Genomic DNA, 41,664 nt, shown 5'->3' on the forward strand with positions numbered 1-41,664 from the left:
AAAGTTGCCCGGAAGCAAGAAATGCACCGAGGGGACTGTGAACAATCACAAATGATGAAAAATCAGAAAATACCCCACTGCTACAGAGGGGTCGTTCGCAACAGTATGGTTTGCTATCCAGTGCGTTGCGAACACGTTAAGTGATAGGAGTTAAGCTTTAACGCTGGCTTTTCAGATTCAACATCGTCCAATCGAATAATGGCTAGATGACTCGAGAGAATTGTTGCTGCCTTGCCTTAGCTCTTAGGTACTTATCGAAACACATACAGATGTTACGGATAAGCAAACGGCCACGCAGTGTGACGCGAATTTCTTGGTCATCCACTTCAACCAATTCATCATTGATAAAGGTCTGAAGTAACCCTAAGTCTTCTTTGAAGTACGTATTAAAGTTCACACCGAATTCTGACTCTATCTGAGTTTTATCAAGTTTGAAGTTACAGATAAGCTGTTTAATGACTTCACGGCGTAGTAAGTCATCACTATCAAGAGCTACGCCTTTCCATAGAGCATGGCGCTGATCGTTGACTTGCGCATAGTATTTCTTGAGCTCTTTCTGGTTCTGAGCGTAAGCATCACCAATCATTGAGATAGCAGAAACACCAAATCCGACCAAATCCGCTTCACCTTGTGTGGTGTAACCCTGGAAGTTGCGGTGCAACACACCATTTCGCTGAGCAACCGCTAGCTCATCATCCGGCTGGGCAAAGTGATCCATACCGATAAACTGATAGCCTGCGTTAGTGAGCGTCGCAATGGTATCTTGCAAGATAGCCATCTTCTCTTCAGCTACCGGTAGATCTTCATCTTTGATTTTACGTTGAGCAGCAAAGAGTTGTGGCATGTGAGCGTAGTTAAATACAGAAAGACGTCCTGGGGTCATCTCCAGTACTTGCTTCAGAGTCGCCGCAAATGACTCTTTTGTCTGCTTAGGCAAACCGTAAATAAGGTCTAAATTTGTCGAACGGAAGCCAAGCTCTTTCGCTCGCTCAACCATAGCAAAGATAAACTCCTCATCCTGCTCTCGGTTAACTAGCTTCTGAACTTCTTTATTGAAATCCTGAACACCGATACTCAGACGGTTAAACCCTTCGCTACGCAAGTGATCCAGCATATCCAGTTCAATTTCTCTTGGATCAACTTCGATACTGATTTCTGCTTCAACCTCAAAGAAGAACTCACCACGGAGAATGGCCATTAAACGGCTAATCTGCGCTTTGGTTAAGAAGGTTGGTGTACCACCACCAAAGTGAAGCTGAGTCACTTTTCGCCCTTGCAGTAGTGCCGCACGCGTTCTAATTTCCAGTTCCAGTACATCAAGGTACTCATCCGCTTTATGAGCATGACGAGTAATCACCTTGTTGCAACCACAGTAGTAACAAAGCTTGTGGCAGAAAGGGATATGAATGTATAGCGACAAAGGACGCTCAGGATACTGCGTACAAGCCATATCATAGTCGGCGACAGTGAAGGCCTCGTGAAACTCCAACGCAGTTGGGTATGAGGTATAACGAGGACCAGAGTAGTTGTACTTATCTAGAACGGCTTGATCCCAGACAATTTGTTGGCTTGCGACGACAGGCTGCGACATGATGGTAGTTCCGTTTGGGCTGTAAGACTTAATTTGGCTTAAGAAGCCATTGTAGTGAGCAGGCTATTTTGCCACACCTAGATGATAGTCGTCGGGGGACTAGCTGCATTTTGAGTGGCAATACTCAGAATTGATAACTCGATCACTACCCTTTTAGGATAGGTGATCGAGCTATAATACCAATCTAGATCATTTGAATATTGATCTGATTATTCAGCGGTTGAACCTTTTTCTGCAGTTGCTTCAATTCTTCAACAATCGCATCCTGAAGACGAGACTCTGCTTTGTGACGTTCTAGGTTTTGTTTCATGCGATCTTGCTTAGCAAGTTTCTGGCGTTCTTCTCCACGCGCCATATCTTTAACGATATGGAACAGTTCCGATGTCGCCGGATACTCTTTATCAAAATCAACCCTATCTTCACCCTGAACATAATCCATGATGTTGTATAGGCGGATACTCACCTCAGATAGGTCACACTGCTCTTGGATGCCCGCTAAGCAAAGGACGTGGACGCTTTCAAAAATGTTGGCATTACGTTTTTCAATTGCAAGCTTTTGATGCTGCAATTGCAATTCCTTTTGCTTTTTAAGCTTGAGCAGAAGGTAACCCGCATATGATGCTAAGCCGAGAATAATCACTCCGCCCGCGATGGCTAATAAGGTTACATTCATTGGCTCACTTATCCTTTAAATTGGTTCAAATCCAGATCTTCAAACTGAGAGAGTAAATCGTCATCCGATTGTGCTTTCTTGTAGCTTGCTTCCACCATTGGTGATTCATCCGCTGGTTGCTCTGAATCATCTTCATCATAGATGCCCAATTGCTTCATCAACACTTCAATGCGCGCAAGTTTCTCATCAACGTATTTCTGTAGGCCTGCACCTAGGTTTTCACCTTCATCAATACGGTCAAGCAACACGTTCAGTTGAGCGTCATTTTCTAGCATCTCTAGCTCTTGTTCAGCATTGAGACGTCGCTCTGATTTGGTTAGCTTCTTCTGCGGCTCGACAATCAAAGGAATCTTTTTCTTGCTGCCTAAACGCGGATCACGCTGCTGACCAGCTGTTTGTGACTTGTGCTGTTTTTCGTCAGAGTTGCGGCTGCCAGTCTTTAGGCCTTTGCGCTTTTTATCTCTTTTACGTAGACGTCCTTCAACGTCTGATTGTGTGCGGTTACGCACAACGATAACGTCGTTGTGACCACCAGATCTCTTTTTCTTACTACGGCTCATTACTGGGCTTTCCTTAGTAAAATTACATCATTACCAATAAATTCAAGCTCGAGCTGATCCCGCTCTGCCAGATAGCGAAACGTATTGCGACTAAAAAAGACCACATGCGTAGGATCATTTTTATAGTGCCATGAGGCAAACGCTTCAACATCAATGACCATTTTGGTCATTAGACCAATCCAGCCACCTGGCTTAACTAAATTCAACCATTGCTGCCACACTTGGTTAGGCTGATATAAGTGCTCTATTACTTCAGTGGCAGTCATAAAGTCATACGTTTTACTCAACACCTCAGTATCTGGGTGATAGTAAATATCGTACAAACTCATGGTATGTCCCTGCTCTTGCAACATTAATGATAATGTTGGTCCCGGGCCACAACCAAAATCAATTCCGTGAGAACTTGGCTCAATACGCTCTAATATGGGGTCACAGACCCTAGATAAAAAGCGTCGATACCCTTCATCGGCTGGATCATTCTCATGCAAATCGTAGTGGGCTTTTTCTTCTTTTGCATCTAAACGATGATCAGGATTAACGAAAACAAGCTCACACTGCTGACAGCAAAGATACTCTCGTCGCTTATCTGCATAGTAGTGTTCAATCTCCAAGCTTTGGCAAAGGGGGCAGTTATGCATTGTTCCATCCTCAAACGGGGATGCGAAACATACCAGAAAGTCTCCTTAGAGTGGAGCACTATTGTGCAAATATTCATCGATTCATGAAAATTAGGAATAAAAAAAGCGATAGAGCTACTCTATCGCTTTCTAAATGCCTTTCGGCCAAACTGTGTTGCACTTATTTTAGTGCATCAATATTCCATTTGTTTTAGGTGCTTTCCCTGCCAAAAGTGTTGTTTGCCACCATCCTGGTGAGTTTTGGCTTTCCTTTTGACTTCCTGCTACCTGAGCTATTCCTTAGCCTGATCCCTTCCATTGTCTTTAACCATTAGACAAGGTGACCATCCTTATCAAGTAGGTGTCCTACCTACCCTGTATCCATTCTTCAACTACCAAGCGTCCATTACTTGCTTCCATGGAGACTTCCTAGTCTGGTATCCGATATCAACGTCCTGCTGATGAACACACTTTAGCGTTTTACTCTCATTGAACAATCCACTAACAAGAAAAAATACGAATATTTTCTTGTGATTTTTTTATTCATTTATTTTTCAGTTACTTATAAAAACACATGAGAGAAATGAAGTACAACATATGGTCGATCTCTCACAAACAATAGGGATAGATCATCCATCGTTGACTAAATTGAAATGTGACCAAGCGCAAACGAAAAAGCCCAGAACTGAGTCTGGGCTTTTTCTTTACAACTTTATGCTCGAACGGATAAGTAGGGCTTAGTGCAGGCCACCAACGTATTTAGAAAGCGTATCAATATCTTCATCCGTTAGCTTTTTCGCGATATCACGCATCATAGCGTTCATATCGTTAGCGCGATTGCCATCACGGAATTTCTCAAGTTGGGCTTTGATGTAATCTGCATGCTGGCCAGAAATTTTAGGGAAGCCAGACAATTCAGTACCATTACCACGAGGGCCATGACACGCAATACATGCTGTTAAACCACGCTCAGCATCACCTGCGGAGTATAGCACCTTGCCTTTTTCAACAACATTCTCTGGAGTTGTGTTGTTAGAAATAGGAAGTGATGCGTAGTAAGCAGACAGATCTTGCATGTCTTGCTCTGTCAGCGGCATAGCCATGCCACTCATGACAGGGTCGTAACGACCTTGCTTTCCACCACTGGTCATACCCAGTTTCAGATCTTTAAGCTGCTTTTCAATATATTTAGCATGCTGACCTGCTAGCTTAGGGTACATTGCGAGTTGACTGTTGCCATCAGCACCATGGCAGGCAACACATGTTAGGGATTTTGCTTTACCAGCTTCAATGCTGCCTTGGGCCCACACAGAGCAGCTGGCTAAAAGACTCAAGATTAGCGCTAATTTCTTCATGACATTCCATTATAATTATCAAGCTTCCGGTACCACTCATGGTACAATAGGCGACCTTATGCCGAGCACGGTTATTTTACACAATTTCACAAAAAAGTAATCAATCGACTACACAAAGTCGAGATGGAGTTAACAGTGAGCGTAAAAATTCATTATCAAAACACGCATTTCATCACTAGTGCACCTGATATTCGTCATTTGCCAGAGGATGAAGGTATCGAAGTTGCGTTTGCTGGACGCTCCAATGCGGGTAAGTCGAGCTCTTTAAATCGCCTGACTAATCAACGTAGCCTTGCGAAAACCAGTAAAACCCCAGGTCGTACACAGCTTATTAACCTTTTTAAAGTGACAGAGGGTTGCCATATTGTCGATCTTCCTGGATACGGTTTTGCTCAAGTTCCTCTAGAAATGAAGAAAAAGTGGCAAAAGTCTTTAGGCGAGTACCTACAAAAGCGTCAATGTTTGAAAGGACTGGTCGTGCTAATGGATATCCGCCATCCAATGAAAGACCTAGACCAGCAATTAATTTTCTGGGCGGTAGATAGTGGCATTCCTGTTCAAGTCCTGCTTACTAAAGCTGACAAGTTAAAAAGCGGTGCTCGCAAAGCCCAAGTGTTGAAAATAAAGAAAGACGCTGTCGGCTTTGGCGGAGATGTTAGTGTCGCTGCTTTCTCATCGCTTAAAGGCATTGGTGTTGACGTATTACGTAACAAACTTGATGAATGGTTTGCACCAGCACTAGCAGAAGCTCTGATTGATGAGATTGTTGACGAAGAAAATAGTGACAACGAAATCGAATAAGCCCGGATTGTCGTGATATCTAGCCCTGCCTCACTGGTGGGGCTTTTTATTTGGGCTATCTGAATCCGATAATAAAAGCCCCACCTTGTCAGATGGGGCAACGGGAGAGAATAGGTATTATTAGTTATTATTCGCTAAGGATCTGTTATCTGCCGTTGCAAATCAACTTAATCTCTCCAACTAGAATCCTTCATCAATCAAAAGACAATCAATAACAAATCATTGATTTAATTAACTTTATTTCAAGTTAGATCTACATTTCACGACGCAGCAAGTTTTTGGTTTTCGAGTCAAAATAACCAAAGTGTGACTGGTAATAAGTTACATATTTTCTTTTAGTTACAAAACTGAAGATAGAGATGGTTTGCTTTGATGATATAAGACAGGAATAAAGGCAGCAGAAATGTTACTTGGATAGAGCCACAAAGTTTTACTTGGCCCAATAAAAAACGCCCCAGTCAAAAGCTGACTGGGGCGGCTGAATCAGCCTAATCCAATAACGTGAAACAAAAGGTCTGAAAGATAGAACATCTTACCTCTGTACCCTACGTCGATTAATGTACAACAATTGGTCAGAAATGAAAACCACTTTTGTAAGTTTTTTTCATTAAAATTTTGTTTAGCAACATTTAGGCAGAATGACTCGATACTTTATTCATGCCAAAAAAAAGCCAGCGTTTGTGCGCTAGCTCATATTAATTCCATTGAAATGGCTATTTTTTGTCTAGTGGGCCTGTTCCCAGTTATCACCATGACCCGCTTCAGCCACAAGAGGCACTGCAAGTTCAGCTGCTGATTCCATTAATTCTTGTACTTTACTTTCAATTTCGGTCAAAGCTGACTCTTGAACTTCAAAAACCAGTTCATCGTGAACTTGCATCAGGAGTTTTACTCGACCATCACCTTCAGCTTGAATCCACTGATCGACTAACAACATCGCTTTCTTGATGATATCGGCCGCAGTTCCCTGCATTGGAGCGTTGATTGCCGCTCGCTCTGCAGCTTTGCGACGCATGCCATTACGAGACTGAATTTCAGGTAAATGCAAACGGCGACCAAAAATGGTTTCAACATAGCCCTGCTCTGCTGCTGCGCTACGAGTATCTTCCATGTACTGCATGACACCTGGGTAACGTTCGAAGTATTTGTTCATGTAGTCTTGCGCTTCGCCACGAGGGATACCAAGTTGCTTCGCCAAACCAAAAGCACTCATGCCGTAAATCAGACCAAAGTTAACCGCTTTAGCGCGACGACGTTGTTCAGAACTCACTTGGTCTATTGTGATGCCCATGATCTCCGCAGCCGTAGCAGCGTGGATATCTTTACCTTGCTGGAACGCGTCCAGTAGTGCTTTATCACCCGATAAGTGAGCCATAATACGCAGTTCGATTTGCGAGTAGTCGACTGCCATGATCTTGTACCCGTGAGGCGCCACAAATGCCTGACGAATTCGACGGCCTTCTTCATTACGGATAGGGATATTTTGTAGGTTAGGATCCGTTGATGACAAGCGACCTGTCGCAGTGACAGCTTGATGATAGGAAGTATGCACACGGCCTGTTACCGGATTAATCATCTTCGGTAGCTTATCCGTGTAGGTCGACTTCAACTTCGCTAAGCCACGATATTCTAGGATTACTTTAGGTAACGGATAATCTAGAGCCAGCTCTTGCAGTACTTCTTCATTAGTTGATGGCGTACCAGATGGCGTCTTCTTAATAACAGGCAGAGCCATTTTTTCAAATAATAGAACCTGCAACTGTTTAGGAGAGTTCATGTTGAACTCTTGCTCAGCGATCTCATACGCCTTCTGCTCTAGTTCATCTAAGCGTAGGGCGATTTCCTGAGACTGGGCTGCGAGTTTCATATCGTCAATGAGAACACCAGTACGCTCAATACGAGAAAGAACAGGCACCAACGGCACTTCTATCTCTTGGTAGATCGATTTAAGCTTAGCGTCTTGTTCGATGTTTTCCATCAAGCGGTTGTGAAGACGAAGTGTGACATCGGCATCTTCAGCTGCATATGGTGAGGCTTGATCAAGCTCAATCTGGTTGAAGGTAAGTTGCTTTTTACCCTTACCAGCAATCTGTTCAAATGAGATACAGCTATGCTGAAGGAAACGAAGTGCCAAGCTATCCATATCGTGCTTGCCGCCAACGCTGTTATAAACGTATGACGCTAACATGGTGTCATGCTTGATGCCTTTCATCTCGATACCATAACGAGCGAGCACGCTAGCATCGTATTTCAGGTTTTGTCCCACTTTCGCTTGGTTATCGTCTTCTAGTATTGGCTTCAACTGCTCCAACACCCAATCACGGTCTAGCTGCTGAGGTGCGTCAAGGTAATCATGGGCAACAGGAACATAAGCGGCTACGCCCTCTTCTGTCGCAAACGACACACCGACTAAATTTGCGACCATGTAATCTAGGCTGTCAGTTTCTGTGTCGAAAGCGAAGACTTCCGCTGATGTTAGTTTCTCTAGCCAAACGTTGAATGTCGCTTCATCCAGAATCGTCTCATACTGACTACGATCTATGGTCACTGCCGATGTATTCATATCTGGCACTGAGCTTGCTGATGCACTATTAATCTGAGCACCTGACTTTTCGTCGGCTGCTACGACACCCGTACCACCATCAAGCAGCTCATTTAACCATGATTTAAACACTAACTGACCGTAGAGCTTAATCAATTCATCTTTATTCGGTTCCGCCTTGAGAAGTGATTCAGGCGTGCAATCTAACTCAACATCCAGTTTGATGGTTGCCAATTGGTAAGAAAGCTCAGCATTCTCTTTGTTATCAATTAGCTTCTGCGCCATGGTCTTAGAACCACGGAACCCTAAGCCTGCGATATCATCAAGGTTTTCATAAAGTTTATCGATACCACCGATCCCTTGTAGCAGTGCCGTGGCCGTTTTATCACCAACACCAGGAACCCCAGGAATGTTATCCACTTTGTCGCCCATTAGAGCGAGGTAGTCGATGATCAACTCAGGTGGAATACCAAACTTCTCAACCACTCCTTCACGATCCATTACCACGTTAGTCATGGTATTGATCAGTGTGATGTTGTCGTCGACCAACTGAGCCATGTCCTTGTCACCCGTACTAATCAGTACCGGCATGCCTTCTTGCGATGCTTGGTAAGCTAACGTACCGATGACATCATCCGCCTCAACTCCGGGAATGCAGATCAATGGTAAGCCCATTGCACGAATGACGTTGTGCAATGGTTCGATCTGACAGCGCAGATCATCGGGCATCGGTGGTCGGTTTGCCTTGTACTCTGGATACATGTCATCACGGAAAGTTTTACCTTTCGCATCAAAAACCACAGCAATACGGTCAGAAGCAAATTGACGCATCATGCTGCGCAACATATTCACCACACCATAGACAGCGTTGGTAGGAATATCACCATTGCTCATCGTGCCTGGATAAGCATGGAATGCGCGATAAAGGTAAGAAGAACCGTCGATTAGGATTAACGGATTATCAGGAATATGAGCCATAGCTTGTACGTATCCAAAGAGAATGCAAATAAGATCTGCCTAGGATGCCATGACTGCGAGAGTGAATCCATTTTAACTCTTTGCGACCGACTCACACATTTGCACATTCCTTTTTCAACACAACGCCAAAATTGTGGATAACTCTGTTTATATAATTTACCCACAGGATATAAATGGTTAGTAAAAAGACAACCGACACAACTTAACTTTATGTAATAAAAGAATATTTAATTAGATCGATCATTCCTAGATCGATCTGACAATGATCCTTGACTGTGGAAAAGACTATTGGTGTCCTTTTGTTCATCCAAAAATCTTAGCTATAAAAAAAGCGACATCTTTCGATGTCGCCTAGCAAAAAGGGGTCAAAGCATATTCAGGTGAATGTCTCTGCTTTGCCATAAAGCTATAAATTACACTGGAAGCAATGTGAGCAATGTCGTGTCAAAAAGAACTCGTGCAAGTTCGATTAAGTTCTGTGTCATCACCAACTCCAATGTTGAATTTGGCAACTCACCGTCCTTGTGAACTTCTCTCATTCCCTAAGACGAGATAAATAATAACCATTCTCATTTAATGAGTCAACATCTAAATGAGAAAAAATCTCATTTATTTTATTAACTCACTTGAGTACCTTCAAAAAGTGAATTCGGCTCTCGAGCAAAGGATTTTTTTGTTCAAATTTTTCAATGAGATAACCATTCCTAAGCAAGAGTCTTAACATCGCCGCAAACTGGTTTCTCGATTTCACTTTGAGTTGTTTATAGCCTTGTTCCTTTACCCAACTCTCTTGAACATCTAACAATTTCTGTGCGACACCTTTATTTCTCGCCTTAGACGAAACCCCACCAAACCAGCTGTAAAACGTTTCTTCATCGAGTTGATAGCCTATCTTAAAGCCGAGCAACTGCCCTTCTTCCTCCGCAATCTGGATGAGATAGCGTTTACCTTCAAGTCGCTCAGATAAACTCTCAATGGTTTCTTTATGAATAAACTCGGTAATGTCATTCACAACCTCAACACACTCAGTCAACGTCCCTTCGCGGCATATAACTGTCATTACTCTTCCCCAAAAACAAAAAGACCAGCGGAGCGCTAGCCTTTAATTCAACAAATCAATGTTATGGCTTTACTCTTGTGAGCCTTTAAGATATTCAGCTGCCTGTGCATTCTCTTGCGCCAACCATTCAGCAACATCTTTAGCAAAGTAGGTCAGAATGCCATCGGCGCCTGCGCGCTTAAAGCACAACAGAGATTCCATCACCGTCTCACGCTCTTTCAACCAACCATTGGCAAAGGCCGCTTTGTGCATCGCATACTCACCAGAAACCTGATAAGCAAATGTTGGAACTTGTAGCTCAGACTTAACACGACGAACAATATCAAGATAAGGCATGCCTGGCTTAACCATAACCATATCGGCGCCTTCGTTGACGTCCATCGCGACTTCGTGAATCGCTTCATCACTGTTCGCCGGATCCATTTGGTAGTTCTTCTTATTGCCACCTTTAAGGTTGCTCGCACTACCAACCGCATCGCGGAATGGGCCGTAGTAACATGATGCATACTTCGCAGAGTAAGCCATGATCTGAGTATTGATGTGACCTGCCTGCTCAAGCGCTTCTCGAATTGCGCCGATACGACCATCCATCATGTCAGAAGGAGCGACGACATCTGCGCCTGCCTCTGCGTGTGATAGCGCCTGTTTAATCAGAACTTGAGTGGTTTCATCGTTAAGTACGTAACCCTCTTCATCGATGATGCCGTCCTGACCATGTGTGGTGAACGGATCAAGAGCCACATCTGTGATAACACCGATTTCTGGGATGTGCTCTTTTAGAGAGCGTACTGCACGTTGCACCAAACCTTCTGGGTTGTACGCTTCCGCTGCGCACACACTTTTTGCGTCTTGATTCACAACAGGAAATAGAGCAATCGCAGGCACACCCAACTGAGCAAGGTATTGAGCTTCTTCTAACATCAAATCAATAGAAAGACGTTCAATGCCTGGCATAGATTCCACGGTTTCGCGGCGATCTTTACCCATTAAAATAAACATTGGGTAAATCAAATCATTTACAGACAGTTGGTTTTCAGCCATTAGACGGCGGCTAAAGTCATGCTTGCGCAGACGGCGCATGCGACGGCCAGGGAACTGACCTTGAATCGAAACTGACACTCTATTCTCCTTGTCTGGTGAAAGTGCTTGGATTGCATAATATCACTCCTTGGTAGTGACGCTAGCAACAAAGCAGAAAAATGCAAAAAATGACCAAATGCTCACACTGCCGTATACTGGCATCCATTCAATGAGTTCCAGAGACCGACCATGATCGATACCCATGCGCATATCTATGCCAGTGAATTTGATGCAGACCGTGATGACGTAGTTAAACGGGCCCTAGCCCAAGGCATTGATAGAATATTGTTACCTAATATCGACTTAGATTCGATAGAGCCAATGCTCGCCACTGAAGCGCAATACCCACAGATTTGCCGTTCGATGATGGGACTCCACCCTTGCTATGTCGATGGTAATGTCAAACAGACGCTAGATATCATCTATTCATGGTTTGAGAAACATCGCTTTATTGCCGTAGGCGAGATCGGTATTGACCTTTACTGGGATAAAACCTTTAGAGCAGAGCAAGAGATGGCCTTCATCACACAGCTCAATTGGGCTAAAGAGATGAAACTGCCGGTTGTCATCCATACGCGAGATTCGATCAAAGAAACCCTGGGCTTACTAAGTCAGGAACAAGACGGTTCCCTATCAGGCGTGTTCCACTGCTTTGGTGGCAGCCTCGAAGAGGCTAAAGCAATCAATGGCCTCGGATTCCACCTCGGCCTTGGAGGCGTGTCTACTTTCAAAAATGGCGGAATGGACAAGGTGATACCTCATCTTGATATGAACTATGTCATCCTTGAAACAGACTGCCCTTATTTAGCACCCGTTCCTCATCGTGGTAAGCGTAATGAGCCCGCTTATACCGCTTTGGTTGCCCAACGCATCGCTGAGCTACGTCAAATCAGTGTCGAGCAGGTAGACCAGTTAACCACACAAAACGCAACAACCCTGTTTGCCCTTTGAATCAACATCTCTTAAACGAAAAAGGCTTGCCGATTGGCAAGCCTTTTATGTCTTTGGCAGAAGATTAGACTTCTTCTTCCTGTTCATCAGCCTCGTCCTTGCGAACATAGAAACGAGCAAAAAATAAACCCACCTCGAAAAGCAAACACATCGGTATTGCCAGCAAGGTTTGTGAAATCATATCTGGTGGCGTTAGCATCATACCAACGACAAATGCGCCGACCACAATATATGGACGTTTTTCACTCAAGCTTTTCGGTGTGGTTGCACCTGTCCAACACAACAAAATAATTGCGACAGGAACTTCAAATGCAATACCAAATGCGAGGAATAGAGCCAGTACAAAATCGAGATAACTCGAAATGTCTGTCGCAAACTCCACCCCACCCAACGAGATAGCGGTGAAGAATCCAAACACTAACGGAAATACCACAAAGTAGGCAAAAGCAACACCACAGTAAAACAGTAGTGAACTTGAAAACATAAGTGGCATGATGAGTCTACGTTCATGTTTATATAAGCCCGGTGCAACGAAAGCCCAAACTTGATAAAGAATAAACGGTACCGCGAGAAAAATAGACGCTATTAATGTCAGCTTTAACGGGGTAAAGAACGGAGATGCAACATCAGTTGCAATCATCGTTGCCCCTTCTGGTAAACGCTCTACCAAAGGTGCAGAGATAAACTCATAGATATCATTGGAGAAATAGATCAGCCCTATGAACACCACCAACACGGCTAGAATTGCACGTAATAAGCGATTTCGTAGCTCCAATAGGTGACTGATCAAAGGCTGTGTCTGCTCAACAGAAGACATGGAAACCTCTACTCAAAAAAATCGAAAAGGAGCTGCAATTAAACAGCTCCTCCTAATGCGAGACTATTCGGCTTTTTTATCTGCCTGTGGCGATGGTTGAGGAGATAAACTCTCAACCTTCTCCCTGGAGTCATTGGCGCTTGGAACGGATTCAATACTCTCATTCACTGTCTCAGACTTATTCAATGCTGAGTCGCTTTTGCTCGCATATGGGCGCTGTACATCTTGCGCAGCTTGCTTCAATTGCTCTACCGAAGCCTTCAGATCTGGGGAAAGGTCTTCCATCCCCATTTGTTCCGCTTTACGCAAGTTTTCTTGCAGTTCTTGTATCTTAAGCTCGTGAGAAAGCTCGTCTTTCACACTGTTCGCCATATTCTTTGCTGCGCCTATAAACTTAGAGACACTGCGAATTGCATGAGGCAAACGCTCCGGACCAAGAACCACCAGCCCAACGACAGATATTAATACCAGTTCCCAAAAACCGATATCAAACACGAGTTACGCCTGCTCTTTGTCTTTCTTAGTTTCAGCAGTCGCGTCCGTTTTCTGCTGCTCTAGGTTCTTTTGCTCGAAGTCAGCGTCTTTCTTAGCTGCATCATCTTCACTCATCGCTTTCTTAAAGCCTTTTACTGCACCACCAAGATCGCCACCAATGCCACGTAGTTTCTTAGTACCAAACAGTAGAACAACGATGACAGCAATAATTAGAAGTTGCCAAATACTAATACCACCCATTCTTTTTACCTCGGGTCTTATTAAACAAAATTATTTCAAGAGTTTAACGTCTATCGACGATAAGCTCGCCAACTAAGCAACCAAAATGTGACGCCACCTAGTGCACTCACCATTGAAAGTTGCTCATATGTGCTGTTGACCAATATTGCCGAGCATACGACTAATGTGGCACCAACACCAAATAAAAATTTTCCTGTCGCTTGCTGACGCTTGCTGGAACGATAACCTTGATATAGCTGATCGATACGCTGATTCATCATCTTGCCCTGACGCAAGCTGTCATACAGAAGCTCAGGCAGCTCTGGCAATTTTTCTGCCCAGAACGGCGCTCTATCTTTCACCGCATTAATCACCGCCTGAGGCCCTACTTGGTTCATCATCCACTCTTCGAGGAATGGTTTAGCGGTTTCCCACAAATCCAATTGAGGGTATAGCTGTCGACCTAGGCCTTCCACATAGAGCAAGGTTTTTTGTAGCAAAACCAACTGAGGCTGAACTTCCATATTAAATCGTCGTGCTGTATTGAAGAGATTCAATAGCACATGACCAAATGAAATTTCGCACAAAGGCTTTGCAAATATAGGTTCACATACAATACGGATAGCAAATTCAAACTCATCCACATTGGTTTCACGTGGAACCCAACCTGACTCAACATGCAGTTCAGCAACTCGGCGATAGTCTCGGTTAAAGAAAGCTAAAAAATTCTCTGCTAAATAGCGTTTATCTTCACTATTAAGCGTACCGACAATGCCACAGTCTAAGCCTATCCAACGAGGATTATCAGGGTGCTCCGGCTCAACAAACACATTGCCAGGATGCATATCAGCATGAAAAAAGCTGTCTCGAAATACCTGAGTAAAAAACACGCTCACACCACGTTCCGCTAGCAGCTTCATGTTGGTGCCATTCGCCTTCAGACCTTCGATGTCCGATACTTGAATGCCGTATATTCGCTCAGAAACCATGACAGTTTTATTACTGAAATCAGTAATCACTTCTGGAACGTAAAGTTCTTCACTTCCTTCAAAGTTTCGTCGCAGCTGAATCGCGTTCGCCGCTTCACGTCTTAGATCAAGCTCATCAAGTAAGGTTTTCTCGTACTCACGCACGACCTCAACCGGTTTTAAACGACGTGCTTCAGGAAGTGCTTTTGCGACTATACGCGCCATGCGGTACATCAGTTTTAGATCTGCATCAATGACCGGGCGAATATCTGGCCTAATGACCTTTAATACCACTTCTTGGTTAGTCGACTTAAGCTTAGCCGTGTGAACCTGAGCAATGGAGGCCGAAGCCAGCGGTTTAATATCAAAATCATCAAACCAAGTGTCAAGTGCACCGCCTAGCGCCTGCTCTATTTGCTGTTTAGCTAGCTGACCATCAAATGGGGAAACCTGATCCTGCAATAAGGCAAGTGGATCGGCAATCTGAGGAGGAAAAAGATCGCGACGTGTCGACATCATCTGACCAAACTTGATCCATACCGGGCCAAGCTCTTGCAGCGCTAGTCGCAGTCTATCACCAAGTGGCTTGTCTGGATGTTGATTCTTAATCCAGAACAGACTTTTTCGTGCTAACAGAGGCGCTTTAGTTAATTGATGATTGGGTAGCAACTCATCAAGACCATATTCCAATTGGACTCGGATGATTCGGTATAAGCGACGCAGCTCAGTTAAGGTCATGCACGCTCCAATAGCTGATTAAGTTTTGCTTCCACACGCGCAGCTTGGCTTCTGACATCATCAACTTGATCACAGAAGTGAGCAATTTCAAGTGGCGCAGGAGCTATTTTCCATTCTTCAGTTAAGACTTGAGCAAGGTGGTTTTGATGCTTAGTCGCTTGTGACTTAATCATTTGACCCACGTTGGCAGCGCCTTTCACGACAGTGTGAGCAACCACATCACCAGTCACTCTAGACAACCACTCTTCAATGTCAGGTTTGCAATCCGTCATAAGCTGAGAGAACTTCTGTGCCAGTTGGATATCACCTTCAAGAATCAACTTATCTTGTTTGATCAAACGAGTAATATTGGATTGTTCACGCAATTCTGGAAGCACAGATAGATTGAGGGATAAGTAACAATCTGGCTCGCCTTCATAGTTTGCCAACACATCAATTTGCTGGCTAAAGATAAAGGTTAGTGTTTTATTCAGCTCTTTGAGATGAACTTGAATAACCTGACCTTTTAAACGGGCAAGACGACGACCCAATTCTGGGTCATCCTTAATTAGAATGTTGAGCGATGTTTCAATCACTGCCGTTACAAGTGGTTCAAATGGCATAGCGGATAACCTTAGAATTTGTAACCACGGTGCAGCGCAACGATGCCACCAGTCAGATTGTAGTAACTGGTTTGCTCAAAACCGGCTTCGTCCATCATCCCTTTTAGCGTCTCTTGATCTGGGTGCATACGGATAGACTCTGCAAGGTAACGGTAACTCTCTGCATCGTTGGCCACCAGTTCACCCATTTTCGGCAATAAATGGAAAGAGTAACTGTCATAAACCTTTGATAGAGGTTCAAATACTGGCTTAGAGAACTCAAGCACAAGCAGACGACCACCCGGCTTTAATACACGGTACATGGAACGCAGTGCTTTATCTTTGTCCGTTACATTACGTAAACAGAAGCTGATTGTAATTGCATCAAAATAGTCGTCAGGGAAAGGGAGTTCTTCCGCGTTAGCCTGAACATAATGAACATTACCAACAATGCCATTGTCACGTAACTTATCACGACCCACGTTAAGCATTGAGTTATTGATATCCGCGAGAATGACATGACCTTTTTCGCCGACGATACGTGAGAATTTAGCCGTCAGATCACCTGTACCACCACCAAGGTCAAGAACACGCTGACCAGGACGAACACCACTGCAGTCGATCGTAAAACGTTTCCATAAGCGATGGATACCACCTGACATCAGGTCATTCATGATGTCGTACTTAGCTGCCACAGAGTGGAAAACTTCAGCAACTTTTGCGACTTTCTCTTCTTTCGCTACGGTGGTGAAACCAAAATGCGTGGTTTCATTAGATTCTAAAGCTGTATTCGATTGCACGCTTGTATCCGTCATTGTGATTCCTCTTCGTACAGTGCATTGAATTAATACGACCTAAGCACTGCGGGCGATTAGTTTACTTTATCCTCATCCGTATGTCTTTCAGCGAACGAGTCATTTTTATCCAAGCTTGCATTTTCTGTGAATTGATCATGATGTGCGAGCTGAGCTAAGTCATTTGAGATGAATTTTTTCACCTCCACTCCGAGCTGCTTAAAGCTTTCTGCCTGACGAATCACATTACCTCGTCCGGTAACAAGCTTATTCATCGCCCCTTGATAATTCTGATTCGCTTTGTCGAGCGCACCACCTAAACTCTCCATGTCGTCAACAAACAAACGCAGCTTGTCATAGAGCTTACTAGCCCGTTCAGCAATGATTTGTGCATTTTGGTTTTGACGCTCATTACGCCATAAATTATCAATGGTGCGTAAAGCAACCAACAAGGTCGTCGGACTGACTAAAATGATGTTCTGCTCCATTGCATCTTTGACTAGGCTTGGGTCTGCCTGAATCGCAACTTGGAAAGCAGGTTCGACGGGAATGAACATCAATACGTAATCTAAGCTCTGGATACCTTTTAGTTGATGGTAGTCTTTCTGGGATAACCCTTTGATATGAGCACGAATTGCAAGTAAGTGGTCACTTAAAGCACGCTCCCTATCATGGTTAGTTTCCGAGTTGAAGTAACGCTCGTAGGCGACCAGTGCCATCTTCGAATCCACCACGACTTGCTTATTCTGCGGTAAATGAACAATAACATCTGGCTGATAGCGTTTTCCAGCCTCGTTCTGTAAGCTGACTTGAGTCTGATACTCATGTCCTTCACGTAATCCCGATTCCGCTAACACCCTTGCAAGTACCACCTCACCCCAGTTGCCCTGCTGCTTGTTATCACCTTTCAAAGCTTGAGTGAGATTCAACGCTTCCTTACTCATCTGTTCATTGAGACGTTGTAGATTTTTAAGCTCATGAACTAAGGTATGGCGCTCTTTCGCTTCTTGGTTGAAGCTATCACTAACCTGTTTCTTAAACCCTTCGAGTTGCTCTCTTAGCGGCGTAAGCAAACCATCGAGGCTTTGGCGATTTTGCTGATCAACCTTTGCGGTTTTGGCGTCAAACAACTGGTTAGCAAGATATTCAAATTGCTGCTTTAAACGTTCTTCTGCTTGTTCCAGTAACTGTAGCTTCTCATGATTAGATTTATTCTCTTGCTCATGACGTGCTTCCTGCTCACGCAACTGTGCTTCAAGCTGAGATTTTTGTTCACGAAGACGATCTAAATCATCAGCGTACTGCTGGCGTTCTTGTTTCACCGCTTCAAAGTAACGCAGCTTCTCAAGCACCGCCATCAGCTTTCCGTGGGATTGTTTAATTTCAAGAGCCGCTCTATCACGCTCACCATCGAGTTCATCAAGATCTTGCTGAGCTTCTGCCAGCTCCTTCTCTAGCTGTGCTATTTGCGTACTCGCCAACTGTTGATTCGATTCTACTTGTTGTTCAAGGAGCTGTTGGTTAAAACGCATTTTTTGTTTGACCCACCAGCCAACGACCAACCCACTGGTTATTGCACTGATCATTCCACTAGCCAGCACGCCTTGATGCTCAAGAATCCATTGCATAATAATGATTTAACTCTTCATATTTCGATAGTTTCAATGGTATTTGACCACTGGATAAATGTCCAGTTTGTCGGCTAGATATCGAACAGCTAGACTAGGCGCTCCGCACTCTGTACCACACCAATGGCTAACGATATACAAGTCATTGGTTTTATTAAGGAACATCATGAACGAGCGTCGCGCTTTAGGATTAGGTTTATCGGCTGTATTACTCTGGTCAACGGTAGCCACTGCTTTCAAACTCACTCTGGCAGAGTTCTCTCCAATTCAAATGCTTACCATCGCAAGCATTGTCTCTGCCATTGCGCTTTTGGCCATATGTACCGTTCAAGGCAAGCTCAAACTATTACCAAGCACGTTCCTCTCTAACCCTTGGTACTACATACTACTTGGCCTGATAAACCCTCTTGCCTACTACATTATTTTGTTCAAGGCCTATGATTTGTTGCCCGCATCTCAAGCACAGGCTATCAATTACAGCTGGGCGATTACTCTTACTCTGATGGCCGCTGCTTTTTTAGGGCAAAAGATTCGTAAGCAAGATTGGCTTGCCTGTACCTTTAGCTATCTTGGAGTCATTGTGATTGCCACTCAAGGCGACGTTCTCGGTTTGAATTTTGACAGCCCACTTGGCGTTGGTTTAGCACTACTTTCGACTCTGTTGTGGGCAAGCTACTGGATTCTCAATACCAAAAACAAAGCGGATCCAATTGTTGGCGTGCTATTAGGTTTCCTAGTCGCAATCCCTTGTGCTATTGGTTTAACCCTGTATGAAGGCCTTTCCTTTGCACAGATATCGACTCAAGGCTGGTTTGCGGTGACCTATGTGGGGCTTTTTGAAATGGGTGTTACTTTCGTCTTATGGCTAAGTGCATTGAAACTCACGCAAAATACGGCGCGTATTAGCAACCTAATTTTCGCCTCACCTTTTATCTCATTGATGCTACTGGCAAGCATTATCGGAGAGCAGATTCATCCATCCACTCTTATCGGGTTGGTCTTAATTATAGTGGGCTTGGTGATCCAGCAGATAAGATTTGGCAAAAAAGATCTTAGCAAACAAGCCATCTAACAGATTCACAACCAATCACTGGCCTATCTATTTAGAACAATTGATAGGCCAGTTCGCTTCCCTGACCACGCACTTTATCAATTTTGGACGCCAGTTCTGGCGAAACATGCAGAGCTTGAGCCGCTTTGCTATTGGCTAAATAGCGTTGCTTTTCATGTTCGTCAAACATCGCGTCCCAACTCTGATGAGCATCACGAGCTAAGTACATCAGACAAGCGAGTCGTTTGGATTCAACCGCTTTGGCAGGGTGATTAACATTGGCTATCGCATCCACCAGCTCATTAGGAAACTTCCAACTTTCTGCCAATACTGCGCCAAGCTGCTGAGCATCAACACCAAGCACTTCCCTCTGCACTAAAGCCGCATTTTCTCCATTTGCGACACGCTGACTAATCGCAACCGCTTTTTCCGGTTCTAATGTGTGAATCATTAACTCGCCGATGTTATGCAAAATACCCGTTGTGAACGCTTCATTAGGATCGAGTTTGATATCTTTTGCGATGGTACTGGCGATAGTGGCCACTTCAAACGTGCCAGCCCAGTAATCTTTGATATTGAGAGTTTCTATTTTTGGAAAGCTACAAGCCAAAATAGAGGATGAGATAAGATTGCGAATGGCTCCGATACCGATACGAACAATGGCATCATTAATATTGGAGGTACCTTTAACGCCTCCAAACTGAGCTGAGTTTGCCATCCTCAACACACGAGCCAGCAGCACCTGATCCATAGCCATTTTATGTGCAAGCTCACTAAAGTCGATTGAGTCACGGTTAACCATCTCGAGCAGTTCTTGCAAAACACTTTCGATACGAGGTAATTCATTTATACGAGATATCAGTGCTTCTTGGCTCATAGAGTTCACTCCTTCGCTACCCTTCACTTTTTATAGGATAAGTGTAGTACCTACGAGTGAACTCTATTCATATTTACTTCACGAAAATCACACCCACTGACCCGCCACAAAGCCCGAGCTCCAGCACCACTGGAAGTTATAGCCGCCGAGCCACCCTGTTACATCCATTACTTCGCCAATAAAGTACAAGCCTTTGATTTGCTTACACTCCATTGTTTTTGAAGAAAGATGATTGGTGTCCACGCCACCTAGAGTCACTTCTGCGGTTCGATAGCCTTCAGTTCCATTAGGCATTACCTGCCAGTTTTCCAAGGTATGGGTGATCTCACCAAGTTGCTTGGTGTTAAATTGTTTAAGCGGCTTATCTTGCAGTACTTTTCTATCGATGAGTACTTCAACTAAGCGCTTAGGTAACACCTTAGCCAGGGCATTCTTCAGTGTCTGATTTGGGTGCTTCTCAAGTGAGCGTTGTAGCAGTTCATCAATATCAGCTTCAGGCACTAGGTTAATCGTCACCTTTTCTCCTGCCTTCCAGAATGACGAGATCTGTAGTACCGAAGGACCTGACAATCCACGGTGAGTAAATAGCAGCGCTTCCTTGAACATTGTGCCATCTTGAGCAGTGATCTCAGCAGGAACAGCAATTCCAGATAACTCAGCAAATGCTTCTTTATCTTCTTTGTGCAGAGTAAACGGCACAAGACCTGCTGTGGTTGAGATGACCTCTAGACCAAACTGTTCCGCAATCTTGTATCCAAATGGTGTCGCGCCCAGCTTAGGCATAGAAAGTCCGCCCGTTGCAATAACTAACGATTGGCACTCAATCACATTGGTGTTGGCATGCAATACAAAACCATGCTCGGTTTTCTCAATTTGGTGAACATCTTGCTGATAACGTTGTGTAATCGATGGTAAATCGCATTCAGCAAGCAGCATTTTCACTATGTCTTTTGACGTGTAGTCACCAACGCAAAATAGCTGACCATGATCGCGCTCTTCAAACTCAATACCATGTTTGCTGACCATGGAAATAAAATCCCAATTGGTATATTGAGATAATGCCGATTTAACGAAGTGAGGGTTTTGGCACAGGTAGTTATTCGCTGACACATCGTAATTAGTAAAATTACATCGACCACCACCAGCAATAAGAATTTTACGACCTGGCTTTTTAGCATGATCGAGCACTAATGTCTTACGGCCACGTTTCCCAGCTTCCGCCGCACACATTAGCCCCGCAGCGCCAGCTCCGATGATGACAACGTCAAACTTTTCCGTCATGAATAGCTACTCATTTAAACCAATAAAAAAGGATGTGCGTTATGCACATCCTTAGCAATTTGAAAGGTTATTTTAGCGATATTTACTTTGAATGCCAATTCAACACTCAGAGAATCATCGCTGCGAGCAGGGTGACACCTAGTAGAGAGGTCGACAAGATGAACAGCTCTCGCACTCGATCACACTTACCTGTAAACACTTCATCATGATGGTGATGGTACTCTTTACTCTTGAGGTAGTGAAATAAACGAACTTGCTTAGTGACATTACCGTGGGTAGTAAAGAAGCCGTTGCCATCCACTTGCTGGTAAAGCAAAGGATGAGCCTCTCGCATAATGTAAATGAGTGAGCGCAGCGCGGTAAGATAGCGAACCATGTTCACCAGCGTCACCATCAATAATGCAAATAGAATTGTGTCTGCATTGATCATCTTTTCCTCCCTACATCTTCTAAAATGCCCAGAGAAAAAGACGACCTAAACTAGAGTGTCTTTCGCCGATTACTCAGCAGGGGCATCCATTATTGAAGATGAACCTTCTTTTGCCAAAGCCGCTAAATCTTTATCAATAAAGAACAGCGCTTTACCATCTTCACCAACAAGATCTAACTTATCTAAAATCCCTTTAAATAACTTCTCTTCCTCGTGCTGCTCAGCCACGTACCACTGCAAGAAGTTGAACGTTGAATAGTCTTGTGATGTAAACGCAAGATGAGCGAGCTTATTGATTTTTTCAGTAATCATTTGCTCATGCTCAAAAGTCTCGCGGAATACATCTCCTAGGCTATTGAACTCGTGCTTAGGTGCTTCAATAGCACCCAGAATCGGCATTGATCCTGTTTCACTTACGTAAGTGAAAAGACGTTGCATGTGCTCCATTTCTTCTACAGCGTGCTTACGTAAAAATTCAGCCGCACCTTCGAATCCTTTGTCTTCACACCAAGCACTCATTTGTAAGTATAGATTGGATGAGAAAAATTCGAGATTAATTTGCTCATTCAATTGATCAACCATTGCTTGAGAAAGCATGTACCACTCCTACTAAGTCTATGAAGTTAAATTGACTATATCATGTTCATCACCTTAACACTTTGCTTAGCAAATGTGGATCTGAGATCACTCCTACAAAATTTATCAATCTGAGGTGCTAATCTTTAATCAACACCCTTACAAGGAGATAGCACTATGAGTTATCAACATATTTTGGTCGCTATTGATCTCTCGGAAGATAGCAAGCTTTTGGTCGATAAAGCGGTATCTCTGGCCAAGCCTCTTGATGCTGTAGTTTCATTTATCCATATCGATGTGAACTACGCAGAGCTCTACACAGGCTTAATTGATATCAACCTAGCAGAGACTCAACATCAGGCAATCGAAGCGTCTCAAAAACAACTTCAAGAGCTGGCAGAACACGCCAATTACCCGATTAAGCATACCTTGGTCGGCAGTGGTGATTTGAGTAATGAGCTGTGCGATACAATCAATGAGTTTAATATTGACCTAGTGGTCTGTGGTCATCACCAAGACTTCTGGAGCAAACTGCTCTCTTCAACTCGTCAGCTAATCAACTGTTCTCCTGTTGATATGTTGGTAGTACCACTTAAAGACTGATTGATAGTAAATATTGGTATAAACTGCTCGATAATTTTTGATAATGAGTCTTAGTTATGGGGTATTTATCCGCGGTCACTTTATTGTGGGCTTTCTCTTTTAGCCTGATCGGCGTCTATCTTGCTGGTCAGGTTGATTCTTGGTTTTCTGTATTGATGCGAGTGGCACTGGCCAGTCTCGTCTTCTTGCCATTCTTACGATTTAGAGGTGTCGACAAAGGCCTAATCGTTCGTCTAATGGTCATCGGCGGCTTCCAGCTCGGCCTGATGTATTGCTTCTACTATCAATCTTTCTTGTTACTCTCTGTACCAGAAGTACTGCTGTTTACTGTCTTCACTCCTATTTACGTGACCATCATTTACGATCTCCTGAAGAGACGCTTCTCTCCATGGTATCTCGTGACTGCCGTTATCGCCGTTGCTGGAGCTGCTTTTATTAAATTTGCTGGCGTAAATGAGAATTTTGTTGTTGGTTTCTTGGTCGTGCAAGGGGCGAATATCTGTTTCGCCATTGGACAGGTTGGCTACAAGTACCTAATGGAAAAATATCAGGTAGAACTTCCTCAACACACCATCTTTGGTTACTTCTATCTAGGGGCATTATGCGTTGCAACTGTCGCTTTTGCTCTCATGGGTAATATCGAAAAAATGCCGACAACTAACACGCAGTGGGGAGTCTTGATTTACTTGGGTCTTATTGCTTCAGGTCTTGGCTATTTTGCTTGGAATAAAGGCGCAACCATGGTCAATGCTGGCGCTCTTGCGATCATGAATAATGCCCTCGTACCGGCAGGTCTTATCGTTAACATCGTTATTTGGAACAGAGATGTTGATGTCACTCAACTCAGTATTGGCGGTGCGATCATTTTGCTTTCATTGTGGGTCAATGAAACTTGGGTAAAGAGAAAAGTGCAGCAAAGTCATCAAGCGCTAGAGTGATCTCTTTATAATGCCTCGTACATAAAAAACGCTCTCCTTGTTGGAGAGCGTTTTTTATTGTTCATTTAGTGGATGTTAGAGCCACTTACGACATCCCGCATTTCCGAAATGGTTGCCGCTAAGGCCAACGTATTCGGCAATTTTGTCTCAAGCTTTTGCTGCTTTTTGAGCAGTTTTTGTTGCTTCTTGGCCAACTTAAGCAGCTTCTTTTGTTGCTTGTAGTATTTTTTGAGTGTTTTCTTCGCGCGTTTAATTACTCGCTTACTAGGTAAATCACCCAGTTTGGGCAACATAACTTCCGTTTGCTGATTGAGTATTGATGGTTGAGGTTGTGCTACCTTCTCTTTGACACGCTCAACAACCTTTCTAATCGCTTGAGCCTTGTCTGGTGAAGGGATAACTTTAGGTGTCTTCGGCAAAGCTTCGGCAAGTAAAGCACAGTTTTTTTGTTGCTCAATAGGCTGATTTTGACAAGATTTCGGAGGAATTGCCGCTGGTTTACAAAGCGAGGCTTTCGATGATGAAGATCGAGCACATGAACGGCAGACATACTTGGTATCGCTTACCAAGCGGTGAATTTCACCTAAGCTATCAGCGATTTGTTTACGGTTCATCTTACAAAGACGTTTAGTCACGCCACCACCCTAACTAATAATACGAATAATTCTTAGTAAGATATAACCATTTAATCAATAATAAGCAAGCGCAAACATCGCAGAATTAAAACAGCGTTCGCTAAGTCATTGATGCATTGACATAAACATCAAATCGGTTCTTTTTCGTTTCAATCGCCATCGCTGGTTTCTTATCATTCAGCCAGTTTGCGTAGTCCGGTCTTTTCACTACAACCCTTTTAGCTGCAAGGGCTAAGGCAGGTTCTAATAAACCATCAGCGTCGAGGTCTGCCCCAACTAGAGACTGAAAAACTCGCATCTCTTTTTTTACCAGTGCACTCTTTTTTTTGTTTTCTGGGTGAGGATACATGGGATCCAAATACACCACGTCAGGTTGAACAAAGTTAGGATCAGCCGCCAATTGTTCAAGAGCATCATGGCTCGAAGCATGAAGTAATGACATACGTTCACTAACCCAATCGCCGATTTCCGAGTCTTGCTTAGCTCGCTCAAGGCCATCATCTAGGAGCGCTGCGACAACCGGATGACGCTCAACCATTTGAACCTTACAGCCTAATGACGCCAATACAAACGCATCGCGTCCAAGGCCAGCGGTACCATCAAGTACGGTTGGCGTGCTGCCTTTGTTTAACCCTGCAGCTTTAGCAATAGCTTGCCCCTTACCACCACCAAACTTACGTCGGTGTGCCACTGCACCACCCGCTAAATCCACATATATCGCACCAAGTTTGGGCTCATCGAGTTTACGCAACTCAAGCCGATGCTCAGTCAGAACTAAAGCAAACTGACTGTCATCACTGTGAGTCAATCCCCAGCGTTGAGTAAGCTCTACAAACCGCTCAGTTTGAGTCTGGTCTTCGCATTGAAGTTGTAGTTGCACGAAGTGCTCCAAAATGTTGTTACGATAAGAGTGCGCAGTGTACTGGATTTTCAATAAGGGTACTAAGTTTTCTCTATCGCCATTAGCTCTTCCACTAACTCCCGCAGTGGCTTAGGTTTGCCAATGATGTATCCCTGAGCATAATCTACGCCCAACTCCATAAGTTGTTCAATGATGTGGGTATTCTCGACAAATTCAGCAACCGTTTTTTTGCCCATCTGACGCGCCAAATCATTGATCGAACGCACCATTAGGTGGTCCATTTCATTCACATCGATATCTCGAACAAATATTCCGTCAATCTTGACGATATCGACGGGTAGCTTCTTCAGATATCCGAATGACGATAGACCTGAGCCAAAGTCATCGAGAGCGATTTGGCAACCCAAAGCTTTTAACTGCGTAAAAAACTCTATCGCTTGATTCATATTACTCATGGCGGCGGTTTCGGTGATCTCTAAGCAGATTTTGTCGCAAGGCACATCTGATTGCGTCAGTTTATCCAGCAAGAAAGCGATAAACTCTTTGTTGCCCATTGAGTGACCAGAAAGATTGATCGCACAGGTACTGAGTTCCTTGAGTGCTTCAGGGTGCGCTGACAGCCAATCTAGTGCTTGTGTCACAACCTGTTTATCAAGAAGGTGAGCAATATTGTATCGCTCTGATGCCGGCATGAAGATGCCTGGAGAGATATACTCCCCATCGGCGTTTTTAATTCGAATTAGAATTTCGAAATGCATGCCCTGCTCTTCACCTGTTAAATCAAGTATTCGCTGGGCAAACAGTTCGATGCGCTGGTTCGCCAACGCTTCATGAACCAGATTGACGCTCTCCATTTCCTGCTCCCGACGACGCAATTCCTTATCGTCGAGACAGTACATGCTGTAGCGATTCCTGCCCTCTTCTTTGGCAACGTGACAGGCTGTATCCGCTTGAGCATGGACCATTTGCGGAGAAGACGCTGTATGGTCAATTAAGCGAATACCAATAGAACAGTTGAGATTAAGACGGATATCTTCCCAAACAAAGGCATGCTCACTGAGAGTGGTAATAATAGTGTCGGCTACTTTCTTAACATCTAGTTCTGTGCAATCCCTTAGCAAGATAGCAAACTCATCTCCTCCCATACGAGCCAAGATGCTGTTGTATGGTAATACCTCTTCCAACATGCTGGCACAAAACTGAATTGCAGCGTCACCAGCCTCATGTCCAGCAGTGTCATTGAGAACTTTGAGCTGATCGAGATCGATGTACAGCATGGCATGAGTGCGGGTATAACTTGCTACTTCACTCAGAGCCTTCTCTAGTTCTCTCTCAAAATAGTTACGGCTGTAGGTTCCAGTAAGCAAATCATGCTGCGCTTGATACTGAAGCTGTTCTGACAATGTGCGCGTTTCAGTTACATCTTCCCCGACAATCAGAATGTGTCCAGATTCAACCAAGGGTCTAATATTTTCCCTAACCCAGACGGTATGACCGTCGGCATGTCGATATTCGATATCACGTCGCCACACGCCCTTTATCGCCTGCTTAGGTTGCAATAATACTTGTCTAGGAATGAGTTCATCCTGATTAAAATAGAATTCTCTTAGACGATGACCCAAAATCTGATCCGACTTATAACCAAGCAGTTGTTCGGCAAATTGGTTAACTTGTTGAACACGATTCTGCTCATCCAACGTCAACATCATTACTGGTTGCTGATCATAGTAGTGACTTAGATTCGCTTCTCGTTGATAAAGACGTTCTTCGGTGATTTTCCTTGTCGTTATATCACGAGCTTCAAGTAAAAATTGTTTGCCTCCTTGGGGAGAAGGAATAGGTTTAAGCGCGACTTCCAAAACCATAGAACCATGTTCAGCATGCCAAATCTCAGCTTCAAACTGCGCAACAGAGTCATTGGATGTTTGCCTGAAAAACTGCTGTAACTGCTTTGCTGCCTCAACTTCCCAATGTCGGTGCTGCCAAATAGGTCTATCGACACTAAAGTCCTGATGGTATAGAAGCTCCTGAAGCTTACTATTGCTCGATGTAATGCAACCGTCAGCGTCTAAAACACCGATAAAATGATAACTTTGGTCAAACACCATTTCGATCAATGTCTGACTCTCTTTTGCCATCTGTTCACTGCGTTTTATGCGACTCAAATAGTAAATCAGCACCATGATGACGATGGATAGGAAGGCAGTCAGACTGCCGACCACTTTAAGTTCTTTGGCATACCTATCGGTAAAGTTCTGCGGTTTATTGAACAGTGAAGAGTCCGATTCACCTTCGGCTCCCAAACCCCATTTCATCATCGCTTGGTAGTCAAGCTTGATGTCAGGAGTACCCAATTTGACGCTTGGCAAAGGCTCAGCAGGGTTATTTAAGGCGCCAACTAAAAGGTTGGCCGCTTGTTGTCCATGCAGAAAGCCACTTTGAACCACGCCCCCAACGGCACCATAGCCCAGTGCAAGATCGTGCACCATATAAATTGGCGCTTTTGATACCTCATTAAGTCGTTTCCATTTGTCGTGCTCTGCGACAAGTCGGCCGTCAATCTCACGATCATATATCGAGAAGAGAATGCTATCTCGGCGATTTAACTTAGACACATGTTCAAGAAGCTGCTCATAAGTGTCTGGAATGTAGGAAACAATTCGATCTCGATAATGGGGGTAATTAGCAAGAAACATCCCAACCTGTTTTCGAATCCCAGCGCCGCTGACCGAGTGATCACTAACGATATGAATAAGCTTTACTTGTGGTTGAATTCGCTCGATGAGAGAGATGTTGCTATAGATGTCGATATCTTCAGCAATCCCTGTCGCATTTAGGTTCTCATGGAGATTCGGGGTGTAGTTGTTGATACCACCAAAAATAACCGGTATATCGCCTAATTCGCTGGCTAGTCGATTCATTAATGCTAATGCGTTGTTATCACTAACAATGATCGCTCTAAATGTCTCTTGTTCGAATTTGGTTTTGTACAGTTGGTACAAACGTTCAAAGTAAGTATCACTTTGTATACGCTTGATATCGAGGTAGAGAACCCGTATTGGGATGCTAGAGTCCTTCAATTGGCTGTCTAAACCACTTTGAAAAGCGTCAGTCCAAAAAAAGCCCTGGTGGTATGAATGCACAACCAGCACGTCTTGATCATGCGCTTGGGAAAACGAACTCAAAATTATCGCTAGAAGGAATAGACAAAAACGCACTAAAATGTGTCTCAGAACCAAAAAATTATATCTACTATTGTATCACCACTGGTGATGGTTTGTACTAAGGTCGTAACATTTACGTGAATTACAAGGGGTTACATGCAGGCTAACAACATCAAACTGGATGATCTAGATAAGGCAATCCTAAAAACCCTTATGGAAGATGCACGTACTCCTTATGCGGAAATGGCCAAGCAGTTTGAAGTAAGCCCTGCAACCATTCACGTGCGTATCGAGAAGATGAAATCGGCTGATATCATACAAGGAACCGAAGTAATCGTTGATACCAAAAAGTTGGGGTATGACGTGTGTTGTTTTATCGGTATCAATCTTAATGCAGCTCGAGATTATCACTCCGCACTTGAAAAACTGAATGCGTTAGAAGAAGTGGTTGAAGCGTACTACACCACAGGTGCCTACAACATTTTCGTAAAATTAATGTGCCGCTCTATTGAAGAGTTGCAGTATGTTCTGATTGATAAGCTACAAGCCATTGATGAAGTTCAATCTACCGAGACTTTGATCTCGCTACAAAACCCAATCAATCGAAACGTTAACCCATAAAAAAACTCGCCGAAGCGAGTTTTATCAATTTTTGATCTTATTACTTTGAGGCAAGGTAACTTTTAAGGTCTTCAACAGAAATACCTTGATCTGCAATCTGTTTAGCCAGTGATTCGACCTGCTCACCTTTGCGTGATTCAATCACCTGTTGAAACTGGTACACCATATCTCGAAGAATAGGAAGCGGAACCTGTTTCGCCGCACTACGGATGCGCTCGCCACTTTGGTTGCCCAATTCACTCAACAATTTACCAAACATTATTTTTTCTGGAGAATCTTCCAATTGTTCCAGAACTCGAGCCATCTCATAGGTTGTCATTGACATCGTAGCGATTTATCCACACATACCGATATAAAGAAGCACAAATATACAACGTTTCATTTAATTATCAAAGCGCATCTCGTAAGATTACGCCACCGCATGGTGCCAGTAACGGCCTGTTCTAGACCATAGAACAGCAAGTGCAGGTGTGACAATAAGCATTAAGGTTGCGATCATAATTTGTGGTTCCATACCTAGGCGCTGTACGGTACCGACGACTAAACCCGAACCACTCATTTGAAAAAGCCCCAGCAGTGCTGCTGCTGTACCCGCTTTATCGCCAAATGGGGCAAGCGCTTTACCAGCGGCCGCGCCAAGAATCCATGCAAAACCAATCGAAGACATAAAGATTGGTAGCATAAACGCCATCGCTGTCGTTTGACCTTGCAGAAGCATCATCACCACACCAGCAATTGCCAAAGTTACAATGCCGACAGTCAGTGCCATATGCGTTCCAAATCTATCCATAAATTTTGGTGCACTCATACACGCCACAATATTGATTGCCGCATTAATACCAAACCACATGGTGAACTCATTCATACTAAGGCCAAGATTCTCCATCAGTACTACGGGTGCCGATGTTACATAGCCGAGAATGACCGCCATCGCTAACATACACAGAGTTGCGTGAAACAAGAATGACGGTGTACGCACAACATCAAGATAGCGATTGAGTTTGAATACCGGCTCTTTATTCATTTGAGGGTTCGTCTCTTTTAACCCAATCCATAGCATCACCAATACGACTGCCGCAAAGCCGGCCATAAAGCTAAAATTCGATCGCCAACCAAACTGCTGTGTTAACCAACTACCGAGTATTGGGGCAAGCGCAGGGATAAAGCAGATTGCACCATTTAAGTAACTAATCATTTTGCCACTTTTTTGTGGACCAAAGATGTCGCGAACTGTTGCAAAGGCTGCTACCGATGTCGCACACGCGCCTAAGCCTTGTAGCAAACGAGAGACCAGCATCCACTCGATATTTTGAGCGCTCCACGCCAATAAAGCACTGACCGCATAGATGCTTACTCCTCCCAATGCAACAGTTCGACGTCCTAGTTTGTCCGCTAAAGGACCTGCAAATAGCTGACCGACGCCCATAGCAAACAAGAACCAAGTAATCGTATCTTGCGCTAACGCATGTTCCACGTGGAACGTTGACGAAATTAATGGCAGTGCAGGCAGATAAATATCAATAGCCAAGGGGCTAAACAGAACAAGCAATGTAAGAAGCATTAGCTGTTGCTTGGTTGGGTTGGTTGAAGTTGCCGTCTGCACTTGTATCTCCGCTGCGCATGATGAAATTGCCTTTATAGTAGGCTAAACTAGATATGCCTGCTAATGACGTATTGTCATCAAAGTTATTCCTCCTGAGAATTTCTAATGAATATAGAGAAACTTGCTCGTCTTGATCTGAATTTACTGGTCTGTTTACGTGTTTTAATTGAAGAACTTAACGTTACTCGCGCAGCACACCGATTGTGTCTTAGCCAATCTGCTGTCAGTAAGAATCTTGCCAAGCTTAGGGCACAGTTTGATGACCCTCTGTTCGTGCGTCACGCCCATGGCCTAAAACCAACACCTAAAGCGCTGTTTCTTAAACCCAAACTTGAGATACTAATAAATCAATTAGAACAGCTAACACAACCTGAAGAGTTTTCGCCTAGCTCGAGTGATTATCGCTACCAGATTGCCGCTGTCGAAAGTGTTTACCCACTGATCTTACCCCACTTCCTTCCCCAGATATTTAACCGTGCACCGGGCGTCACTATCAGTACTCATGCTTGGTCTGACGATACATTTCGCCAAATACAGCGGGGAGAAATTGACTTAGGCATTACAGGGAAAGATATCGACATCAATGATGCAAAACTCACTATGCTGCCACCTAGCGATATTTGCGAGCAGGAAATATACCGTGATAACCAAATGTGTTTAGTCCGAAAAGAACATCCTGCTCTGGGGCAAGTTTGGAATCTCGATAACTTTTTGGCTCAGCGCCACGTTCAAGTTCGCTGTGATGGCAACGAAAGATGGTTACTCGACTATCGATTAGCCGACATCGGCAAAGAGCGCGATATCGCGATTACCGTACCTGACTTTAACAGTGCGGCAAGCTTATGTTCTTACACAGACTTCGTATTTACCGCACCGAGTCATTTTGTAAAACTAGCCTCAAAGCAGCTCGACTTGACTGTCCTACCTTTACCGATGGAGTTTCCTCCAATGGCATATACGCTGTTCTGGCACCGTGATAGAGAAAATGACCCTGCATTATCTTGGCTACGACAAATCATTCGGGATAAAACCACTGCTCTTAGATAATTTGCAGGCTGACGGTAAAAAGAGTAGCTTATTCTCATCGTCCAACTGCACGCTTAAACGTTGACACGGACAACTAGACAATAATGAAGGATTACCACAGATGCTTATGACTACAGAACAGCGTTTGGCTGCTATTCGCGATTGGCTCGCACAGAATAATTTAGACGCCCTGCTTGTCCCACATGAAGACGAATACCTTGGCGAATACGTCCCCGTTCACAATGAGCGTCTCCACTGGCTGACTGGATTTACAGGTTCTGCCGGTGTTGCTGTCATTACTCAACACAATGCCGCTATTTTTGTTGATGGTCGCTACACGGTTCAAGTAACTAAACAGGTCCCATCAACGTTGTTCGAATATCGCCATTTAATTGAAGAGCCTGCTCTTGATTGGATCCTCGAACATCTTGAAACAGGATGTTCAGTCGCGATCGACCCACGTATGCATAACTCAGCTTGGTTAGATTCAGCTCAAGCAAAACTTGCAGGAAAGCTGGAGCTTAATATTTTGCAAAGCAACCCGATTGACCAGTTGTGGCATGATCGTCCTGCCCCCGTCATTTCGGATGTAAGACTGATGGCGACAGAAGCTGTTGGTCAATCTAGTGAGAGTAAGCGTCAAGAGATCGCACATTTGGTTGCAAAGGCAGGAGGTCACTCCGCTGTGATAACCGCATTGGACTCAATTTGCTGGTTATTGAACTTACGTGGTCTTGATGTCTCACGCTTGCCTGTTTTGCTATCTCACGCGATTCTCCATGACGATGCGAGTGTCGAATTCTTCCTTGACCCAGCACGTCTGCCTAGCAACTTCTCTGAACACGTTGGTAATGGTGTAACCGTCCATCACCCAGATTCACTCAAGGCACAGATCGAAGCGCTTGCGGGTAAAAAAGTGCTACTCGATCCAGCGACCAGCAATGCTTGGTTCAAACTGGTTCTGCAAAATAGCGGTGCGTCAGTCATCAATGCTGCCGATCCTTGTCTAATGCCTAAAGCATCGAAGAACGACGTCGAAATTTCAGGCATGAAAGCTTGCCACGTTAGAGATGGCGTTGCGATGTGTAAGTTCTTGAGTTGGCTAGATTCAGAAGTAGCGACGGGAAATCTTCACAATGAGGCGGTACTGTCTGACAAACTTGAGCAATTTAGAAAACAAGACCCGACACTGATGGATCTTAGCTTTGACACTATTTCCGCAGCCGGCAGCAATGCCGCAATGTGTCACTACAACCATGAGAATCAACCCGAGCCTGGAGTACTTCAACTAGACAGTCTTTACTTGGTTGATTCTGGCGGTCAATATCTAGATGGCACCACAGACATCACGCGTACCATTGCTATCGGAAAACCTAGCGACGAAATGATTAAGCAGTTCACGCTTGCATTAAAAGGTCACATTGGTGTCGCTCGCGCTCGTTTCCCTAAAGGTACTCGAGGATACCAGATTGATACTCTAGCTCGTCAGCACTTATGGGCCGAAGGCTACGACTATGACCATGGTACCGGACACGGCGTGGGGCATTTCCTCAGTGTTCATGAAGGACCCGCTAGCATATCTAAAAAGCAAATTGATGTGCCTCTAACTCAAGGTATGGTTTTGTCTAATGAGCCAGGTTACTACCGCGCTGATGCATTCGGTATCCGAATTGAGAACCTAGAGCTTGTTGTCGAAACACCGACTAAAGGCGACTTCCCTGTACTCAGCTTTGAGTCGCTAACACGTTGCCCAATTGATATCAGAAACATCAATATTGATATGCTGACACGTCCAGAACTCGCGTGGCTAAACGACTACCACCAAAAAGTGTGGGATGATATCAGCCCACTGGTCGAAGGTGATGTCAAAGAGTGGCTAAAGAACGCGACTCAGCCTCTTACCCATTCATAGAGTAAGTTCTTATACTTATAAAAAAGGCTCTCCGACCAGAGAGCCTATTATTATTCATCAATTCTATGTCGATGTTTCACGTGAAACACTCTAACCAGAATATGCACAATGCCAATCTCGCCACACCGGATCTAAACCTTTCGACCTAATCATTGCTTCAATTAAATCCGCGCCTCTCTCATCACTGATCTCAAACTGTTCAAGCTCCGCGTCATTTGAAGCGTATCCCCCAGGCTGAGTTTTTGACGCCGCTGACATACTCGTAATACCTAGTGATAAAACATTGTCTCTAAACTGAGGTGACTCTCTGGTAGAAAGTGACAACTCAACTTCTGGATTGAGCAATCGATATGCGCAAATAAGCTGGACTAACTGTTTATCGCTCATAACAGATTTCGGTACAACGGAGCTTTCTCCCCCCTCACATGGTCGCAGCCGAGGAAAAGAAATTGAGTAACGTGATTGCCAATACGTCCGTTCGAGATAGTCGAGATGTGCTGCAACGTAAAAACAATCAGTGCGCCACTCATCCAAACCAATTAGAGCTCCGATACCAATTTTGTCGATACCAGCCTTAGCTAATCTATCTGGCGTATCCAACCTAAAGTCAAAATCCATTTTATTGCCACGCAAATGATGTTTGGCATAAGTGGAAGCGTTATAAGTTTCCTGATAGACCATGACCGCATCCAAACCGAGCGTTTTAAGCTCTGCGTATTGATGCTCCTGTAATGGCTGAACCTCCATAGCTAAGTAGTTAAAGCGCTGCTTTATTAGTGGAACCATCTCCCTAAAGTAGTTCATGCCTACCTTAGTCTCATGCTCACCAGTTACCAGCAGCACATTGTCAAACTTCATACGCTTAATCGCCTCGACTTCTGCCTCGATTTCTGGCTTATTCAATGTGCGACGTTTAATGCGATTCTCCATAGAAAATCCACAATAGGTACAAGCGTTGGCACATAAGTTTGAAAGATAGAGCGGTATATAGAGCGACATCGTGTTACCAAAGCGTGTACGTGTCGCTGAATATGACAGTTGGGCCATTTGCTCAAGATAGGGCTCTGCTGCTGGAGAGATTAGCGCTTTAAAATCTTCCAAGTCTCGCCGGCTCTTAGCCAAAGCATTCTCAACGTCTTTGGCGGTTTTGGCATAGATCGACATCGAAATATCATGCCAATTGTATTTTTTGTACTGTTCAACAAAACTCATTCGCTCTCCTCACTGCTGTTTACGACAGTTGATCGAGAAATGATGTGAGAGGACTAGATGCAATCGCATGGTTTGCTTTTCCTGCGAGTCCTGCTTCAAATGCCATGCGACCAGATTCGACGGCTAATTTGAATGCTATCGCCATCTCTACAGGATGAGTAGATGCCGCCATCGCTGTGTTGACAAGCACGGCATCTGCACCCATTTCCATCGCGAGTGCAGCATGAGATGGCGCACCAATACCAGCATCGACAACAACCGGGACATTCGCTTGGTCAATAATGATCTCGAGAAAGTCGCGCGACACAACACCTTTGTTGCTGCCGATTGGCGCTCCAAGAGGCATAACAGCAGCGCACCCTACTTCCTCTAAGCGCTTACATAACACCGGATCAGCATGGCAATAAGGTAGAACGATAAAACCATCTTTAACCAGTTGTTCTGCTGCAAGCAGCGTCTCTATTGGGTCTGGCATTAGGTACTTAGGATCAGGATGGATTTCCAACTTAAGCCAGTTGGTTGCTAACGCTTCCCTCGCTAAATGAGCTGCGAAGATTGCGTCCTTTGCGGTTTTTGCACCAGAGGTGTTCGGAAGTAAGTTAACACCTGCATTGATAAGTGGCTGCAAGATATTATCTTGCTTATCGTTAACATCAACACGCTTAAGAGCCATAGTGGCTAACTCAGAGCCAGATGCCTCAATGGCTTTTACCATCAACTCACTATTGGCGAACTTCCCTGTTCCGGTAAACAGACGAGAGTTAAATTGTTTGTCGGCAATTTTAAGCATTGATTCAGCCCCCTGCTATAGCTTGAAATAGAGAGATGCTGTCTCCCTCAATGAGAATGGTATTGCTCCAGTCACTGCGTGGCACAACCTGATTATTGATCGCAAATACGTACCCAGAATCCGTAATGGCAAACTGGGTCACTATGTTTTCTAGGTTACAGCCAAAAGGTACAAGCTGTGGAATTGAATTGATCTCAATGGTTATCGTCGAACTACTGGTACTATCTAGCGAATCAGACGACACCGAAACTTTATTTGATGTACTCATATTTGCACCTCTGGAAATTTAGTCTGACTTAACGACCCACAAGCAGAACATTGACTATCTCTGTTTATCGATAAGGTTTGCCAAGCAAGCTTTAACCCATCAAATAGATGTAAGGTAGCGGGCTGAAAGTGAAACTTGCCGGTAACTAAAAGCTGAATTGCCGCGATGGCTTGATAGTTACCCATTGTGCCAACTACAGGACCCAGCACTCCGCTATCGCTGCATCTAACCGGATGTGTTAGCTCATCGAACGGGAACAAACAGCGATAACAGCCATTTTCGGAGTCGGAATTACGATAATCGAATACGGAAAACTGACCTTTCCATCCTATTGCCGCGGCCGTGATCAGAGGTTTGCGCTGTTCAATACAAGCTTGATTGGTCATCTGTCGAGTCGTCATGTTGTCGCTACAATCCAAAACGACATCAGCAAGCATGACCTCGAGACTCAATTGCCGACTATCTAGTCGTCTATTGATCGCCCTAATAGCAACGTTAGAATTCAACGCTCTAATTTGCGTTTGAGTCGCAATGACCTTTGGTCTATTGACGTCCTGCTCCCGATATATGACTTGACGATGCAAGTTACTCGGATCAACCACATCATCATCAACAATTACTATCTTTCCTACCCCTGCGCCGGATAGGTATAGACTCGCAGCACTACCTAATCCACCACAACCGATGATTAATACGTGTGCTTCTGATAACGCCAGCTGCCCTAGTTCAGCAAACTCAGGTAAGGCGATTTGGCGCTGATATCTAACAAATTCTTCATCACTTAGCATGTGTAAGTTCCTCTGAATTGTTTTTGTCTCGAACGCAGTGCTTACTCATTACTTGTTGAAAAAACTCTATAGCCTGCTCTATTGAGTCAGCTTCAGTGATTGCTCTGACTACCGCGAGACTGGAAACCCCACACTGCCAAACTTGATGCGCATTTGTTTGATCAATACCACCAATCGCTACGGTAGGAAGTCCTTGGTTCCCACGATAAGGAATTGTATCGATCAATTGCTGGTATAGAGCCAATCGAACCAATCCTTGTGGTAATGAAGGCATTTGCTTTGTGGTTGTTGGGAATATATGCCCTAAGGCGATGTAACTCGGATAAATCTGCGCTATACGTAGCAACTCATAATATCCATGTGTCGACAGCCCAAGACATACTCCGGCTTCTCTCAGTAGATCGAGGTTGGACTGCTCTATATCTTCTTGTCCAAGATGAACACCAAAGGCACCGTGCTTTATCGCCAGCTGCCAATAGTCATTGATAAACACCTGAGCGTGGTACTGGCGACCAAGCGCTACAGCTCTTTCTATTTGCTGCTCTAAATCATGCCGATGTGGATCTTTAATTCGCAGCTGAATCGTCTTCACGCCTAACTCAAGTAAACGCTCAATCCATTCAACACTGTTAACAACTGGATATAGCCCCAACGCTAACTTCGATAACGATAGAAAAGATAAGGCTTGATTTGCAGTCGACCAATCCACATCAATACCAAGTCGTGATTCATTTAAAACAGGTACAGGAAAATGAGCATAGGAACTTGGCCATGTTTTGTTGAACCCCAATCTTGGATTGGAAAGTGTTTCACGTGAAACATCATCACAGGAAGCCAACATTGCTCGGGCTAATGTCAGTGCATCTTCAATAGGAAAGTCCAGAGCAAGTAGTGTCACCACCCACACAAAATGCGCTTTGGGACGAAACAAGAGCGAAGGCGTAGCGGAAAGTGCTCGCACCTCCCCTGTGTCTGGATGTCTCCAGATATCGAACTGCGACAGAATGCAACTTACATCGCCTTGCTCAGCATCTTCTACATCGATAAAAATAGAATTCTTGGGTTGCTCTAGGTATCTCTCAATATCAATCGAACCATGATAGTAAAGCACGTAATCTAGAAGCACTTGACCATCATGCTTAGATATTAAGTCTGTACTGATGCGAGTGATATGTTGGTCGCGAACAAGTTGGAAATGTAGAGTTGAGCTAACGCCCAACTCAATACACTCGATATCAAATCCTTGTTCTCTAGCCAACAACAGACATTGCTGAACATTCCCCGTCATTGCAATACATGACGCAGGTATAAGGATTCTCATCACTACTCGGCTACCTCGGGCTGAACAGCAGGATGGTACAACTCTGAACCTGTAGAACGAAATTCTGCCGATTTTTGACGCATTCCTTCCAGCGGGTCATCGAGCATTTTTATCGATATAGCTTGATCTGCTGCCACCTGTTCGGTGTCTTTAGCATACTCACGAACTTCCTGTGAGATCTTCATGGAACAGAACTTTGGACCACACATTGAACAGAAATGGGCAACTTTGCCCGACTCTTGTGGCAGAGTCTCATCGTGGAAAGCACGCGCCGTATCTGGGTCTAGCGCTAGGTTAAATTGATCCTCCCAACGAAACTCAAAGCGAGCTTTTGACAAAGCATTATCACGAACTTGGGCACCAGGATGCCCTTTCGCTAAATCTGCCGCATGTGCAGCAAGCTTGTAGGTAATCATCCCCGTTTTAACGTCTTCTTTGTTAGGCAAACCAAGATGCTCTTTTGGCGTCACATAACAAAGCATTGCGCAGCCATACCAACCTATCATCGCAGATCCAATACCAGAGGTAATATGGTCGTAGCCTGGAGCAATATCAGTTGTGAGCGGACCAAGTGTATAAAAAGGGGCTTCATGACAGTGTTCTAGCTGCTGATCCATATTCTCTTTGATCATATGCATTGGGACATGGCCTGGCCCCTCAATAATGACCTGAACATCGTATTCCCAAGCTATCTTGGTGAGTTCACCAATCGTGCGTAGCTCAGCAAACTGAGCTTCATCATTAGCATCAGCAACTGAGCCTGGGCGAAGACCATCACCTAACGATAGTGCGACATCATACTTCGCGCAGATCTCGCATATCTCTCTAAAGTTCGTGTAGAGGAAGCTTTCTTGATGATGAGCTAGACACCATTTGGCAATAATGGAACCGCCCCGCGAAACGATACCTGTTACTCGTTTGGCCGTCATTGGCACATATCGAAGAAGAAGTCCGGCATGAATAGTAAAGTAATCAACACCTTGCTCCGCTTGTTCGATTAGCGTATCACGCATCACCTCCCAGTTAAGGTTTTCGGCAATACCGTTCACTTTTTCAAGAGCCTGATACATAGGAACCGTACCAATTGGCACTGGACTGTTACGCAATATCCACTCTCGTGTTTCGTGTATATTGCGCCCTGTTGAGAGATCCATAACCGTATCGCCCCCCCAACGAGTGGCCCACACCAACTTCTCAACCTCCTCCTCGATAGACGATGTAACCGATGAATTGCCGATATTAGCGTTGACCTTAACTAGAAAGTTTCGGCCAATAATCATAGGTTCAGACTCTGGATGGTTGATGTTAGATGGGATTATTGCGCGTCCATGAGCAACTTCATTACGAACAAACTCAGCGGTAATGTCTTTGGGCAAGTTGGCACCGAAACTTTGACCAGGATGTTGTTGATTAAGCACTTCATCACGATACTTGGCGCGTCCCATATTCTCGCGCAAAGCGATGTACTCCATCTCAGGAGTAATTAATCCTTTACGGGCGTAGTGCAGTTGAGTCACACGGTGACCGGCTTTAGCGCGTCGAATTCTTGGTAGATTCCCGTAACGAAGGTCATCTAACGTTTCGTCTGCCAATCGCTGCTTAGTGTAAATCGAACTGACATCATCAAGAATTTCAGTATCGCTACGCTCTTCAATCCAAGTTTCTCTCAGCTTAGGTAGTCCGTTATACAGATCTATTTTGTGGTTTGGATCGGTATAGACACCGGAAGTGTCATAGACGCGTACAGATTCATTAGGCTCAAAGATAGGGGATTCTTTAGTGCCACCGATTAGACTATCAGACAGCGTGATTTCTCGCATAGGGACCTGAATGTCAGGACGAGTGCCCTCTACGTACACTTTTTGTGAATTAGGATACGGTTGAACAGACAACGTATCGATGAATTGTTTAGCTTCCAGTCTCGCTTGTTTGCGACTCGACATAGCATTTTTCCTTGCTTGTTATTCTAGATAAAAAGATTTTGGATAAAAATGCTTGGCGGAAAGATGCGACAAGAGGTATCGAAAACAGTGCTAAAAGTATGACTGTTTACAGAATCGATATTTGATATTAACCAGTTTGATACTGGTTAAGGTATCTTCTCTTGTTCCCTTCGCAGATACTAATCTGATCAGGTTCAACGGATCCCGAATTAACGGTCTCAGCCTTATGGCACTCCGACAAGTAAAGCGAGTATATAAAATCGGCTTGGTTAAACCAAGCCGACCTGTACAAAAATTGTTAAAAAAGTGGACAAAAAAAACTACGAACTTTTGACCAGTAGATGAAATCCTACCCAAGCAGCAGAGATACTCAACGCGACATTGAGCAATACGTTCAGTCCCATCTTGAAAAATGCGCCTTGCTGCATGAGTAAAACGTTATCCATCGAAAAGGTAGAAAACGTAGTCAAGGCACCTAGGAAGCCAAGACCGATAATCTGTCTCCATGGCTCTGGTGCAAGAAGCTCATTCTCAAACGCTGCAATCAGCAAGCCCATTATAAAAGAACCCACCACATTAACAGCTAGCGTACCGTATGGAAAGCCTCGACCAAACAGCATGATACATAACTCAGATATCAAATAACGCGAACAAGCACCAAAGGCACCACCCACTGCGATAAAACCAAGAATAGAAAGCTGACCCATAACTCCCCCAAAAACTATTTTCTGGTTGATATTGTATCGATCATCGATAAATAATCGACCAAAATTCATAGCATCTTACATCAAACAAAGTTTGAAATTTAAAAGGTTACAGGTGTCACTTAACTTCAATATGTCCCATCAAACCCGTTTTCATATGCTCGATAACGTGGCAGAGGTACATCCAGCGTCCAGGATTATCCGCAACGAAAGCCGCCTTCGCACTTACATTTTTACCAAGCAACACGGTGTCAGTATGGAAAGGGATATCAACTCTCTTTCCGTCTAACTCTAGAACTGTAAATGTATAACCGTGTATATGGATGGGATGATGGTACTGGGTGACATTCTTGAGATTAAAGATATAAGTTTTACCCAGCTCAAGCTTCACTAATACCAATCTAAGTAAAAATATGGTCTAATTGAGGCTGTCATTTCTACACGAGAATGCCATGGATAGCTTCGACAACATCGACTTTAAAAAACTCGCTAGTCAGCAGAAGTCTATACAAATGAAGATGCGTTTACTTGCTCTAGCACACTTTAAAGAAGGGCGGTCTCGAACACAGATTGCCAAATACCTGAAGGTAAGCCGCACTAGCGTGAACAAG

At 44.2% G+C, this 41,664-nt stretch carries 41 protein-coding genes, 1 pseudogene and 1 riboswitch; of the genes and pseudogenes, 9 read left to right on the top strand and 33 right to left on the bottom strand.

Translation table 11 applies throughout. The annotated features are described in order from the left end of the window. Positions 1 to 202: 202 nt before the first annotated feature. The 5 genes from hemN to QTN95_RS13130 all read right to left on the bottom strand — a co-directional run bounded on the left by hemN (position 203) and on the right by QTN95_RS13130 (position 4,796). Entirely contained in the window at positions 203 to 1,591 is a 1,389-nt protein-coding gene (gene hemN / locus QTN95_RS13110) for an oxygen-independent coproporphyrinogen III oxidase (protein ID WP_331417770.1), read from the bottom strand. 184 nt (positions 1,592 to 1,775) lie between these two features. Beyond that, positions 1,776 to 2,264 (bottom strand): DUF2489 domain-containing protein, encoded by a 489-nt coding sequence (locus tag QTN95_RS13115; protein WP_138973707.1) that lies wholly within the window; start codon positions 2,262 to 2,264, stop codon positions 1,776 to 1,778. An 8-nt stretch (positions 2,265 to 2,272) separates the two neighbouring features. Continuing rightward, positions 2,273 to 2,824, bottom strand: coding sequence for a Der GTPase-activating protein YihI (gene yihI / locus QTN95_RS13120; protein ID WP_331417771.1), 552 nt, complete (start codon positions 2,822 to 2,824; stop codon positions 2,273 to 2,275). After that, positions 2,824 to 3,462 (bottom strand): class I SAM-dependent methyltransferase, encoded by a 639-nt coding sequence (locus QTN95_RS13125; protein ID WP_331417772.1) that lies wholly within the window; start codon positions 3,460 to 3,462, stop codon positions 2,824 to 2,826. Before QTN95_RS13125 ends, yihI begins: the two co-directional genes overlap by 1 nt. A gap of 716 nt (positions 3,463 to 4,178) precedes the next feature. Further along, entirely contained in the window at positions 4,179 to 4,796 is a 618-nt protein-coding gene (locus tag QTN95_RS13130) for a c-type cytochrome (protein ID WP_331417773.1), read from the bottom strand. A gap of 135 nt (positions 4,797 to 4,931) precedes the next feature. Here QTN95_RS13130 and yihA point away from each other — a divergent pair, with 135 nt between their 5' ends. Next, positions 4,932 to 5,597, top strand: a complete 666-nt coding sequence (yihA, locus tag QTN95_RS13135; RefSeq protein WP_331417774.1) for a ribosome biogenesis GTP-binding protein YihA/YsxC — start codon at positions 4,932 to 4,934, stop codon at positions 5,595 to 5,597. A gap of 483 nt (positions 5,598 to 6,080) precedes the next feature. Here the strand turns inward: yihA and QTN95_RS21270 are convergent, their stop codons facing one another. The 4 genes from QTN95_RS21270 to hemB all read right to left on the bottom strand — a co-directional run bounded on the left by QTN95_RS21270 (position 6,081) and on the right by hemB (position 11,296). Continuing rightward, positions 6,081 to 6,128 (bottom strand): hypothetical protein, encoded by a 48-nt coding sequence (locus tag QTN95_RS21270; RefSeq protein ID WP_438356636.1) that lies wholly within the window; start codon positions 6,126 to 6,128, stop codon positions 6,081 to 6,083. Positions 6,129 to 6,321: 193 nt separating this feature from the next. Beyond that, positions 6,322 to 9,117, bottom strand: a complete 2,796-nt coding sequence (gene polA / locus QTN95_RS13140; protein ID WP_331417775.1) for a DNA polymerase I — start codon at positions 9,115 to 9,117, stop codon at positions 6,322 to 6,324. A 622-nt stretch (positions 9,118 to 9,739) separates the two neighbouring features. Further along, positions 9,740 to 10,177, bottom strand: coding sequence for a GNAT family N-acetyltransferase (locus QTN95_RS13145; protein WP_331417776.1), 438 nt, complete (start codon positions 10,175 to 10,177; stop codon positions 9,740 to 9,742). Between the two features lie 69 nt (positions 10,178 to 10,246). Continuing rightward, positions 10,247 to 11,296 (bottom strand): porphobilinogen synthase, encoded by a 1,050-nt coding sequence (gene hemB / locus QTN95_RS13150; protein ID WP_269378133.1) that lies wholly within the window; start codon positions 11,294 to 11,296, stop codon positions 10,247 to 10,249. Between the two features lie 150 nt (positions 11,297 to 11,446). Between hemB and QTN95_RS13155 the strand changes: the two genes are divergently transcribed. Then, the gene (locus tag QTN95_RS13155) at positions 11,447 to 12,208 is read left to right on the top strand and encodes a TatD family hydrolase (RefSeq protein WP_331417777.1); all 762 of its coding nucleotides are present in this window, start codon (positions 11,447 to 11,449) and stop codon (positions 12,206 to 12,208) included. Positions 12,209 to 12,272: 64 nt separating this feature from the next. Here QTN95_RS13155 and tatC read toward each other — a convergent pair whose 3' ends face one another. The 7 genes from tatC to rmuC form a co-directional block, all read right to left on the bottom strand. After that, on the bottom strand, positions 12,273 to 13,025 hold the full coding sequence (tatC, locus tag QTN95_RS13160; RefSeq protein ID WP_331417778.1) for a twin-arginine translocase subunit TatC: 753 nt from the start codon (positions 13,023 to 13,025) through the stop codon (positions 12,273 to 12,275). Positions 13,026 to 13,088: 63 nt separating this feature from the next. Beyond that, positions 13,089 to 13,520 (bottom strand): Sec-independent protein translocase protein TatB, encoded by a 432-nt coding sequence (gene tatB, locus QTN95_RS13165; RefSeq protein WP_331417779.1) that lies wholly within the window; start codon positions 13,518 to 13,520, stop codon positions 13,089 to 13,091. A 3-nt stretch (positions 13,521 to 13,523) separates the two neighbouring features. After that, positions 13,524 to 13,760, bottom strand: a complete 237-nt coding sequence (tatA, locus tag QTN95_RS13170; RefSeq protein ID WP_331417780.1) for a Sec-independent protein translocase subunit TatA — start codon at positions 13,758 to 13,760, stop codon at positions 13,524 to 13,526. 50 nt (positions 13,761 to 13,810) lie between these two features. After that, entirely contained in the window at positions 13,811 to 15,445 is a 1,635-nt protein-coding gene (gene ubiB / locus QTN95_RS13175; protein ID WP_331417781.1) for a ubiquinone biosynthesis regulatory protein kinase UbiB, read from the bottom strand. Next, on the bottom strand, positions 15,442 to 16,047 hold the full coding sequence (locus QTN95_RS13180) for a ubiquinone biosynthesis accessory factor UbiJ (RefSeq protein WP_138973694.1): 606 nt from the start codon (positions 16,045 to 16,047) through the stop codon (positions 15,442 to 15,444). Before QTN95_RS13180 ends, ubiB begins: the two co-directional genes overlap by 4 nt. Before the next feature lie 11 nt (positions 16,048 to 16,058). Continuing rightward, positions 16,059 to 16,841, bottom strand: a complete 783-nt coding sequence (ubiE, locus tag QTN95_RS13185) for a bifunctional demethylmenaquinone methyltransferase/2-methoxy-6-polyprenyl-1,4-benzoquinol methylase UbiE (RefSeq protein ID WP_138973693.1) — start codon at positions 16,839 to 16,841, stop codon at positions 16,059 to 16,061. A gap of 56 nt (positions 16,842 to 16,897) precedes the next feature. Next, positions 16,898 to 18,448: a DNA recombination protein RmuC gene (rmuC, locus tag QTN95_RS13190; RefSeq protein ID WP_331417782.1), complete on the bottom strand. Its 1,551-nt coding sequence runs from the start codon at positions 18,446 to 18,448 to the stop codon at positions 16,898 to 16,900. Between the two features lie 166 nt (positions 18,449 to 18,614). Between rmuC and QTN95_RS13195 the strand changes: the two genes are divergently transcribed. After that, positions 18,615 to 19,520: a DMT family transporter gene (locus QTN95_RS13195; RefSeq protein ID WP_331417783.1), complete on the top strand. Its 906-nt coding sequence runs from the start codon at positions 18,615 to 18,617 to the stop codon at positions 19,518 to 19,520. 31 nt (positions 19,521 to 19,551) lie between these two features. On the opposite strand, the gene QTN95_RS13200 is transcribed toward QTN95_RS13195, so the two are convergent. The 4 genes from QTN95_RS13200 to ftnA form a co-directional block, all read right to left on the bottom strand. After that, positions 19,552 to 20,376, bottom strand: a complete 825-nt coding sequence (locus tag QTN95_RS13200) for an HDOD domain-containing protein (protein WP_138973690.1) — start codon at positions 20,374 to 20,376, stop codon at positions 19,552 to 19,554. Positions 20,377 to 20,463: 87 nt separating this feature from the next. Then, positions 20,464 to 21,657 carry an NAD(P)/FAD-dependent oxidoreductase gene (locus QTN95_RS13205; protein ID WP_331417784.1) on the bottom strand — a complete coding sequence of 398 codons (1,194 nt, stop codon included), beginning with the start codon at positions 21,655 to 21,657 and terminating at the stop codon, positions 20,464 to 20,466. 106 nt (positions 21,658 to 21,763) lie between these two features. Next, the gene (uspB, locus tag QTN95_RS13210) at positions 21,764 to 22,087 is read right to left on the bottom strand and encodes a universal stress protein UspB (RefSeq protein ID WP_269378141.1); all 324 of its coding nucleotides are present in this window, start codon (positions 22,085 to 22,087) and stop codon (positions 21,764 to 21,766) included. Between the two features lie 69 nt (positions 22,088 to 22,156). Beyond that, on the bottom strand, positions 22,157 to 22,684 hold the full coding sequence (gene ftnA, locus QTN95_RS13215; RefSeq protein ID WP_138973687.1) for a non-heme ferritin: 528 nt from the start codon (positions 22,682 to 22,684) through the stop codon (positions 22,157 to 22,159). 156 nt (positions 22,685 to 22,840) lie between these two features. Between ftnA and uspA the strand changes: the two genes are divergently transcribed. Both uspA and QTN95_RS13225 read left to right on the top strand, forming a co-directional pair. Then, positions 22,841 to 23,266: a universal stress protein UspA gene (gene uspA / locus QTN95_RS13220; RefSeq protein WP_269378142.1), complete on the top strand. Its 426-nt coding sequence runs from the start codon at positions 22,841 to 22,843 to the stop codon at positions 23,264 to 23,266. A gap of 56 nt (positions 23,267 to 23,322) precedes the next feature. After that, the gene (locus QTN95_RS13225; RefSeq protein ID WP_331417785.1) at positions 23,323 to 24,204 is read left to right on the top strand and encodes a carboxylate/amino acid/amine transporter; all 882 of its coding nucleotides are present in this window, start codon (positions 23,323 to 23,325) and stop codon (positions 24,202 to 24,204) included. A gap of 65 nt (positions 24,205 to 24,269) precedes the next feature. Here the strand turns inward: QTN95_RS13225 and QTN95_RS13230 are convergent, their stop codons facing one another. From QTN95_RS13230 to QTN95_RS13240, 3 genes are all read right to left on the bottom strand, one after another. After that, entirely contained in the window at positions 24,270 to 24,839 is a 570-nt protein-coding gene (locus tag QTN95_RS13230; protein WP_331417786.1) for a hypothetical protein, read from the bottom strand. Between the two features lie 100 nt (positions 24,840 to 24,939). Continuing rightward, positions 24,940 to 25,719 carry a class I SAM-dependent methyltransferase gene (locus tag QTN95_RS13235; RefSeq protein WP_331417787.1) on the bottom strand — a complete coding sequence of 260 codons (780 nt, stop codon included), beginning with the start codon at positions 25,717 to 25,719 and terminating at the stop codon, positions 24,940 to 24,942. Positions 25,720 to 25,781: 62 nt separating this feature from the next. Further along, complete coding sequence (locus QTN95_RS13240) at positions 25,782 to 28,919, bottom strand: EAL domain-containing protein (protein WP_331417788.1); 3,138 nt, start codon at positions 28,917 to 28,919, stop codon at positions 25,782 to 25,784. Positions 28,920 to 29,021: 102 nt separating this feature from the next. Between QTN95_RS13240 and asnC the strand changes: the two genes are divergently transcribed. Beyond that, positions 29,022 to 29,486: a transcriptional regulator AsnC gene (gene asnC / locus QTN95_RS13245; protein ID WP_138973682.1), complete on the top strand. Its 465-nt coding sequence runs from the start codon at positions 29,022 to 29,024 to the stop codon at positions 29,484 to 29,486. Between the two features lie 40 nt (positions 29,487 to 29,526). Here the strand turns inward: asnC and tsrA are convergent, their stop codons facing one another. After that, the gene (gene tsrA / locus QTN95_RS13250) at positions 29,527 to 29,811 is read right to left on the bottom strand and encodes an H-NS-like global regulator TsrA (RefSeq protein ID WP_138973681.1); all 285 of its coding nucleotides are present in this window, start codon (positions 29,809 to 29,811) and stop codon (positions 29,527 to 29,529) included. A gap of 84 nt (positions 29,812 to 29,895) precedes the next feature. Continuing rightward, on the bottom strand, positions 29,896 to 31,089 hold the full coding sequence (locus QTN95_RS13255; RefSeq protein ID WP_331417789.1) for a multidrug effflux MFS transporter: 1,194 nt from the start codon (positions 31,087 to 31,089) through the stop codon (positions 29,896 to 29,898). Positions 31,090 to 31,194: 105 nt separating this feature from the next. Here QTN95_RS13255 and QTN95_RS13260 point away from each other — a divergent pair, with 105 nt between their 5' ends. Further along, positions 31,195 to 32,136 carry a LysR substrate-binding domain-containing protein gene (locus QTN95_RS13260; protein WP_138973679.1) on the top strand — a complete coding sequence of 314 codons (942 nt, stop codon included), beginning with the start codon at positions 31,195 to 31,197 and terminating at the stop codon, positions 32,134 to 32,136. Positions 32,137 to 32,236: 100 nt separating this feature from the next. Continuing rightward, the gene (locus tag QTN95_RS13265) at positions 32,237 to 34,027 is read left to right on the top strand and encodes an aminopeptidase P family protein (protein WP_331417790.1); all 1,791 of its coding nucleotides are present in this window, start codon (positions 32,237 to 32,239) and stop codon (positions 34,025 to 34,027) included. A gap of 90 nt (positions 34,028 to 34,117) precedes the next feature. Here QTN95_RS13265 and thiH read toward each other — a convergent pair whose 3' ends face one another. The 8 genes and pseudogenes from thiH to QTN95_RS13305 all read right to left on the bottom strand — a co-directional run. Further along, positions 34,118 to 35,239, bottom strand: coding sequence for a 2-iminoacetate synthase ThiH (thiH, locus tag QTN95_RS13270; RefSeq protein ID WP_331417791.1), 1,122 nt, complete (start codon positions 35,237 to 35,239; stop codon positions 34,118 to 34,120). Between the two features lie 19 nt (positions 35,240 to 35,258). Next, a complete protein-coding gene (locus tag QTN95_RS13275) occupies positions 35,259 to 36,029 on the bottom strand; it encodes a thiazole synthase (RefSeq protein ID WP_331417792.1) in 771 nt (256 codons plus the stop codon). A 4-nt stretch (positions 36,030 to 36,033) separates the two neighbouring features. After that, the gene (gene thiS, locus QTN95_RS13280; protein ID WP_138973675.1) at positions 36,034 to 36,297 is read right to left on the bottom strand and encodes a sulfur carrier protein ThiS; all 264 of its coding nucleotides are present in this window, start codon (positions 36,295 to 36,297) and stop codon (positions 36,034 to 36,036) included. After that, positions 36,294 to 37,085 (bottom strand): HesA/MoeB/ThiF family protein, encoded by a 792-nt coding sequence (locus tag QTN95_RS13285; RefSeq protein ID WP_331417793.1) that lies wholly within the window; start codon positions 37,083 to 37,085, stop codon positions 36,294 to 36,296. The genes thiS and QTN95_RS13285 overlap by 4 nt, the downstream gene beginning before the upstream one ends. Further along, positions 37,075 to 38,409: a thiamine phosphate synthase gene (locus tag QTN95_RS13290; protein WP_331417794.1), complete on the bottom strand. Its 1,335-nt coding sequence runs from the start codon at positions 38,407 to 38,409 to the stop codon at positions 37,075 to 37,077. Before QTN95_RS13290 ends, QTN95_RS13285 begins: the two co-directional genes overlap by 11 nt. After that, on the bottom strand, positions 38,409 to 40,349 hold the full coding sequence (gene thiC, locus QTN95_RS13295) for a phosphomethylpyrimidine synthase ThiC (protein ID WP_331417795.1): 1,941 nt from the start codon (positions 40,347 to 40,349) through the stop codon (positions 38,409 to 38,411). Before thiC ends, QTN95_RS13290 begins: the two co-directional genes overlap by 1 nt. Before the next feature lie 148 nt (positions 40,350 to 40,497). Continuing rightward, positions 40,498 to 40,596: riboswitch (TPP riboswitch) on the bottom strand. Positions 40,597 to 40,669: 73 nt separating this feature from the next. Next, positions 40,670 to 41,056 (bottom strand): fluoride efflux transporter CrcB, encoded by a 387-nt coding sequence (crcB, locus tag QTN95_RS13300; RefSeq protein ID WP_331417796.1) that lies wholly within the window; start codon positions 41,054 to 41,056, stop codon positions 40,670 to 40,672. A gap of 115 nt (positions 41,057 to 41,171) precedes the next feature. Continuing rightward, positions 41,172 to 41,447, bottom strand: a pseudogene (locus QTN95_RS13305) (multicopper oxidase domain-containing protein); the annotation flags it as partial. A gap of 124 nt (positions 41,448 to 41,571) precedes the next feature. Between QTN95_RS13305 and QTN95_RS21275 the strand changes: the two are divergent. Beyond that, positions 41,572 to 41,664, top strand: a 93-nt coding sequence (locus QTN95_RS21275; protein ID WP_443088871.1) for a helix-turn-helix domain-containing protein, incomplete at its 3' end; no start/stop codon positions are given.

Origin of the sequence: Vibrio sp. M260112 (assembly GCF_036533775.1) — a bacterium.
Classification (GTDB): domain Bacteria; phylum Pseudomonadota; class Gammaproteobacteria; order Enterobacterales; family Vibrionaceae; genus Vibrio.

What these genes read in the sequence shown, in the direction of transcription:
- hemN (WP_331417770.1), bottom strand. Translation starts at nt 1,591, where the DNA reads ATGTCGCAGCCTGTCGTCGCAAGCCAACAAATTGTCTGGGATCAAGCC.
- QTN95_RS13115 (WP_138973707.1), bottom strand. Translation starts at nt 2,264, where the DNA reads ATGAATGTAACCTTATTAGCCATCGCGGGCGGAGTGATTATTCTCGGC.
- yihI (WP_331417771.1), bottom strand. Translation starts at nt 2,824, where the DNA reads ATGAGCCGTAGTAAGAAAAAGAGATCTGGTGGTCACAACGACGTTATC.
- QTN95_RS13125 (WP_331417772.1), bottom strand. Translation starts at nt 3,462, where the DNA reads ATGCATAACTGCCCCCTTTGCCAAAGCTTGGAGATTGAACACTACTAT.
- QTN95_RS13130 (WP_331417773.1), bottom strand. Translation starts at nt 4,796, where the DNA reads ATGAAGAAATTAGCGCTAATCTTGAGTCTTTTAGCCAGCTGCTCTGTG.
- polA (WP_331417775.1), bottom strand. Translation starts at nt 9,117, where the DNA reads ATGGCTCATATTCCTGATAATCCGTTAATCCTAATCGACGGTTCTTCT.
- QTN95_RS13145 (WP_331417776.1), bottom strand. Translation starts at nt 10,177, where the DNA reads ATGACAGTTATATGCCGCGAAGGGACGTTGACTGAGTGTGTTGAGGTT.
- QTN95_RS13155 (WP_331417777.1), top strand. Translation starts at nt 11,447, where the DNA reads ATGATCGATACCCATGCGCATATCTATGCCAGTGAATTTGATGCAGAC.
- tatC (WP_331417778.1), bottom strand. Translation starts at nt 13,025, where the DNA reads ATGTCTTCTGTTGAGCAGACACAGCCTTTGATCAGTCACCTATTGGAG.
- tatA (WP_331417780.1), bottom strand. Translation starts at nt 13,760, where the DNA reads ATGGGTGGTATTAGTATTTGGCAACTTCTAATTATTGCTGTCATCGTT.
- ubiB (WP_331417781.1), bottom strand. Translation starts at nt 15,445, where the DNA reads ATGACCTTAACTGAGCTGCGTCGCTTATACCGAATCATCCGAGTCCAA.
- QTN95_RS13180 (WP_138973694.1), bottom strand. Translation starts at nt 16,047, where the DNA reads ATGCCATTTGAACCACTTGTAACGGCAGTGATTGAAACATCGCTCAAC.
- ubiE (WP_138973693.1), bottom strand. Translation starts at nt 16,841, where the DNA reads ATGACGGATACAAGCGTGCAATCGAATACAGCTTTAGAATCTAATGAA.
- rmuC (WP_331417782.1), bottom strand. Translation starts at nt 18,448, where the DNA reads ATGCAATGGATTCTTGAGCATCAAGGCGTGCTGGCTAGTGGAATGATC.
- QTN95_RS13195 (WP_331417783.1), top strand. Translation starts at nt 18,615, where the DNA reads ATGAACGAGCGTCGCGCTTTAGGATTAGGTTTATCGGCTGTATTACTC.
- QTN95_RS13200 (WP_138973690.1), bottom strand. Translation starts at nt 20,376, where the DNA reads ATGAGCCAAGAAGCACTGATATCTCGTATAAATGAATTACCTCGTATC.
- QTN95_RS13205 (WP_331417784.1), bottom strand. Translation starts at nt 21,657, where the DNA reads ATGACGGAAAAGTTTGACGTTGTCATCATCGGAGCTGGCGCTGCGGGG.
- uspB (WP_269378141.1), bottom strand. Translation starts at nt 22,087, where the DNA reads ATGATCAATGCAGACACAATTCTATTTGCATTATTGATGGTGACGCTG.
- ftnA (WP_138973687.1), bottom strand. Translation starts at nt 22,684, where the DNA reads ATGCTTTCTCAAGCAATGGTTGATCAATTGAATGAGCAAATTAATCTC.
- uspA (WP_269378142.1), top strand. Translation starts at nt 22,841, where the DNA reads ATGAGTTATCAACATATTTTGGTCGCTATTGATCTCTCGGAAGATAGC.
- QTN95_RS13225 (WP_331417785.1), top strand. Translation starts at nt 23,323, where the DNA reads ATGGGGTATTTATCCGCGGTCACTTTATTGTGGGCTTTCTCTTTTAGC.
- asnC (WP_138973682.1), top strand. Translation starts at nt 29,022, where the DNA reads ATGCAGGCTAACAACATCAAACTGGATGATCTAGATAAGGCAATCCTA.
- tsrA (WP_138973681.1), bottom strand. Translation starts at nt 29,811, where the DNA reads ATGTCAATGACAACCTATGAGATGGCTCGAGTTCTGGAACAATTGGAA.
- QTN95_RS13260 (WP_138973679.1), top strand. Translation starts at nt 31,195, where the DNA reads ATGAATATAGAGAAACTTGCTCGTCTTGATCTGAATTTACTGGTCTGT.
- QTN95_RS13265 (WP_331417790.1), top strand. Translation starts at nt 32,237, where the DNA reads ATGCTTATGACTACAGAACAGCGTTTGGCTGCTATTCGCGATTGGCTC.
- thiH (WP_331417791.1), bottom strand. Translation starts at nt 35,239, where the DNA reads ATGAGTTTTGTTGAACAGTACAAAAAATACAATTGGCATGATATTTCG.
- QTN95_RS13275 (WP_331417792.1), bottom strand. Translation starts at nt 36,029, where the DNA reads ATGCTTAAAATTGCCGACAAACAATTTAACTCTCGTCTGTTTACCGGA.
- thiS (WP_138973675.1), bottom strand. Translation starts at nt 36,297, where the DNA reads ATGAGTACATCAAATAAAGTTTCGGTGTCGTCTGATTCGCTAGATAGT.
- QTN95_RS13285 (WP_331417793.1), bottom strand. Translation starts at nt 37,085, where the DNA reads ATGCTAAGTGATGAAGAATTTGTTAGATATCAGCGCCAAATCGCCTTA.
- thiC (WP_331417795.1), bottom strand. Translation starts at nt 40,349, where the DNA reads ATGTCGAGTCGCAAACAAGCGAGACTGGAAGCTAAACAATTCATCGAT.
- crcB (WP_331417796.1), bottom strand. Translation starts at nt 41,056, where the DNA reads ATGGGTCAGCTTTCTATTCTTGGTTTTATCGCAGTGGGTGGTGCCTTT.